This window comes from Marinobacter alkalisoli (assembly GCF_045449855.1).
Lineage (GTDB): Bacteria > Pseudomonadota > Gammaproteobacteria > Pseudomonadales > Oleiphilaceae > Marinobacter.
Window position 1 is genome coordinate 57,672 of sequence record NZ_JBJJLC010000030.1, and the last position, 56,270, is coordinate 113,941.

Consider the following 56,270-nt stretch of genomic DNA (forward strand, 5'->3'; position numbering starts at 1 on the left):
TGGAGGTGGTGCCTTTCAGCGCCAACGGCGGCGGAGCGGCGCTGATGGCCTTCGGACTGGCGATTGTGGCCCGGGACGGTCTGGTGGCGTTGCTGGCCACCACGGTCACCGGGCTGACTTTCTGGCTTATTCTCGACAACCTGATTTTCTAGTCAGGCAACGGCGGGCTAGTTTTCGGAGCTCAGGCTTTCCTGCAGGTCCCTGAAGAACTGCTCGGTATGCTCACGTATCTCCCGCAGCTTGACCGCCCACTCATCGCGGTTACGCTCAAGGGATTCACTGCTCACTTCCGCTAGCCGCCGACCGGTTTCGGTCAGGGTATGGGTCGCATTGGCCAGGGCTTCCAGCGTGGGTTCGGCCAGCTCTTCGCTGCCGCTTTCCAGGTCCTTCGCGGCCTGTTCCAGGGTTTTCCGGTCACTTTCCGGTGCCTGGCGGTTTTCTTCCAACGCCCGGTTCACGGATTCTTCCAGCTCTTCCATGTAGTCCCGGAGTTCCTGGCCGTAATCGTTCACGGCCTTGTCCGCGCGGCGGGCGACGTCATTGGAGTAGACTTCCAGCTCGCGGGCCATGTCGCTCAGACGCTGTTCCATGTCGTCCGAGGAGGATGAGAAGCTTGCGGTGATGCGATCACTGAGCTCGCTGATCTGCCCCACCAGGCCGCTGAATGGGGACGGGTTCATGATGGCCTCGCCTGTACGCTCGTAGTCCACCAGCCACTGCCCCTGGGTCTCGACCAGGTACGTCATCACTTCCCGGCGCTCGTTGCCACCGGCATTCTCCGCCGGCAATCGGGTGACGATGGTGGCTTCGGTGCCATCAATGACTACGCGACCGAAGGAAGGCACCATGTCGGCCCAGTCGCGCTCGAAGCTGTCGAAGCCTTTGTCACTGCCCAGCGTGGAATATTCCACCACATCGCTGGTGTCGTTGTCGGCCATGGCCTGCCAGAAGGCGGAAGCGACGTCTTGCGGGGTGTTGGGCTTGCTGCAGGCGGCGACCAGGATTACCACGGACACCCAGACTAAAACTTTCAACGCGGAGCGAACCATTCAACCGTTCCTCTGATGACTGATCGGGTTGCCGATCATACACCGGTTACAGGTTGCAGGTCAGCTCCGCCAGTTCCTCATCGAATACCCGCTTGTTCTCGCTGTAATCCACCGGCACATCCACCAGATGGACGCCACCGGCGGACAGAGCAGACTCCAGGGTGGGCAGGAGGTCTTCCGTGCGGGCCACCCGGTGCCCGGTGGCTCCGTAGGATTGCGCATATTTCACGAAATCCGGGTTGCCGTAGTCCAGGCCGAAATTCGGAAAGCCTTCCTGGGCCTGCTTCCACTTGATCATGCCGTAGGCATTGTCGTTAATAATCAGCACCACCAGGTTCAGGTTAAGGCGCACGGCGGTTTCCAGCTCCTGGCTGTTCATCATGAAACCGCCGTCACCACACACCGCCATTACTTTCAGGTCGGGATAGAGCATCGCGGCCATCATCGCGCTGGGCAGGCCCGCACCCATGGACGCCAGGGCGTTGTCCAGCAGCACGGTGTTGTTGTCGTAGGCCGGATAGTTACGCGCAAACCAGAGCTTGTACATACCGTTGTCGAGGGCAATGATGCCGTCTTCCGGCATGACCTGCCGAACGTCGTGGACAATGCGCTGGGGAATGATCGGGAACCGCGGGTCCTCGCTGCAGGACGCAAGGTGCTTGTCGACCGAGGCCTTCACCTCCATAAAACGGCTGAAATCGTGATTCCCACAAGGACCGCAATGTTCGGCCATGTATTCGACGCTGTTGGCGATATCACCCACCACTTCGTGTTGGGGAAAGTACACGGGGTCCACGTCGGCGGCGCTGAAGTTGACGTGGATGACCTGTTTGCCACCGGGTTTCATGAAAAACGGCGGCTTTTCCACCACATCGTGGCCCACATTGATGACCAGATCCGCATGGTCGATGGCGCAGTGCACAAAGTCCCCGGCGGAAAGTGCGGCGTTGCCCAGATAACGGGGATGGCGCTCATCCACCACCCCTTTGCCCATCTGGGTGGTAAAGAATGGAATATTGCTGACATTGACCAGGTGAATCAGCGCCTGGGATACCCGTTTGCGGTTGGCTCCGGCGCCGATCATGATCAGCGGGTGTCGGGCGCTGCGGATCATCTCGCAGGCCATTTCCAGGCTCTTGGTGCTGGCGGTTGGCCGGCGGGCGTCGCTGGGCTGGAAGATGTGAGTGTCCGGCGCGGTCATCTCGGAGGCAATGTCCTCGGGCAACTCCAGATGCACCGCGCCGGGGCGTTCTTCTGCGGCCAGCCGGAACGCTTCCCTGACCTTGGCGGGAATGGTGTTGGCGTTACTGATCTGGCGCGTGTACTTGGTCAGCGGGCGCATCAGGTCCACCACATCGAGGATCTGGAACAGTCCCTGCTTGGAGGATTTGATCGGCTTTTGCCCGGAGATCATCATCATGGGCATGGCGCCCAGTTGGGCGTAGGCAGCTGCGGTGACCAGGTTGGTCGCCCCCGGGCCAAGGGTCGACAGGCAAACCCCAACGTGCCCGGTCAGCCGGCCATAGGTGGCCGCCATGAATCCCGCCGCCTGTTCATGGCGGTTGAGAATCAGTTGAATATCCGATTCCCGCAGCGCTTCCAGCAGGTCCAGGTTCTCTTCACCGGGAACGGCAAAGATGTATCGCACGCCTTCGTTCTCGAGCGCACGCACAAAGATTTCGGCACCGTTGAGGTTGTCTCTGGCCATGGCGGTCATTCAATCTCCTGATCCGATGAGTCTTTTTAAGGTCGCTTACGCTTCGGACGGCGGGGGCTCCGCCTGCAATGAAATATCAGCCGGTACCCGATCACGCCCCCAGCTGTTGTGTACCCGTTCGATCACCCGTTGCAGTTCTTCTTCGCTAACACCCGCCGGCTCGCCACGCTCCAGGGGATCGAAATGGAAGATATACAGCCGCGAGGCAAATTGCTCAAGCGGCAGAGAGGCTTCACCGAACCGTTCGCCCTTGCGGGCAGTGCTGACCACCACGCCGTCACCCCAGTTCTGCCCACTATCATTGTTGGGGTTGAAGAAGTACACCCGCATCACATCTTCCGGGTCCAGGTTAACCCGCAGGATGGTAATGGCGTGCCACCCGATAAATCGCGCGGCGCTGTCGGTGACGGCTATGCCGGCCGGCTGCGGATGGATCAGCGGCTGGTTACCGTTGTAGAACGGATGGTAGCTGGCATAGAAGTGGCGCAGGAAGCCTTCGAGATCCTGGAGCTTACCGGTCGCCACGTCCACGTTGATGGCAAAACCACGGCCAGCCGACCAACCATGGAATTCCGGGTTCACCCACTGGTGGGGATCCCCCGGGCGACCAATACACAGGCGCCCCATTTCCGCGTAGATGCGATCCAGATGCGGGACCACCACCAGGGATACAGGGTCCAGGTCCAGGGTGACCATCGAAGCAACACCGCCTCTACTATCAGCGGATGAGACCGGTTTGCCCTCGAAGTGCATGATGATTTCATTATCCCGCGCCGCCCAGGCCACCATTTGCAGCAGATAGTCGGGATCGTTGTACGCCCACATGGACAATGCCCGGGCCGACTGGCAGGTGGGGTTATTACCCTGGCCAACTCCCAGAGGCTGGCCAAGCATGTTCAATACCCCCTGGATCAGCCAGGCTTTGGGTTGTGGGGAATAACCATAAGCCAGCTGGATGCGCTCACGCGCCTCGGGACAGATCGCCAGCAAAGCCTGTCGCCACAATGCCGGTGCAACCGGTGGCTGGTAGAGAATCCCCCGCTCCAGTATCAGCGCCAGGCCATACAACCCCTGGGCTGTCTCCGGAAAGACGCCTTCGGTCACCAGCTCATGCACCAGTTCCCGGTAGCACAACAGGCAGTCACGCCCGGTGCTGGAGAGCCCGAGCGCCTCGGTCAGCAGGGTGTCCTGTTTTTCCAGAATGTGTCGTACGAACGCTGCGTGGTAAGGGGACACCAGCCCTGTGTCGTGCATGGAGCGGGCAAAGCCGGTGGCCTCGCCCTGCAGCGCCACGGTGTCCATGAACTGCAGCCGTTCCTCGTAAATCGGGATGCCCGGGTCTTCACGACAGGCCTGGGTCGGACCGTAAAGACTGGAGATCAGGCGCTCCGCGCCCTGCCCCGCACCACCAAGGTCAATGGCCGGGTCAATCCGACACAGGGCGATCTGGGTAATCATTTGCCGAACGCTGGTGACCTGAATCGGGCGTTGCTGGAGAATACGCCAGATTTCCTCTATCAGCCGGTCGATGACATGCTCGTAGCCGATTTCAAGGGCCACGTGCTGGATGACCCCGCGGCTGATCAGGGCCAGCTCACCCTGTTCACGCTCAGCCTCGCCCCCCTCGCCGAACAGCAGGCTGAGATTGAGGGCCAGCACCTGAGTCAGGTAATGATGGGCCTGCTCGGAAGATACGGAGGGGTGCCAATAGTCCCCTTTCGCGACCGCCAGCAATCGCAACTCACTGATTGACTCAATGATGACGGTATCCGCCTGGGGGCTTTGCAGGGCACTGGTGGTCAGAAACGGCAAAAGAATGGAGGGTTCTGCCCAGTCAGTGCCCAGGAAGACACCGGCATTCTCCAGCCATTCCGCACGCGCGACCATGGCTGCGCAGCCCTCCGGCTGCAACAGCACCCGGCGGACGACGTCAAACAGCTCAGGTAGCTTTGCGGGTTTGGCAAAGGGGGGGCTACCTTCCAGCTCTTCAATCGCATTATCCAGTCTCTGCACCAGCGTTTCAAAGTTAACGCTCGGTACAGAGTTGCCAGCGTCGGAGTCGCTCAAACTGTCTTCCTCAGGGCCTGAACCAGACCCACTGTTGGTAATTCCTGATGGAATTATACATAGAAATCCAGTTCTTCCTGATGTTTAAGTAGATCCCGCATCACATAAGGGTCTTCACCGAAGGAGCGATATACCCTTTATCCGGGTTGAACGCTTGCTCACTCACGGCACGTCTCCTTTCAGGGGATGTACCTACTAAGCTAGAGGTTTCAGTGCAAATGGCAAATATTCTGGCCCTGAGAAAACGCAAAAAACACCGCAAACACTGGTAACTGAACCAGTATTCGTGGTGCTTTCTGGGTTTGTTAGAACAATTAGGTATATCAGCCCAATTGCAGCGTTGTCAGCGTTCTGTCCCGCACCTTCCTGAGCAATGGCTCATCGTCGACCAGTGACTGACCATAGGAAGGCACCATTTCCTTCATGCGTTCCTGCCACTCGGCGGTCTTGATCTTGCCTGCAAAACAGCGCTCGATAACGTCAATCATCGCGTGTGCTGCGGTGGAGGCGCCAGGGGATGCGCCCAATAGGGCCGCCAGAGAGCCGTCCTTCGCCGCCACGATTTCAGTGCCGAACTCAAGCTTACCGCCACCACCGGGCGTCTGCTTGATGATCTGTACCCGCTGGCCCGCACTCTGCAGCTTCCAGTTTTCCTCCTTGGCATTCGGGAAAAAGTTGCGCAGGGCCGCCACACGCTCGGCATGGGACTGGAACACCTCACCGATCAGGTAACGGGTCAGGTCCATGTTGGTCCTGCTAACGGAAAGCATCGGACGCAGGTTGGTGGGCTTCACCGATCCGAACAGATCGAACACCGACCCCTGCTTCAGGAACCGGGTGGTGAACCCGGCAAACGGTCCGAACAGCAACGCCGGCTCGCCGTTGATGATGCGGGTATCCAGGTGTGGCACCGACATCGGCGGCGCACCGATCGGCGCCTTGCCGTACACCTTGGAATGATGCTGTTTGACGACCTCCGGTTCCTGGCAGACCAGCCACTGTCCGCTGACCGGGAAACCGCCGTAACCGCGAGCCTCGTCAATATTGGATTTCTGCAACATCGGCAGGGCGCCGCCACCGGCCCCCAGAAACACGAAACCGGCTTCCAGTTTCTTGACCTCACCGGTCTTCTGGTCTTTCACCCGCACTTTCCAGCGGCCATTGTCCCGCTTCGCCAGGTAGTGAACCGGGCTGCTGAGCATCAGCTCAAAATTGGGCGTGCTTTCCAGGTACTTGACCATGCTGCGGGTGAGAGAGCCGAAATCGACGTCCGAACCATGCTTGATCCGCGTTGCCGCCACCGGCTGCTTGGGATCGCGGTGCTTGACCACCAGCGGCATCCACTCGGCCAGGTCATCCGGGGATTCGGTGTATTCCATTTCCCGGAACAGGTGATGGGCGCTGAGTTTCTCGAAGCGGCGCTTGAGGAAAGCGACGTCCTTTTCACCCCAGACGAAGCTCTGGTGAGGCGTGCGGTTAATGAACGACGTCGGTTCCGGCAACTTGCCCTGTTCCACCAGATAGGACCAGAACTGCAGCGACACTTCAAAGGAGGAGTTGATCTGAAGCGCCCGTTCAATGGCCACATCGCCATCTTCGGTTTCGGGGGTGTAATTCAGTTCACAGTACCCGGCGTGGCCGGTGCCTGCGTTGTTCCATCCATCGGTGCTTTCATGGGCAACGTGATCGAGACGTTCCACCATGACGATGTCCAGTGATGGGTCCAGCTGCCTGAGCATCATGCCGAGGGTAGCGCTCATGACGCCCCCACCGACCAGCACTACATCTGCCTGTCTTGCGGCCATTGGTCTTCACCCTGCTTGGTTTTGAGCCTGTCACCTCTCCACGATCAGCAAAGAGGTCTTTGGGAAGCCAGCAGGGCAACTCGATTCGGGCCCGGCGGAGGCTTCCTGTCCGAATATGTGGCGCAATTATCCCGGTTTTTGCTCCAATAATAAAATGTGATACTCAACTGATGTTTATGCTGGTGACCGATTCGGCCGCGGGGATCGTAGCCATGAGCAAAATTCTCAGGCTGACCTTTGCCACCTATATGCGGTATCTTGGCCACCTTTTACTGGCGTACACCCTTGGTTACGCAGGGGTATTCATGCTGGGTCGTTTCATTCACTGAGGTTGATGTATGTTGATGGCAATCGGAGCCATTATTGCCGGTCTGGTTCTCCTGGTCTGGAGTGCCGACCGTTTTGTCGAAGGCGCGGCGGCTACCGCCAAGCATCTGGGTATGCCATCGTTGCTGATCGGTATGGTGATCATCGGTTTCGGTACCTCAGCGCCGGAACTGGCCGTGTCTGCCATGGCGGCCGCTGACGGCAACCCGGGGCTGGCTCTGGGTAACGGCTATGGCTCCAACATCACCAACATCGCCCTGATCGTTGGCCTGACTGCCGTCATCGCGCCTATCGCGGTGCATTCCCAGGTGATTCGCAAGGAACTGCCATTGCTCCTGGTACTGACCGCCATCGCCGGCGTCCAGCTGCTGGACGGCCAGCTGTCCCGCCTGGATGGCTGGGTACTGCTGGGCGTGTTCGCCGCCGTCATGGGCTGGTCAATCTACCAGGGCATCAAGGGGAAAGGCGACAGCCTTGTCGGCGACACCGATGCGGAACTCATTGCCCATCCCATGCCGCTGAAAGTCGCCCTGATATGGCTGGTGGTTGGCCTGGTGCTGTTGATCATAAGCTCCCGGATGCTGGTCTGGGGTGCGGTGACCATCGCCCAGGCCCTGGGTGTCAGCGACCTGATTATTGGCCTCACCATTGTTGCCATCGGCACCTCGCTGCCGGAACTGGCGTCAGCCCTGGCGGCCGTCAAGAAGAACGAACACGACCTGATTCTTGGCAACATTGTGGGCTCGGGCATTTTCAACACGCTGGCGGTGGTCGGCCTGGCCGCAGTCATCGAACCTCTGGCCGTTGATCCGGAAGTTCTCTATCGCGACTGGACCCTGATGGCGGCACTCACCTTCGGGTTGCTGTTGATGGCCGTGGGACTGACCGGGAAACGCAAACTGGTGAGCCGCCTCGATGGCGCGCTGCTGTTACTGGTTTACGTGAGCTACACCGGCTATCTGGCATCCACCATCATCAGCTGACCGCAAAGAGGTGAAGCCGCGATTTCAGGCGGCTTCACCATCCCCCAGAAGTTCCTCCAGGCGTTCACGCGCCTCAGCCAGTTATGACGACAATTTATACCCCGCCAGACTTGATCATTTTTTGATCGAACTCTATAAGTAATCAGGATATAACCCGGATATTCAGCCTGGGTTAGCGTGCACATTCCTCAACCATTCACTCCAAGGAGACGGACTATGAGCAATGCACCAGAGATCCGGCGGGGCCATGATGATCCCGGACCGGATAACCCCGGCCGGCGCAGGATGCTGATGGGTAGCGCGGGTGCCATGGCCGCCGTCAGTGTACTGGGCTTTATCCCTCTCGCGAGGGCGGATGAGCCAAAATCCCTGCCGGACTATGCCGCCTGGAAAGAACGCAGCGCCCTGATCGTACACAGCACCAACACTATGGAAACCGTGCGGGGCGCCATCGGCAGCGGTGTGGTCACCCCCAGTGATCGCCTGTTCGTTCGCAACAACCTGCCCGCCCCTTCCGATGAAGTCACTGCCAACGCGGACGCCTGGGAAGTCCGCATAGAAGGTGTAAAAAATCCGAAAACGCTGACCGTAGGCGAACTCAAACAGATGGGGGTGGCCACGGTCGCTTCGGTGCTGCAATGCTCCGGTAACGGTCGCGCCTTCTTCCCCCACGGCGCAGGCGGCACACAATGGAGCGTCGGCGCTGCCGGTTGCCTGCTCTGGACCGGTGTTCCACTGAAAGACGTGGTGGAGGCTCTGGGCGGCCCCGCGGAGGGTGCCCAATACATTACCAGCACCGGTGGCGAAGCATTGCCCGATGGGCTGGAGCCAAAAACCGTGGTGGTCGAGCGTTCCGTACCAGTCAAAGCGCTGGAAACAGCCCTGCTGGCCTGGGAAATGAACGATGAATCCCTGCCCGTCACCCACGGCGGCCCCCTGCGCATGGTGGTCCCGGGCTACTACGGCGTCAACAACGTCAAATACGTGAAGAGCATTGCTCTCACGGAAACCCAGACCGACGCCAAGATTCAGGCCTCGGGCTACCGGATCCGGGATGTCGGTGTCAAAGGCGCTCCGGACCAGCCCTCAATGTGGGAAATGAACGTCAAGTCCTGGGTCACCGCGCCTCTCGAGACTGGTCGCAAGGGGCGCAATATGATCTATGGTGTTGCCTTCGGCGGTACCGTGGCGCTTGATAAGGTGGAAGTATCCGTGGATGGGGGCAGGAACTGGAAAAACGCCCGCTTCCTCGGCCCGGATCTGGGCCCCTTTGCCTGGCGGCCATTTGTGCTGGCAGCGGACCTGGAGCCCGGGGAACACCGCATTGTCAGCCGCGCCACCGATGCGGAGGGCAACACCCAACCCGAGCAGCGTACCGATAACGAGCGCGGCTATGGCCACAATGGCTGGAAGGATCACGGCGTTACCGTCGCCGTCAGCTGACGCTTGATGCGGCAGCGGGGCCCCGCTGCCGCGACTGTTCAATCGGTCAGGACCGAACCATGACAAGAACCGCCGCAATCGCCACTGCCCTGTTGCTGACCACCAGTACCTCCGCATTCGCGGAGGACAAACGGTCAGAGCAAGGCAAAAAAATATTCACGGAACAGGCACAGCCATCCTGCACTATATGCCACACGCTTGAGGATGTAGGGTCAACCGGCGCCATCGGTCCCAACCTCGATGAACTCAAACCATCCCCGAAACAGGTACGCGAAGCCGTCAGGGCCGGTGTTGGCGTCATGCCGGGGTATGAGGACAGCCTGTCCGGGGATGACATCGAGGCCGTGGCTTACTACGTTGCCACTGTCACCGGCAACGCCGGGGAGTAGCAGCCCCGCGAGCCCGGCCCCCTATCAATGACCGTTATCCCGGAACACCATCGCAATGGAGTTCAGGCAGTAACGCTGTCCGCTGGGCGGCGGCCCGTCCGGAAACACGTGCCCAAGGTGGCTGTCGCACCTGGGACACCGAATCTCGGTACGGGTCATGCCGAGGCTGTTGTCCTCAATGTAACGGATGTGGTCCGGATCGAATGGCTGAAAGAAACTGGGCCAGCCAGTACCGGAATCGAACTTGGAATCGGAACTGAACAGCGGCAGCTCACACAACCGGCAGTGATAAACGCCCGCTTTCTTGTTGTCGAGCAACGTCCCGCAAAATGGATGCTCGGTGCCGTGGTCGAGCAGCACCCGGCGCTCTTCCACCGACAGATCCGCTGACATCTCGTCTACCTGTGACGGTGTCAGTGGCGTCAGATCGTACCCCGCTTTGGAAACACTCATGGCAACCTCCTCAGGCTTTGTCGTCGTCACGGTATTCGGGCTTCAGGTAATCCCCGAAAGATGTCATCAGTTTCTCCACCTTGGGCGCTGCCACCGCCATGATGTATGGCTGGTGAGGATTCTGGGCGGCGAAATTCTGGTGGTAGGCCTCCGCAGGGTGAAACTGCGAAAGCGGCTCCAGCGCGGTCACGATGGGCTGCGGGTACACGCCGGCTTCATCAAGCTGGCGGATGTAGGCCTCCACCACCTGTTTCTGCTCCGGCGTTTCGTAAAACACCGCTGACCGGTACTGGGTTCCCCGGTCATTGCCCTGGCGGTTCAGCTGGGTGGGGTCGTGGGCAACCGAGAAAAACACTTTCAGCAACTGCCCAAGGCTCACTTTTGACGGGTCATAGTGGATGTCCACCACCTCGGCATGGCCGGTCTGGCCGCCGCACACCGCATCGTAGTTGGCCGTCTCAGGGCTGCCACCGGCATAGCCGGATTCCACCCGCGTCACTCCCGCCACGGCAAGGAAAACCGCCTCGACACACCAGAAGCATCCGCCCGCAAGCACTATATGCGCTGCGGAGGAGTCGTCATTCAGATCCTGTTCCGGGTCAGGGAAACGGCTTCTTGGCACCTCAAGCCCCGGAATATTGCATGATGTCGTCATAGTCGCCTCTGCTTGTCTGGTGAAACATGAACATTGTATCACTTCGGTTGCAACACTCCGGAAGCCAACCATAATGAGGTTAAAGGGTTTGCCAACACGCGCAGCGCAGGATTCGCCATGACCGCCAGGGCACATACACCAGAAAGTCAGGATGAGTTGCTGGAGTACCGTCTGAGCCTTCGACTCGGTCCCGTCCATGCCCGCCAGAGGCTGGGGATTGAGCGAGAAGCCGAAGCCAGGGTATTCGGTCCCAATTACAAGTCATTTCACCTGGAAAACCTGGCATCAGCGCCCGGCTTTATCCGCTTTTGCCTGCAAATGGTCGGTCTGTTCCGTCGGGGACAGAATAACAGCCGACGCCTGAACACCACCAGCAACCACTTTCATATTCCGGACCTGCCGGAATCTTTCGAGGGCTTCCGGATCCTTCACCTGACCGACCTGCATGTGGATATGGACGAAGCCAACCTGCAGGCGGTGATTGACCGCATCAGCTCACTGGAATATGACCTGTGTGTGCTGACCGGCGATTACCGGCGGCTGACCTGGGGGCCGGTGGACGAAGCTTTGGAAGGCATGGCAAAACTCCGCGATGCCATCCGGGGTGACGCCTATGCCGTGCTGGGCAATCACGACAGTATCCGGATGGTTCCCGCCCTGGAGGACATGGGCTACCGGCTGCTGATGAACGAGCATGCTCCGATTCATCGCAACGGAGAAACCATTTACCTGGCCGGCGTGGATGATGCCCATTTCTACAAGGTCCACAACCTGCACAAGGCCGGCGACGATATTCCCCTTGGTAATATCAGCATCCTGCTGAGCCATACCCCGGAAATCTTTCGGGAAGCGGCTCACGCCGGATACGACATTTTCCTCTGCGGCCATACCCATGGCGGGCAGATCTGCCTGCCCGGCGGTATTCCCGTCACCCTTGATTCTGACTGCCCGAGAGCCCTGGGGCGCGGGCTATGGCGGATGAACGGCATGCAGGGTTATACCTCGCCGGGATCAGGCACCTCGGTGATCAACGTGCGGCTTAACTGCCCGCCGGAGGTCACCATTCATACCCTGACCCGGGGGCCGGAATGAACGTTAGTGAGGATGACGGCGGATACCCAGGCGATAAAGCAACGGCGACAACAGAATATTGGACAGGGTAAACAGCACCACGACCGAGATTGCCGTCCATATTCCCAGGGGCAACCAGAGGAGCGCCAGCACCATTGGCAATGCCGCTTCCGGTATCTGATCCAGCCATAGCGCCCGGGCACTGGAGGCCAGTCCACGCCGCCGCTTGATGAAGCTGCTGATCATGTCGCCGGCCAGTCCCAGCAATCCGAACAGGCAGCCAAAAATCACCCCAAGCCCCGCCACCATGGCGAACAGGCCGCAACTCACCGTACCGGCGACCACGCCACGCCAGGTCTTGCTCTTTCCCAACAGCGGGCGCCCATCGCGCCAGAGCCGGCCACCATCGACCGGAGCCGACCAGTGATGACCAAACAGTTTCCTCGCGACCACCGGGGCGCCGTTAGCCAGCACCAACATCACGAACAGCTCCAGCGCAAGGATCAAGTCAGTCAGCCTCCGGTTCAGGAAACCCCGCCACGGGTCAGTTTGAGCGGATCCATCAGTTTCTCCAGCCGGGCCCGGTCCAGCCCGCTTCGCTCTTCAGCCACATCGATCACTGGCCGGCCGGTACGGTATGCCTCCTTGGCGATGTCCGCCGCCAGTTCATAGCCAATCTCCGGGTTCAGTGCAGTGACCAGTACCGGATTACGCCCGACCCCCGCATTCAGATTATCCACATTGATGGTAATACCCTTGATGGCCTTGTCCGCCAGCAACCTTGCGGCATTGGTGAGCAGCGCCACCATATCCAGAAGGTTGGCGCCCACCAGCGGCAACATCACATTGAGCTGGAAGTTACCAGACTGGCCGGCCACTGCATTGGCGCCATCCAGCCCCATCACCTGAGCGCCCACCATGGCCACAGATTCTGGGATCACCGGATTGACCTTGCCCGGCATGATGCTGCTACCCGGCTGCAGGGCTGGCAGGCTGATCTCCGCCAGGCCATGGATCGGACCACTGTTCATCCACCGCAAGTCGTTGGCGATCTTGGTCAGCACGAGGGCCGCGCCCCGCAACTGGGCCGACAACGCCACGGGCGAATCCACCGCACTTTGCCCCACAAATTTATGTTCCAGGGAGCGGAAATGGTACCCGGTGTCGGAGCTCAGGAATTTGACGAACTGTTCCGCGAACTCATGGGGCGCGTTGACCCCGGTGCCTACAGCGGTTCCGCCCTGCGGTAATGCCATCAGGTCATCCGCGGCTGCTTCCACCCGCTTTTCTGTCGCCAACACCTGTTCGCGCCAGGTACGCATCTCCTGGCCAACGGTGACCGGCATGGCGTCCATCAGATGGGTGCGCCCGGTTTTCACCTGTTCCGAGAACATCGCCTCCCGCTCATAGATAACGCCGCACAGGTGAGACAATGCTGGCAACAAACGGTCCTGGACAGCGGTGACAGCACTGACGTGAATCGCGGTGGGAATCACATCATTGGAGCTCTGGCTCATATTGACGTGATCGTTGGGATTCACGGTGACGCCGGCCCGCCCCGCCAATGCGGAAATGACCTCGTTGACGTTCATATTGGTGCTGGTACCGGACCCGGTCTGGTAACGGTCAACCGGAAACTGGTCCGCATGTTCACCGTCCACCAGCTTGAGGCATGCCTCGACAATGGCATCCCGCTTGTCGTTATCCAGCAGCCCGAGGCTGGCGTTGGCCTCCGCCGCAGCCTGTTTGATCCTGGCGACGGCAGCGATAAAAGCCGGGGGCATGGGCTGACCACTGACCGGGAAATTGTCCACGGCCCTCTGGGTCTGGGCTCCCCAGAGCGCATCCGCCGGAACACGCACTTCCCCGAGACTGTCTTTCTCCGTTCTGAAATCACTCATGACACCCTCTCCTTTTGCTGTGGTTTCGGAACCGGACCCTGCGGGTTCCTGTGCATGGGGCGACATCGGCATCAGGGGATGCTCAGCCCCCGTCATGGGATCTTAGCCTCACATGGTCGCAAATCCCCGTAACCTGCTCAAAATTAACAACTAACGTCTGGACTGTGTTGGTGTAGGTATCGTGGAGGTGGAATTTGAACCGGTGTTGTTTTTCACCCTGCAGGAACGCGTCGTACTCCTTCACGAGTTCGCGGACATCGCCCCCATTGTCCCGGGACCATGTTGCATTGAAGGGACCAAGGACAGCACCGCCTGCCAGGCAGATGGTGACTTCGTGGTTGGTCAGGGCATTATCGGTTATGGCCATGGTGCACTCTCCTGAAATTCATCGAATCCCAGAATCAGTGTAGACCCTCGCGTGCAGTCTGGTTAACCGGTTGACCCCAGAAGACTGGTCAAAAGCGCCCGCAGACGATTGGGCTTCACCGGCTTGTTGAGGATTGGCAGGTATTGCGCCCGCATGAGCTGCCGGGTGTCATCGCTGCGATCTGCGGTGATGATCGCCGCCGGAAGCTCGCAATCCAGGTGGCGACGCACGCCATCAATGGCTTCGCAGCCGGTCTTGTGATTGTCGAGGTGATAATCGGCCAGCACAACCGATGGGGGATGTATTCCCGAGTCCAGCAACGCCAGGGCCTGCGCTTCGCTCCGGGCCACGGTCACCGAGCAGCCCCAGCGCTCCAGCAACAGCTGCATGCTTTCCAGAACGGCCGGCTCATTATCAATCACCAGTACGCGGGCCCCGTCAAAGCCCTCCGAGAAAGGCGGAAGCGTACCTTGAAGAGGCGGCGTCTGCGCCTTCTGCGTCGCTTCCATTGGCACGGTCAGGACAAACCTCGAGCCCCGGCCCGGCCGGGAGGCAACGTCAATGTCGTAACCCAGTACCCTTACCATCCGTTCCACAATCGCCAGCCCCAGGCCAACGCCCTGCCGGCCACCCGTGCCCTGGGGAAGCAACTGATGGAATTCGGTAAAAATCTCCCGCAGCTTGCCCGCTTCGATGCCCACACCGGTATCCCAGACTTCAATGCAGAGCCGATCACCCCGGGTTCGCAACGCCAGCAGCACGCCACCCTCCCGGGTGTAACGAAACGCGTTGCTCAACAGGTTGCGGATAATGCGGGTCAGCATGCGCTGATCGGTTTTCACCATCACCGGTGTGGTGCGAACACGGAAACGCAGGCCGGCATTGGCGGCCACCGCTTCAAATTCTTCCCCCAGCCCGACCGCCAGGGCCGAAACGTCGGTGTAGGCCAGGTCCGGCTTCATCGCCTGCTGGTCCAGCTTTGAAATATCCAGCAGGTCCGCCAGAAGATCCTCCGCGCCCTCGAGGGCGCGATGCACCTGGTGCACCATGCGCTGTTCCTGCTCCGGCAACTGGCTGTCCTGCAGGGCGGAGATCATCAGTCTGGCGGCATTCAACGGCTGCAGCAGGTCGTGACTCGCCGCCGCCAGGTATTTGTCCTTGCTGCGGTTGGCCTCCCGTGCGGCTTCCATGGCGACCACCAGTTCCCGCTCCACTTTTTCCCGTTCTTCGATCTGGTAGCGCAGCCCGACGTTGGCATTCTGTAGCGCTTCGGTGCGTTCCTCCACCCGTCGCTCAAGGTCTGCATTCAGTTGCTCAAGCTTTTGTCGGGCCTGAACCCGCTCGGTAATGTCCGCCACGAAGGCTTCCACCACTTCGGGCCCCAGGTCCGGGCGTCGTAAGATGGTAATCGCGACATGGACCGGCGTGTTGTCCACCCGCCGCAAACAGGTTTCCCGGACACGCAGCTTACCCTCGTCCAGAAGTTCCTGGCGGATCTTGTCAAACTCGTTGGAACTGCAGAAAAGCTGCTCCCGCAGCCGGATGACCCGTTGCGTCAGATCCTCGGCGCTGGCGTAACCGCAGATACGCGCCATCGCCGGGTTACAGGCCAGGAAACCGCCACGGAGATTGGCCTGGAAGATGCCGTGGAGTGCGTTTTCGAACAGCCACTTGTAGCGGTTACGCTCCGTCTCCAGCTCTTCAATCCGTTCCTGCAACGCGGGGTAATAGTTCTTACGGACAGACTGGCTGCCCAGTCCCAGCAGGTCGCCAACTCCGTAGCTGCCATCCTGTTTCTCAGAGGGCTTCTTCATAGACGACCTGGACATCCCTCAGCGACGATTTGCGAGGGTTGGTAAGTATGCAGGGATCCTGCAGGGCAAAGCCCGACAGGTAGGGAATATCGGAGACAGTCACCCCAAGCTCGGCGAGCCGGGCTTCCAGCCCTACCCTTCGCTTGAGCTCAATGATGCGGTTCATCAGCCGTTTCCTGATCTCGGCTTTGCCCATGCCACGGGTATCAATGTCCATCGCCTCGGCAACCCGGCGGAAACGGTCTTCCGCCGAGGCGAAGTTGTAGGCGACAACGTGTTCAAGCAACAACGCATTACACAAGCCGTGTGGCAGGTCCAGATACCCGCCAAGGCTGTGAGACATGGCATGGACCGCCCCGAGAATGGCATTGGAAAACGCCAGCCCCGCCTGCATCGACGCCAGCATGATCTGTTCACGCAGGAATGGGTTTGCGGTGTTCTCTACCAGCGGCTCAAGGTTGCGGTTAATCAGCCGGATCGCTTCCAGAGCGTGGTTATCGGTTAGCGGCCCACTGCCGGTGGACACATATGCCTCTATGGCGTGAACCATGGCATCCACACCGGTACAGGCCGTCAGGTAGGCGTCCATGCTTTCCGTGACTTCCGGGTCGATCAGGGACACATCCGGTACCACGGCCTTGCTGATAATGGAAAACTTGAAGCGCCGATCGGGATCGGAAATGATCGCAAACTGCGAGACATCCGCCGATGTACCCGCGGTGGTTGGTATCAATATCAGCGGGGGCGAAGGATTGGTAATGGTATCCACTCCCTCGAATTCCAGAATGCTGCGGCCATGAGTCGCCACAATACCAATTCCCTTGGCGCAATCCATGGGGCTGCCGCCACCAATGGCGACGATGACATCGCACTCGCTGGACTTGTACAACTCGGCCCCCGCCATCACCTCATCCACCTTGGGATTAGGTGAAACACCGGTAAAGATCGTGGTGCGAATACCGGCATCCGTCAGCAGCGTGACAATCTCGTTAACCCAGCCAGCTGCCGCCACCCCCGGGTCGGAGACCAGCAGTACATGTCTTGCTCCGAAATTGCTGGCGAAATTAGCGACGGATTGGCGGGCGCCGGCGCCAAATACGATTTCCGGCGAAACGAACTTGCGAAGGGCGGAAATGTCGTGGCTCATAGAGATGTACTCGACGGTTTTTTATTATAGGAATCACCGAAAGTTTACCTCAAGTTCCCACCCTGTTCATTGATCTTCACGCTTTGCCGACGATAAAAACTGAACAGCCAGACCAGCATGCTCACCTGGCTGGTCCGGTACCGGAACCCGTGCCCTTCCTCCTCGAACCAGTGCAGCTCCGGCGACAGGCCAACCGCCTGCATCGACGCAATCATCGCCCGGGTCTGCTCAGGGACCACCACCTGATCCCGACCACCCTGAAAGAAGATCACCGGCGCCCGGATACGGTCCGCCAGGTACAGTGGCGTCCGGGCGCGCCAGCGTTCCGGGTGTTGCTGCGGGGCACCGATAAGCCAGTCCAGGTATCCGGACTCAAAACGATGGGTCGCCTCCCGAAGCCGCAACGGATCCGTCACCCCGAACATACTCGCCCCGGCGGCAAATCGCCGGCTGCGGATCAGTGCCATCAGGGCGGTGTAACCACCAGAGCTCCGGCCCTGGATGAAAATGCGCCGGCCATCAACGAGCCCCGCGGAAGACAGATGATCCGCCGTACGCTCCATGTCTTCAACGTCCGCCTCACCCCACTGCCCCGCCAAAGCCAGGCGAAACGACCTGCCAAAGCCACTGCTGCCGCGATAGTTGACTTCGGCCACGGCAAACCCACGCTGGCACCAGTACTGCACCTGGGGATTGAACACCGGATAGGCCGCCGAGGTAGGCCCGCCATGGGCCACCAGAATCAGCGGCGGGGCGGTGGTCGCCGAGGAGGAGGTCGGTTCGTAAAAGAAACCGTGAAGGCCCGGCTTATTGTCTCCCACCGCAGGCACTTCAAACGTCAGGGGCAACACCGGCTTTTGTCCGTGCAGGGCGCTTTCGCCACCCGCCATCACCCGAACCTGCCCGGTATCGGGATCAACCCTCAGGACGGCGTCCAGCCTCGCGGAAGAGCGTGCGATGCAATACAGCTGCCTGCCGGTCATCCCCAGGCAACGAAAATCACTGAATTCTGGGGCCACTCTCTGACTTTCCGGCTGCTTTTGATCAGCTCCGGAGCGATACAACCAGAGTTCACCGGTGCCGCCGCGGTAATGAACCCGCGCCCAGCCATGACCGGCGAGCGGAACATGATGGGATTCACCCAACTGCCAGGGGGCGCTGGCGTGATCCAGGGACGGCCCATCACCGGTAACCCAGTCGCCATTCAATCCATCCGGTTCCAGTCGCCATGGCTGCCACCAGCCACCATGATCGGACAATACCCAAAGGGTGGTGCCGGCATAGACTGGCTGCTGAACAGAGGCTTCCGACACCGTGGGCCAGGTTTCGCAACCACGCAACCAACCGCTTTCCGTCACCACCGCCGTCCAGAGTGTTGTGCTTAGCCACGGCATGTCGGGCAGTTGCCAGCTCACCCAGGCGATGTGGCGGCCGTCCGTTGACAATGCCGGCGCTCCGTAGAAGTCCTGCCCGGCGTGCAGTACCTGGATACCATGTTCCAGACTCACCGCCACCAGTTGCTGACGACCACCCCCTTCCCGCACGGCCAGCACACGGTGGCGGTGCGGATCCGCCACCAGGCCGCCAAACGCAGCACCCCGCTCATCCGTGAGCTGGTGGCAAACGCCGGTCGCCAGCTCCAGAAAGTGTACCTGCTGTTGTTCACTGACCAGGAAAACGCCGGTATCCAACGCTGCCAGGGCGCCGCCACCGTAACCATTGACCCGACTGCGAACACTCAACCCCTCCGGCCCAAACCGTTCGGGGCCTCGTTCCGTCAACCGCCAGAGGGTATTCGCACCAAGCGAGGGATCTGTCTGCAGCCAGAACACGCCCGCCCGCGAGACGGCAAGCTCTCCGCGCTGGATGTAGGTTGCGCAGGCGTGCTCGGCGCTTAATGGCGCCGGTTGCCGGTGCCGTTCCGAAACCGCTGATACGGCAAGAGGCTGGTCAGCCCCTGAAAAACAGTCTTGAGTTATCCGCATTGCGATAGGTCAGCTCTTCAATGCCGGCCGTGGCGTGCTCAGCGGCCTTCCTCGCCGCCAGGATTCGGTCATGGTGCGAGGATTTACTGCACACCGGATCGGCGTTGTCGGCGTTGCCGGTCAGCAGGTACGCCTGGCATCGGCAGCCGCCGAAATCCTTGCCCTTTTCATCGCAGGAACGACAGGGCTCCGGCATCCAGCTGTCTCCCCGATAATGATTAAAGCCCGGGCTGTCATACCAGATGGCATTGAGATCCATCTCCCGCACATTCGGGAAATCAATGGGGAGCAGCTTTGCGCTGTGGCAGGGCAAGGCTGTGCCGTCCGGCGCCACGGTCAGAAACAGACTGCCCCAGCCGTTCATGCAGGCCTTGGGGCGCTCCTCATAGTAGTCCGGGGTGACGAAAATCAGCTTCATCGCCGAGCCTCTGTCCGCCAGCTGCCGTCGATAAACCTGGACCTCCCCTTCCGCCGTTTCCAGTTGCGCACGGGAAGGCATCAGTCCCTCCCGGTTCTTGAACGCCCAACCGTAATACTGACAGGTGGCCAGTTCGACGTAATCGGCCCCCAGACGCTCGCACAACGCCATGATGTCGTTCATCTGGTGGATATTGTGGCGGTGGATTACGAAGTTGAGCACCATCGGATAACCTGCTTCCTTCACCGCCCTTGCCATCGCCAGTTTCTGGTCAAAGGCCTTGCGGGAGCCTGCCACTGCATTATTGAGCTCGGGATCAGACGCCTGAAAACTGACCTGGATATGATCCAGTCCCGCATCCCGGAAGGCATTCACCTTGGCCTCGCTCAGGCCCAGTCCGGAGGTGATCAGGTTGCTGTAATACCCGAGGTGTCGCGCCTCGGCAATCAGTTCCGGCAGATCCTGGCGCACCAGGGGCTCGCCACCAGAAAACCCCAGTTGCGCGGCCCCCATGGCACGGCCCTGGCGCAGCACGTTCACCCACTCGTCCGTGGTCAGTTCCTGTTCGGTGTTAGCAAAGTCCAGCGGGTTGGAACAGTAGGGGCACTGGAGCGGGCACCGGTAGGTCAGTTCCGCCAGCAACCACAGCGGTGGACCAACACCAGGGCGCTGGCCAGCGGGCAGGGTACCGAAATCCTTCATGAGAAAACGATCCAGTGCTGTTGTTCCGCGTCTGTCAGGAACTCGCTGACGTCGCTGGTCAGCGCGCCCGCATCCGGAAACCGCTGCTCCAGTACGGTGACGATATCGGCCACCGTTTGCTGGCCATCAACTTCCGCCAGCACCGCGCCGGCACTGTCATTCAGACGCACCATGCCTTCGGGGTACAACAACACATGACACGCCTGGGCCGGCTCCCACTGAAAACGGAAGCCGGGGCGCAGGCGGGGCACCCTTGCCAGGCTGTCCGTCACCACAGCCCCCGGTGCCAGACCGGTTGATCGGTTACGGTGTGATACGGTGGCGTCCGGTGCAGGTAAGCCATAGTCAGGGCATCCAACATAGACCATAAAATATCCAGCTTGAATTGGAGGATTTCCAGGGCACGGGCCTGTGAGGCAGCCGTAGTGAAACTGTCCAGGGTGATCGTCAGGCCGTGCTCCACATCCCGTCGGGCCTCCGAGAGCCGTTTACGGAAATAGTGGTAGCCACCCTCTTCAATCCAGGGGTAGTGTTGCGGCCAGCTGTCCAGCCGGGACTGGTGAATCTCCGGTGCAAACAGCTCCGTCAGGGAAGAGCAGGCCGCTTCCTGCCAGGTCGCCCGGCGGGCAAAATTCAGGTAGGCATCCACGGCAAAGCGCACCCCGGGAAGCACGTGACGCTGGTCGATGACTTCTTCCCGGCTCAACCCTACGGATTCAGCCAGGCACAGCCAGGCCTCGATGCCGCCTTCATCGCCGTCATGACCATCATGATCCAGTATTCGCTGCAACCACATCCGGCGCACCTTGGCATCCGGGCAGTTGGCCATGATCGCCGCATCTTTTCGGGGGATATTGATCTGGTAGTAGTAGCGGTTCGCCACCCAACCCCGAATCTGCTCCGGGGTGCATTGCCCGCCGTACATGGCGTTATGGTAGGGGTGGTGGATATGGTAATACTCACCCTTGCTGCGCAGGGCCTGCTCGAAGTCCGCACGGTTCATAGCTGTTCTGGCAATTGCGTTCATGGCTACCCCGCCACTTCGACATGCATCCCGTCCCAGGCGACTTCAATACCGTGCCGCAACAGCTCCGCACGCTCGGCGGAGTTTTCGTCCAGGATCGGGTTTGTGTTGTTGATGTGAATCAGGATCTTGCGGCGGGCCGGCATGGTATCCAGTACTTCGATCATGCCGCCGGGACCACTCTGGGCCAAGTGCCCCATGTCCTGACCGGTTTTGGTACCAACTTCCTGACGAATCATTTCATCGTCATGCCAGACGGTGCCATCGACCATCAGCACATCGGCCTTGCGCATCCAGTTCAGAATCCGCTCGTCCGGCTCACCCAGCCCCGGGGCATAAAGCACTGTCTGCCCGGTGCGGGTATCTTCCAGGAACACCCCGATGTTATCGCCCGGATGGGGATTGTCCCGGCGCGGCGAATACGGCGGTGCGTTGCTTAACAGCGGAATCGCGGTAAGTCTCAGGGACGGTGCGCAGAGAATGGTAAAAGACTCACTCTCAGTGGCAGGTATTTCCCGCCAGCTCAGGCCGCCGTTCCAGTGTTCCAGCATGCGGAACAGCGGGAAGCCGGTACTCAGATCTTCATGAACCTGGGCCGTGCACCAGACATCCAGTGGCAAACCTTCGCGCAGGGTCAGCAGGCCGGTGGTGTGATCCACCTGGCTGTCGATCAGCAGCACGGCGCTGATGCCGGTGTCCCGCACCGCCCGGCACGGTTGCATGGCCGGGAAGGACGCCAGTTGGGCGCGAATATCGGGGGAGGCGTTAAACAGAATCCAGTGCTCGCCATCCTCACTCATCGCAATGGACGATTGGGTGCGGGCGCTGGCTTTCAGGGTGCCCTTGCGGAACCCGTCGCAATTGGCGCAGTTGCAGTTCCACTGGGGAAAACCACCGCCGGCTGCAGAACCGAGTACATGGATGTACATGAGAAGAACTCCCGAACCAAAACGGCCAGCGTCAGGAGGCTGGCCGTTTCAGCATTCAGCGGTTGGCGAAGTACATAGTGACTTCGAAACCGATGCGCAGATCTTCGTAGGCTGGTTTGGTCCACATAATGCTTACCTCTATTGTCATGATTGTTAGCGCATTCAGGGTGAATCAGCGGCTGTGCCGATAACTCATTTCTCATCCTAGCGGCGGTGGTAACAGACCCATATGGTACTTTGGCACTGTTTTCAGCCCTCCCTAAGTTGCAGGCGCAGACTGCCGGAAGCGCCTTCCCGCCAAACAAAAAAAGGCCCCTGTAGGAGCCTAAAAGAGTGACAAAGAAAAATCCGGCTCTCTTCCGAGAGCCCCCCCGAGCAGTCGTCGGGGCATGAAAACGCACATCCGTTGTGCTGGCCCATGCGCGGGCCCGTGTGGAGGGGCCCGCCCGTCGCTTTTCGATCAGAAGAAGCCAAGCGGGTTGGTGTCGTAGCTCACCAGCATGTTCTTGGTTTGCTGGTAATGATCCAACGCCATCTTGTGGGTTTCACGACCAACACCGGACTTCTTGTACCCGCCGAAGGCGGCGTGTGCCGGATAGGCGTGGTAGCAGTTCATCCATACCCGACCGGCCTGGATGGCGCGGCCCATGCGGTAGGCACGGTTGGTGTCGCGGGTCCAGACGCCGGCCCCCAGACCGAATTCGGTGTCGTTGGCGATGGCCAGGGCTTCTTCCTCGGTCTTGAAAGTGGTCACACCCACCACCGGCCCGAAGATTTCTTCCTGGAACACCCGCATCTTGTTGTCGCCCTTGAACAGGGTTGGCTGGATGTAGAAACCGTTGTTGAAATCGACGCCGAGATCTTCACGATCACCGCCGGTCAGTACTTCGGCGCCCTCTTCCTTACCGATCGCGAGATAGGACATGATCTTGTCGAACTGTTCCTTGCTCGCCTGGGCGCCAACCTGCACGTCGGTATCCAGCGGGTTGCCACGCTTGATGGCCTTGGTGCGCTCGACAACCTTGGCCATGAACTCGTCGTACATATCTTCCTGCACCAGAGCGCGGGACGGACAGGTACAGACTTCGCCCTGGTTGAAGAACGCCAGCACCAGACCCTCGATACACTTGTCGACAAACTCGGGCTCGGCCTGCATCACGTCGGAGAAGTAGATGTTCGGCGACTTGCCGCCCAGCTCGACGGTGGAAGGAATGATGTTCTCGGCTGCACACTTGAGGATGTGCGAGCCCACCGGAGTGGAGCCGGTGAAGGCAATCTTGGCGATGCGCTTGCTGGAGGCCAGGGCCTGACCGGCTTCAATGCCGTAGCCGTTAACGATGTTCAGCACACCCGGCGGCAGCAGGTCACCGATGATCTCCATCAGCACCAGGATACTGGCCGGTGTCTGTTCGGCCGGCTTGAGCACGGTGCAGTTACCGGCGGCCAGGCAGGGGCCCAGTTTCCAGGCCGCCATCAGCAGCGGGAAGTTCCAGGGAATGATCTGGCCCACGACACCCAGAGGCTCATGAAAATGGTACGCCACGGTGTTCTGGTCGATCTCGCCCATGTGGCCTTCCTGGGCGCGGATGCAGCCGGCGAAGTAACGGAAATGATCCGCTGCCAGGGGAATATCGGCATTCAGGGTTTCACGAACGGCTTTACCGTTGTCCCAGGTCTCGGCAACCGCGAGTCGTTCCAGGTTGGCCTCAATGCGATCCGCAATTTTCAGCAGGATGTTGGAGCGTTCCTGGGCTGATGTCTTGCCCCAGGCCGGCGCGGCCTTATGGGCGGCATCCAGCGCCAGCTCAACGTCTTCCGCGGTGGAGCGCGGAATCTCACAGATCACGTCGCCAGTCACCGGCGTGATGTTCTCGAAATACTGACCTTTCACCGGGGCGACCCACTCGCCGCCGATAAAGTTCTCGTAACGGGATTTGAAGGAGACGACGGAGCCTTCCTTTCCTGGTTGTGCGTAGATCATGGTGTCGACCTCTTGTTGTGTTTGTCGCTTGGCAACGCGGCCTTTCGCGTTTACCTGTTCAATGTAGACCTCAATCCCTGATACTTGAATGATGCGTTGGAGGGGAAAAACTCGTTATTTAGTAGTAGATGCTCAGTGCCGGCTCGCGACCAATAAAAAGGGCCACCCGAAGGCGGCCCTGAACCCATCGCAACTCAGGATCAGTTGCTGGCAACCCGATCCTTCGGCAGCTTGAACGTCCAGACCGTGCCACCCTGGTTGAAGTCCTTGACCACTTTGGCCACTTCGCCACCCCAGAGCGGTACCGCACCGCCCCAACCGGTGGAGATGGAGACGTACTGCTCGCCGTCCATTTCCCAGGTCACCGGAGTACCAACCACACCGGTACCGGTATTGAACTTGTAGAGTTCTTCGCCGGTCTTGGCGTCAAACGCTTTCAGGTAACCTTCCGGCGTGCCGGTGAATACCAGGTTGCCTGCGGTGGTCATCACGCCACCCCAGAGCGGAGCCGGGTTATTGTAGCGCCAGACTTCCTCACCGGTTTTCGGATCAACCGCACGCAGAACGCCGATAAACTCGTCGTTGGCAGGCTTGATGGTAAAGCCTGCCCCCAGATACGCGGCGCCCTTCTTGTAAGAGACCGGCTCGTTCCAGATATCCATGGACCATTCATTGGAAGGAATGTAGAAAAGACCGGTGTCCTGACTGTAGGCCATGGGCATCCAGTTCTTGCCACCCAGGAACGCCGGGAAGGCAACAACCTTTTCACCCTTCTCACCATCGGCATCCGCCGGGTTACCCGGGCGGCCGTTCTTGGTGTTGTAGATCGGGCTGCCGTCTTCATTCAGGCCTTCGGCCCAGGTGATCTTGTCCACAAACGGGAAGCCGCGAATGAAGTCACCGTTTTCACGGTTCAGGACATAGAAGAAGCCGTTACGATCCGCAGTCGCGGCCGCTTTGACGGTTTTGCCATTTTCCTTGTAATCAAAGGAAATCAGCTCGTTGACACCGTCATAGTCCCAGCCGTCGTTGGGGGTGGTCTGGAAGTGCCACTTGATGCTGCCGTCATCCGGATCAATCGCCACACGGGAGGACGAGAACAGGTTGTCGCCGGGACGCAGGTGAGAGTTCCAGGGAGCCGGGTTACCAGTACCGAAGAACAGGGAATCGGTGTCCGGGTCGTAGGTGCCGCCCAGCCAGGTGGCTGCACCACCGGTCTTCCACATATCGCCAGGCCAGGTCTTGCCGGCTTCACCGCCGGAAATGCCGTTTTCGATTTTCTTGCCGTCCTTGTAGACATAGCCCATATGGCCTTCCACCGTCGGGCGGGTCCACAGCAGGTCACCGGTGTTCGGATCACGGGCTTCCACTTTACCGACAATGCCGAACTCACCACCGGAGACACCGGTAATCAGTTTACCCTTCACGATCAGCGGAGCGGCCGTCATGGAGTAGCCAGCCTGGTAATCCGCCACTTTCTTGATCCACACCACCTTGCCGGTGTCTTTGTTCAGGGCCACCAGCTTGGCGTCGAGGGTGCCGAAAATCACCTTGTCGTCGTACAGGGCCGCACCCCGGTTCACCACATCGCAGCAGGGCATGATGCCGTCCGGCAGGCGGGCATCGTACTGCCAGATTTCCTCGCCGGTTCTGGCGTCAATGGCGTAGATGCGGGAATAGGAGGCCGTCACATACATGACGCCATCCTTGACCAGCGGCTGGGACTCCTGCCCACGCTGTTTCTCACCGCCGAAGGAAAAAGCCCAGGCCGGTTGCAGGTGCTTGACGTTATCTGTGTTGAGATTCTTCATCGGGCTGAAGCGCTGGCCCTGTACACCCATACCATAACTGACAATGTCATCAACGGTGTTGTGATCATTCAGAATATCTTTGTCGGTGACCGCGTGGGCCCCAAAGGATACGGCCAGTGCCAGGGCACTGGCGGCAAACTGTTTACCGAACGGATTCGATCTCATGGTTGCGCTCTCCAAAGTCTCTTGTTTTCAGTATCTTTAGCGAACCGGGAACTCTTCCCGCCTCTACCGGACATTCTTGGTCCTGCCTGCTATCGCAACAATTAATCGCCGGGACAGGTTTTCTCATCACTTGGTAGTAAGACCCCGACAAAAAAGCCCGCACGGGGCGGGCTCTATCGTCAGTTACCGGTTATTCCGTGGGTTCTTCGGGGCCGAGTATGTCGTCGTAATATCCGGGGCGGCTGTAGGACAGCCCGTACCTTGCGTACAGTTCGGCCATTTCTCCGGAGCGAACCATGCGATCCGCAATCGCCTCAATGGCATAGCTGAGGGCGCGGTGGGTATGACGCACGGCCATGCCCACATCCCAAACTTGTTTGGTCATTCCGGGAAACCCGTTGCCCGCCTTGGTGAATCCGTTGCCGCCATGGGCTTCGAGCTGGTGCTCTATCTCTGCCCTCATGCCCATAACAGCCGCCACCTCGCCCTGGCCCATGGCTTCGAATGCCTCACCGACATTCCTGTAGTGCTGGACCTGGCTCCGTAACCGCCCACCGAATGCCGATGTCAGATAGGTGTCGGGTAAGGTGTCGATTTCCACGCCGATCGGGTGGTACTGGAAGACGGCAACCGTCTCCACGCCATCCAAGCGGTCCTCGTCAAAGGCAATCTGCCAGCGTTCCTGCTGGTAGGGGCCGAACATCACCACCTGTTCGTTGATCATTTCGCCGGTGGAGTCGCGCATGTATTTGAAGGTGCTGTCGTAGGGCACCCGCATCATGACGTCGGCGATGCGGGTTTTCGCCAGGTAGTGCCCCTTCCATATATGGTTGCGCAGATCATCCCCCAGGGTTTCATCGGGAATGATCCAGTAGGGGCGAAATTCCACCCCCAGTTCCTTGGCTATTTCACGACCAAGATCGGCATCAACACCTCGCACTTCACCATCAACCTCGTAGGAATACGGCGGAAAATCCTTGTACATACCTACATTCAGATAACCGGAGTCCTGAATGATATCCAGGGTCCTGTCCGGAATCAGCGAGCGGGACTGTTGCGCCTGGACCTGACCAACAACCGCAAGCAACAGCACAAGCATCAGAACTCGATACGCCGATATCATGGGCTAACCTCCTGGCAGGCCATTTCCGAAACGTGGTAAGTGCTCATTCCTCTGGCGCGGGCACTGACTCGATATAAGTCTTGATCGCCCAAATGGCTGTCTGGTCGAGGTTATCCTTGAACGAAGGCATGCCGCGTCCGGTGCCGTTCATGACACGGCCAATGAAGTACTCGTCATCCCACTCTTCCAGTTCCCGCAAATCCGGTGTCATGCCGCCGGACATGGCTTCAATACCGTGGCACACGGCACAGTTGCCGGCGTAACCGCTCTTGCCAACCTTTACGGCTTCATCGTGTTTTGCGCTGTGCTCGTTACCTTCACGGAACGGATTTTCCATCAGGGCTTCCTTACCCAGGTCGGGCAGGCTCCCGGTATCCACTTCCTGAGGGGTAACGTCTCCGTGGGACATGGCAACACCGGCCGTCGCCATCAAACCGGCGGCAACCAGGGCCTTTAAAGAAAATGAAACTGACATGTTGTTATACCTCTGTTTTGAATCCCCGTGCGCTGGCTACTTGTTGTAAATGCATTGCCAGCTACCTCTTCCCAGTCTAGGAACACGCCACAGCGATCAGAATGCCACTTTCGCGCCTACGACCTAGTTCCTTGGTAGTAGGCTCCACGGAGATCCCACCCATTCCCCGACACCGAAAGCCCGGGGAATAGTTCTTTAGTACCGCAAGTTTCCTACTTTCTGAATATTTCGAAGCCCCTCCCCGTTCCCTAAGCTGGATGCAACAACAATATTGAAGCAGGGGGACAGCATGAGTGGATTTCGACGCAAGGCCCTGACAGCCGCCTTACTCTGTGGCTGGTGGTTGGCGCCGGCCGTCGCACTGGCGCTGGATGTGAAGGTCGGGTACATCCAGTGGGTTCCCGACCAGGGCCCGGTGCTTTCCAACGTGACTCCCGAACCGGAAGACGCCGGTCTTCGTGGCGCCGAACTGGCCATCGACGATAACAGCACCACCGGCAAGTTCCTGGGCCAGACCTATTCACTGCAGAGCAAAGTGGCCGATTCCGGAGAAGCCGCGATTGCCGCCTTCGAGGCCATGAGCCAGAGCGGCATGGAACTGTTTGTCGTGAATGCACCGGCTCAGACCCTGAAAACCATCCTGAGCAAAGCCGGCGACAACACCCTGATCTTTAACGCCGGTGCCAAGGACGACGCCCTGCGCACCGGGGAATGCCATACCAACCTGCTGCACACCATGCCCAGTTACGCCATGCTCACCGACGCCCTCGGCCAGTGGCTGAACCAGCGGCGCTGGGATGAAGTGTTCCTGATTACCGGGCCCACCGAAGCCGACAAGGGTTGGGCCGATGCCTTCCGCCGCTCTGCCAAACGCTTTGGTCTGAAAATTGTCGAGGACAAACCCTGGACCTTTGATGCCGACCTGCGGCGCACCGCCTCGAAGGAGCTGCCATTGTTTACCCAGGCCAGCGATTACGATGCCGTGGTGGTGGCGGACGTGAGGGGCGATTTCGGCGAGTACGTGCCATTCAACACCTGGCTGCCCAGACCGGTCGTTGGTACCCAGGGCATGTCACCGGTGACCTGGCACCGGGTGGTGGAAAGCTGGGGCGCGGCACAACTGCAAAACCGCTTCCGCGACCTGGCCGGCCGCGACATGAACGGTGAGGACTACGCCGCCTGGGCCGCGATTCGTTCCATTGGCACCGCCGTGACCGACCTCAGTAGCGCGAACCCGGTCGAGATCCGCAACTTCCTGTTCAGTGACAAATTCCAGCTGGCAGCGTTCAAAGGCCGCAAGCTCACCTATCGCGACTGGAATGGGCAACTCCGGCAACCGATCCCCCTGGTTCACCCACGGGGGCTGGTCGCCCGGGCACCCTTTGAAGGCTTCCTGCACCCCAATACTGAAATGGACACGCTCGGCTTCGACAAGCCCGAGAGCGACTGTCGGATTAATGGCTGACCGCTTTGGCGGCGGTTCCTCAAAACAAGAAGGAGTTACACCATGATATCTTTATTCAAGCATACCGCACTGGCCGCCATGATCGGGCTGTCGACGCCGGCGCTGGCCAGTCTGGCGTATGTGTCCAACGAGAAGGACGACACCATTTCGGTCATCGATACCGATTCCATGGACGTGGTAGAGACCATTGAGGTAGGGCAGCGCCCACGGGGCATCCTGTTGTCCAGGGACTACACCAAACTGTATATCTGCGCCAGTGACGACGACACCGTACAGGTGCTGGATCTGGCCACCCGCAAGATCGTCGATACCCTGCCCTCCGGTGAAGATCCGGAGCAGTTCTCCCTGCACCCCAACAACAAGCACCTGTACATCGCCAATGAGGACGATGCCATCGTGACAGTGGTGGACGTGGACACCAAGGATGTTCTGGCCCAGATTGATGTCGGTATTGAACCGGAAGGCATGGCGGTGAGCCCGAACGGCAAGTGGGCGGTGAACACCTCCGAAACCACCAGCATGCTGCACTGGATCAACACCGAAACTTTCGAGATCGAGAAGAACATCGTGGTCGGCCAGCGGCCCCGCCATGTGGAGTTCAGTAAAGACAGCAAGATTGCCTGGGCCTCGGCGGAAATTGGCGGCACCGTGCATATCATTGACGTGGACAACCTTGAGCAGATTCACGAAATGACGTTCAAAGTACCCGGTGTCAACCAGGACCGCGTCCAGCCGGTGGGTATCGAGCTGACCTCCGACGGCAAGTACGCCTTCGTGGCCCTCGGCCCCTCCAACCACGTAGCGGTGGTGGATGCTAAAACCTACGAAGTGCTGGATTACCTGCTGGTGGGCAGCCGGGTCTGGCAACTGGACCTGGACAAGGACGAGAAGCATCTCTATACCACTAACGGCGTGTCCGGCGATGTGTCGGTCATCGACGTGGAGGATCTGAAGGTGATCAAATCCATCAAGGTAGGCCGCTACCCCTGGGGTGTGGTCATCGATCCCACTTCATAACACCACCATGACCATTGAAGCCCGGAATATCAGCTTTCGCTACGGCGACAAGCCTGTACTCAAGGAGGTCAGCTTTACGCTGACCTCTGGCCGTTTTCATGCCCTGCTGGGCCCCAACGGCGCCGGCAAGTCGACACTGTTTGGTCTGCTGACCCGGCTGCTGGCACTGCAGCAGGGGGAACTCCTGCTGGCCGGGCAATCGTTGAAGAAACAACCCTCCGAGGCGATGCGACAGATCGGTGTGGTGTTCCAGCAGAATGCCCTGGATCTGGACCTGACGGTGCGCCAGAACTTGCTCTACCATGCCGCTCTCCATGGTCTGTCCCGCAAGGAGGCCCGCAAACGGGGCGACCGCGAACTGGCGCGTTTCGAGCTGCTGGAACGGGCGAACGATCCGGTACGGAAACTCAATGGCGGCCATCGCCGGCGGGTGGAGATTGCCCGCGCACTGCTCCATGGGCCCTCACTGCTACTGCTGGATGAACCCACCGTGGGCCTGGATGTCGCCAGCCGCAGGGCGCTGAACGATCACGTCCGCACGCTGTGTGACGAAGCGGGGCTGACGGTACTGTGGGCCACACACCTGATTGAGGAGGTTCGTCAGGACGACCGGGTGCTTATCCTGCATCAGGGCCAGCTACTGGCCGATGGCTCCGGCCATGCCATTTGCGAGGCCGAAGGCACCCGCGACCTGGCGGAAACCTTCCACACCTTGACCGGAGCCGGATAACCATGAAAGCTGCGCATTACTGGCATTGTTTCGTTGGCATCCAGACCCGGGAGTGGCTGCGGTTCTGGCAGCAGCGCACTCGCTTTGCCAGCGCCCTGGTGCGGCCGCTGCTGTGGCTGGTGGTGTTTGCCGCCGGCTTTCGCGCGGTGCTGGGGATTTCTATTATTCCACCCTACCAGACCTACATTACCTACGAGACCTACATTGCCCCGGGACTCTGCGGGATGATTATTCTGTTTAACAGTATGCAGGGCGCCCTGTCCATGGTGTATGACCGGGAGCTGGGGAGTATGCGGGTGTTGTTGATGAGCCCGCTGCCACGGCCATTTTTGCTGGTGACGAAGCTGCTGGCGATGGGGGTGGTGTCGGTTGGCCAAGTGTATGTGTTTCTGCTGCTGGCGTTACTGGTGGATGTGGAACCGCCGGTGTGGGGCTACCTTGCGGTGTTGCCGGCACTGGTGCTGACCAGTTTGATGCTCGGCGCACTGGGCCTGCTGATTGCTACCTGGATCAAGCAGTTGGAGAACTTTGCCGGGGTGATGAACTTCGTCATTTTCCCGATGTTTTTTATGTCCTCGGCACTGTATCCACTGTGGAAAATGAACGAAGCGAGCCCGTGGTTGTACTGGATTTGCCAGTTCAACCCGTTTACCCATGCGGTGGAGGCGATCCGCTTTTCGCTGTATCTGGAGTGGAACCCGATGGCGTATGGCATTACTGCAGGAGTAACTGTGGTGTTGGCACTGCTGGCGACGGCTGGATTCAGGCCTCAGAGGACCAAGATTCTTGGTACTTCCAAGCCTGCTTGATCGGGGGAAATGGGCTGTGGGCTACTCTCATACTGTGGAGGGGCGAATACCTATAACCAGCATTGTGTAGAGTTGGCTGAGAACAACTACCCGGGATTCGTCTTCGCGTATGGCATACGTCGAAAGATCTATTCCGACATTAACAAGAGGTAGTGTGAAATGAGCAACTCAAAAATGAAAGCTGCCTTGGACAGTGTGCTCCAGCAGACCACGGGACGCCATGGTGGCACCCCTGGCGTAGTGGCCATGGTTACCGATCAGGACCGCAATCTCTATGAAGGCGCTACGGGAGTAAGGGAACTGGGCAAGCAAACCCCTATGGACTTGGACACGGTGTTTGCCATCTTCTCTTCCACCAAAGCGATTGTCAGTGTCTGTGCGCTACAGCTGGTTGAGGAAGGGCTGCTACGACTTGATGATCCGGCGGGGAAGTACCTCCCGGAGCTGGACGAATTGCAAGTGCTTGAGGGGTTCGGTGCGGATGGTCAACCCCGACTCCGGTCGCCAAAGCGCAGGATTACGGTCAGTGACCTTCTCCTGCATACCTCGGGGCTTGGCTACGATTTTTTCAGCACGGAGGACAAACGCTACCGGCAGCTAAAGGATATCCCATCGATTATCACCTGCACCAAAGAATCGATACAGACGGTGCTACAGCACGATCCGGGTGATGCGTGGACCTATGGAGTAAATGCCGATTGGCTGGGGCTGATCGTGGAGAAGTTGCGAGGAAAACGCCTTGGCGAGGTTATGCACGAGCGCGTATTCCCGCCCCTTGGCATGACAGACACCGCATTTTCGGTAAACGATGACATGATGGCTCGACGAGCCACAATACATTCGAGGACCGAGGACGGCCAGTTGGTGCCCGTTCCAGAGTTGGCCTTACCGAGAGAACCTGCGATGGACATGGGCGGGCATGGCCTCTATGGCACCGTCAGGGACTACATGAAGTTCATACGTATGATCCTGAACGACGGTGCCGGCGAGAACGGCAGGGTGCTAAAACCTGAAACGGCACACCTGCTGGCTAAAGACGGCTACGCTGGCACGAGCATTCCAATCGGATTCTGGGAGACATCCGATCCTGGCCTCGCTAACAGTGGTGAGTTTATGCCGGGGGTGGATAAGGGTTGGTCCCATGCCTTCATGATTAACCGTGAGAAGGCACCTACAGGACGTTCTCCCGGCTCAATGGCCTGGGCCGGCCTCGCCAATTGCTACCTGTGGATCGATAAGACCAAGGGGATCGGCGGATATTGGGCTACTCAAATTCTGCCATTCTACGATTGTTCATCGTATCCGGGCTTCTATGAGTTCGAGGCTACGACCTATAACAATCTGGACTGATTGGCGTATGACTGGAGTGGTGGCCATACAGGACAGCTCACCTGGTCAACTCAAGCTTCCGCAGCTGTCCCAGAATTTCATGGGTCAGGCGGGGATCACTGACGGCATCATCCCATTGAAGACGCGCGGGCTTGCCATCGAGGTACCAAAGCCGGTTCGCCAGAATTCCGGCGTCAGTATCGTCATGGGTCACGCAAATCATGGCCATACCCGGATTGGCATCCAGAATCCCGGCAATCAGTGTTTTCAGCTCACCGGCCATTACCGGATCCAGTGACGCAAACGGCTCGTCCAGTAACAGCAGATCCGGCTTTACCGCCAGGCAGCGGGCAAGCGCCGCTCTGCGGGCCATACCGAGGGAAAGCTGGTCCGGCAGGTAGTGGCCATATCCTTTCAGACCTACGCTAGTCAGGTGGTCCTCTGCTTCCTGCGGAGTTGCGCCTGCCAATTGGAGATTGGCGCTCAGGGTTCGCCAGGGTAGCAGACGATGTTCCTGGAACAGGTAGCCGACCCGGAGATTGTCACGGCAGGTGATTGCTTCCGGTGAGATGGTTTTGTCCAGACCGGCAATGGCGTTCAGCAGGGTGGTTTTGCCGATGCCTGAAGGCCCAAGCAGGCAGATACGGTCGCCCCGTTCGATAGTGGCGAAGACTTCCCCAAGCACAGGCTGGCCAAAGCTGCGGCCGGCGATCCGCAGTTCAAGCATGGGCGGCCTCCGGCTGACGCCAGCGGCTGGAGCGGCGTTCCAGGGGCTGCAGGATGGTCAGTTCGATCAGCTGGACCACGGCAATGAACGCCAGGCTATAGGCCAGGATGGAGGCGACGTCGAAGACCTGGAAGGCCAGATGGAGCTGGAAGCCGACGCCATTGGAGCGGCCCAGCAGTTCGACCACCAGGACGATTTTCCAGATCAGGGCCAGGCCGCCGCGGGTGGCGGCCATCAGGTAGGGAAACAGTTGCGGTACCCAGATGTCGTGGAATCGCTGCCAGCGGGTGAAGTCGTAGACGGTGGCCATTTGCTCCAGCCGGTAATCCAGACTGCGGGCGCCTTCGCGGACGGTGACGGCGACATTCGGCACTTTGTTGATGACAACCGCCATGACTGCCGCCACCTCCACCAGCCCGAACCAGACGTACATCAGGATGATGGTGACCAGTGCGGGCAGGTTGAGCAGTAACACCAGCAATGGGTCAAACAGGGCGTTGGTGGTGGCGGAACGTCCCATGCAAACACCGATGAACGCACCCAGGGACATGGCGAGCACAAAGGCCACCATCACACGACCGAAGGTGGCGCCCAGGTGATGCCAGAGATCACCGGCAGCGGCCTCTCGTATCAGCGTATCGAGTACCTGGAGTGGCGTTGGCAACAGCGGTGACTGGATCAGCCAGGCGATCAGTGCCCAGATGAGCACGAAACCCGGCAACACCACCCAGTAACTCCAGAGGGGTGGTCGCCCCTTTACGGCAGGGCTTTTGGGGTTAGTCACGGCTCACTCCGGTAGAAGAGCGGGGCCGGCATCAGGTTGTCTGCATCGGCTCCGGTGAGTACCAGTAGCCGATGCAGGTGGGCTATCCGCCGATCGGTTTGCGGCGCCGGTATACCGGCATTGAATCCGTCTCGAAGTGCCTGAAAAACGCCCTTGTCCGGGTTGGCCATTAATGGGCGCAGTCGTTCCCAGTAGGCGGGTTTGTCCGCCAGCTCGGTTTTGGCCTCGCGCAGAGAATCGGCAAAGCGCCGGATCAACGATCGATGCTCCTGCGCCCAGCTAGCCGGGAAAACATAGCCCAGCATGGGCAGATTGGTATCCAGATCCAGGGCGGTCAGCAGGTCGGCCATCCGGAACGCAGAGCGCCAGCCACCCTCGCCTTTGAGGCGCGCCGCAAAATGCCAGTAGGTCACAATCACATCCACCTGTCCCCGCTTGAGGGCCTGGTTGAGCAGTGGCGGTGCCGCGAACTGAACATCCGCGGAATCTGACAGGTCGAGCCCCTGTTGGGCGGCGACTTTCTGCAGCAGTATCCAGCCCTTGCTATCCGGACCACCGGCCACACCGATTCGTTTGCCGGCGAGGTCCGCCACGGATTGGGTGGTAGAGCCGTCCGCCACCACAATGTCGCCAATCTGGCTGGAAAACGGAAGATACAGGTAGGGAGTGCCGGCCTGGTATCGCGACTGCGCCCAGAGCAGATCCGCCACAGCGCCATTCACCGAACCGCTGGTGACCGCAAGACGGGAGGCCGGCAGGTTGGCCACCAGTTCCAGGTCCAGACGGTAACCGTGTTTGCGGTCCAGACCCCGGTGGAGGATGTGATCCAGCTCCCAGTGCGCCGTGCCGAACTGCAGCACGCTGACCGACAGCACCGGAGGTTCGCCGGGTTCCCGGGCGTGTGCGGCTGGCAGTACCGTCAGAAACACCAACATCAGCGCAGCTAGCCAGGCGGCATGACGGCTGGCTTCGAACGGCTTGAAATATCGGCTTGTTACGGGCTGTTGGCTCATCCTTCCACGATACGAAGCCCGCCGCCACGCAAGAATAGTACTTTGGTGCCTGTTTTTTGGTGCGATGGTCGCATTCAACCAGAGGCGCGGATAGCGTGTAATGAAATCATCACAATAATAAACAGAGGATCGACTCCGTTTCCGGAGATTCTCTGCACAGGAGGCCGCCATGCTTAATGAGCTCGATGCCGCACTCACTTCCGAAAAGCGCTATCATGATTCGGAAGCACTCCCCGATAATGAAAACAAACAGGTAGAACCATCCATGGAGCCGGCTTACAAGATACTGATCGCCGACGACCACCCGCTATTCCGTGAAGCGATCAGCAGTGTGATCGCTTCCGGGTTCGAGGGCAGTGAGATCATTGAAACCGATGATCTGGACAGCGCCCTGGACATTACGCGGGAGAATGACGACCTGGACCTGATCCTGCTGGACCTGAACATGCCCGGCATGCACGGGCTGAACGGCCTGATTACCCTGCGCAACGAAGCGCCCACCATTCCCGTGGTGATTGTCTCGGCGGAAGAAGACAAGCAGGTCGTGTTGCAGGCCATCACCTACGGCGCGGTCGGTTTTATTACCAAATCCTCGCCACGAGCCCAGATGACCGAGGCGATCCAGCAGATTCTCAATGGCAATGTCTACCTGCCCTCGGACATCATCCGTACCGGCAAGGAAAGCAACAGCCGCCGCAGTCGCCATGAAGACAACCCGATTTCACCGGAGCTGCTGAACTCCCTGACACGTCGCCAGCTACTGGTACTCGAGCGCATGTCCAAGGGCGAATCCAACAAACAGATTGCCTACAACCTGAACATCGCCGAGACCACGGTGAAGGCCCATGTATCGGCCATTTTGCGTAAGCTTGGGGTGCACAATCGGGTACAGGCCATTCTGTCCGCCAGTGATGTGGATTTCAGTCAGTACCTGAAACGGTAAACCGGTTTATCAGGCTTATTTGTCGGATTACGCCTTTGGCTAATCCGACCTACGTTGCAAACATTCAAGCTCATCCCGCGTAGGTCGGGTTAGGCGCAGCCGTAACCCGACATCCATCGCCGATCTCAGCTTCTCAGCAGATGACTCAGCGCACTGCGCAACTTCAGCGGTTTCACCGGCTTGTTCATCAACAGGTACCCCAAATCACGGATATGCTGTTTGAGCTCATTGGTATAGTTGGCAGTAATCATCACCACCGGCGCCGGGCAACGGCGACGGCCGTTGATCTCCGCCACCACATTCACGCCATTTTCATCGTTGTCCAGATGGTAGTCCGCCAGGATCAGATCCACCGGGCTGTCGGCCGGGTCCAACTGGCGCTCCAGATCCTCCAGAGACACCGCCGTCACCACGCGGCAGTCCCAGCCTTCCAGCAGGGTTTTCATACCCTGGCAGATGGACGGATCATTATCGATCACCCAGATCCGGGCGCCGCCCAGACCGCTGTCAAAGGACACCGACCGGTTCTGATCCTCAGCCGGTCGCCGGGGCTGCAGCTGGCCAAGGGGAACCTTGACGCTGAACACGGATCCCTTGCCTTCAATGGAAGACACACTCACCTCATGGCCCAGCATGCGCGAGATCTTGTCCACGATGGCCAACCCAAGCCCCAGCCCCTTGTCGGGCTGTGAGCCGGATGGCCGGATGCGTTTGAATTCCTGGAAGATCTCGGTCAGCTTGTCTTCCGGGATCCCCGGGCCAGTGTCCCAGACCTGTAGCAGAACGTGATCCTGCCGCCGTCGGCAGCCCAGCAGGATGCGGCCATTGCCGGTATAGCGGATGGCATTGGTGAGAAAGTTCCTGAGAATCCGCGCCAGAAGCTGGGAATCGGACTCCACGATCGCGGAGCTGGCAACGAAGTCCAGCCGCAGGTCTTCGGCCGTGGCCATTTGCCGGAATTCCCGGGCGATGTTATTGAGCAGGTCCCGCAGATCGAACGCTGTCACGTCGGGCTTGATCACCCCGGCATCCAGCTTGGAGATGTCCACCAGGGTGCCCAACAGGTTCTCCACGTCATCCAGGGAGGTACTCACCGATCGCACCAGCCCCTCGGCCTTGGGCCCGAACGACTGCTCCAGAAGCGCACTGGTGAACAGACGGGCGGCGTTCAGGGGTTGCAGCAGATCATGACTGACGGCGGCCAGGAATTTGGTCTTGGACAGGTTCGCCCGCTCCGCTTCCAGTTTGGCGTCCCGCAGCCTGGCCTCTACCGCGGCCCGCTCGGTAATTTCCTGACGCAGCTGATTGTTCAAGCCGGTCAACGCCGAGGTACGCTCCTTGACCCGCCGTTCCAGATTGTCGTAGGCCTGCTCCAGCGCCAGGGCGGTCTTGCGACGATCGGTAATGTCCCGGATCAACACGAAGAAGCCGGTAACGTCTCCGTCCTCGTCGACGTTGGGTACATAGGAGCGCAGCATATAACGCACGTCCCCCTGCTCGCCGGTTTCCTCAAACTCGAAGGTGACGCTGTTTCCCGCCAGCGCCTGTCGCATCTGCGGCAACAGGCGCTGGTACAGATCGGCGGAGTGCACCTCATCCAATGGCCGGCCAAGAGGCGACTCGCCGGAGCGGCCATACCAGGACTCATACACCTTGTTGCAGAACTGCACCGTAAGATCCGCACCGACATAGGCTATCAGCGCCGGCACATGGTCTGTCACCACCCGGATCCAGCGTTCACTTTCCTCCAGCGCCTTGATGCGCCGCGCCATCTCACTGTTCTTGACGTCGGTGATGTCGGAATAGAGCACCACCAGACCACCCTCACGGGTGGGCCTCTCGGTCATCTGCACCCAGCGGTCGTTGGCGAGCAGGAAGACAACGCCCTCGGAATCCGGGTGGCTGTGCTCCTCAACAACCAGACCGGAACTGACCGCCTGCGCCTTCACATCCACTATGGAGGTGCCCGGCTCTGGCACCTCCACACCGGCGTGGTGCCAGTAGCTGCGAAAACGACTGTTGCTCTGGATCAGGCGGTGCTGGTGATCGAACAGGACAAAGCCGTCAGCAATGCTTTCAATGGCATCGCTGAGGCGCTGGCGAGTGGTTTCGGCTTCGACGCGGGCGCGGCTCAGGGCCTTGTTACTGGCTTTAAGCTCCTCCATGGTCTGGTTGAGGGCCTCGGTGCGCTCGCGCACCTGCTCCGCCAGCACCACGGAATGTTCAAAGGCGGCGTAGGGTTCAGGCTTGTGGGAGGAGCCGGACTCCACCCGAACGATCAGAGCATCGCGGATGCGGCGCAGGCGCTCATTCTCCGCTTCAAGCTCGGCGATGCGCCGGTCCCTGTCATCAGCGGCAGTGTCACTCTTGCACGGCACGGGCTTCAGGCTGGCCAATGACCACCCCCGTAAAGGTCTGGTTAATGTGCATACCGTCGAACTGCTCGCCGTATGTGTTGAAACCGATCACCTTGTGATGGCGAAGGAACTCAGACACCGCCTCCACTTCCCCGGTCAGCTCTGCCTCCAGCCGACGCAGGAAACAGTCACACCCGATGGTCACCAGCGGTGGTCCCACCACCCGCTCGGACGCTTCGATCTGGGCCCGCACACTGTCCAGCAGACCTTCCGGCTCCATCGCTGTCATCACAATGCCGGTTTCCACCGCACAGTAGAATGTCAGGCTCTTGTCCGGGTTGACCCGCTGAACCGAACGCACAAAGTAATGCCCGCCAATTTTCACGCCCATGGGGCGCAGCGCAAACACCTTGCGGTCCAGGGCATCCACCTCCACGCCAACGGCACGGGCATAGGCATCGGCTGCGGGCTCGGCGTTGAGTTCGTAAACGGTGCGGCTTTCCGGGCAGGCATCGGTAACCACCAGTTTTTCACTGCGTTCAACCATGTGGTGGGTGGAAAACACCCGGAAATCCAGTGGCGTATTGACCAACAACACCGTCGCCGCTCCGGTATGGAACTGGCCGTCGTAGTAGACGTGGGTATTGGCAAGGCGCTCGTCGTCTCCGGCTGATCCGCCGAATTGCGGGATGGTACCGAGCGCTGCGTTAAGCGTCGCCAACACCAGTTCCTCCCGGCTGGAAAGACCATCCAGTAGGGTAATCGCAAAGGTATTGCCTTTGACTGGCGCGAGTTTGGCATCACGACATGTGGACAGCAGGCCGTCGATAACACCCTGAGCGTCCTGCAGGGTAAACCGGTCGAGCTCCCGAATCAGTGCGCAGTCAATGGCAAAATAGCGGTTATCGAAGCCAATGGCGGTAATACATCCGCGACCATAACCCTCCGGCGTAATCTCCCCGGCTGACGTACACCCGCACACACGCACGCCCTGAAAAGCATGGTCAAGGGCAATGCCGAGACGGCCGAGATCGTACTCCGCGGAACAAAAGAACAGCACACATCCCAGGTGCTCATGGTTCAACTGACTGGCGAGGTTGGTGGCTGCCAGCATCGGGTCGCGAACACTGGAGCTCGCTACCCGGACGGCGGGCAGGGTCGTCGCTGGCTTCATAAATGCGGGTCCCGAGAATGGATGACTTTCCACCGATTCTACGCCATCCGCAAACGCAGCCAATGCGACTTCAGTGCTTTTAATGGGCGCGCCAAAATGATCGTAAGCCATTGATTAAAAACCCTCCTGAATCAATGCCTGGCGGCGCGGCCGGTCTGCACGAAGACAAACCGGCACTTTAGTCTTAGATGACCCGGTGCTACGGACGACCTCCCGTTTTCCACAGCAAGGTCTACTGCTTAGAACGTTACGACAGCGCCGAGGGCAAGGGTATCGGCATCCACTGCAGTAGCGCCCGTGGATTTGGCTTCTTGCTCGAACATGTTGTATTCGGCAACCAACTTGAAGTTACTGTTCACATCATGGAACACGGCCAGGGAGGTGTTCTCCGTCTCGAAATCTCCCTGATCGGAATCCGTTTCGCCGTAAGAGGCCACGAAGCGATTGCTACCCAGCGTATAAGACGCCTGGACCAGATAGCCATCGGCATCTTCTTCCGAAGGCAGTGCGCCATCGGTGAGCAGGACCGGCGCATCCCCTTCCGATGTGAAGCCGGACGCCGTCAGTGACAAGCCTGCTACCGCAGCTTTAAGACCGTAGCCGATACCCTGGCTGTCGATTTCGGTGGTCGCGTTTTCTGAGCTCTGATGACGACCATTGACCCAACCGGTCAATGCCACGCCACTGAGGTCGGCGCTGTAGGTGACTTCCGCCTCAAAGCGGGGTGCTGACTGCTCGGATTGGGCACCGGGGGTGGTATCGGCTGGTTCAAAGATACCGGCGGCCACTTTCAATCCCCCCATCTCCGGGGACCGGTAGGTAATCTGAGCTGACGGATTCGGATACGGGTAGCCGGTGCGGATGTTGCCAAAAGAGACGCCGGTGGCCGCACCCGGGGAGCCAAAGCCCATGAGAATTTCGTCGAGGAAGATGTTGGAGCGGGCGTATAAACCGAAGTCCTTACCGATCAGAACCTGACCGAAAGAACCATCGACTGTGGCATACAGTTGACGAACATCAATCGCTGTATCGGTTGGCGACTGAAGGCTGTCATTGATCGTGTTCCAGAACGAGGAGCGGCCACCCATCGTCAGATCGCCCACTTCCTTGCTGAAGTTGAAACCAATGGTGTTCGGCAGAAACCCCATCTTGACGTCTGAGCTGCGGGCATCGGCCACCTTGTCGTCACGGTTTACGTAAAAAGCGTTGAAGTAACCGTCGACGGAAAAGCTGGTGCCGTCCTCGTTGTAAATCTCAACGGCCGCATTGGCGCCGGCGCTTGCCCCCATGGCAGCAGCCATCGCAATCGCTAACCCTGACTTTCGAAAATTGTTGTTGTTCATAGTTCCCCCGGTTGTTTTTGGAAATCTGGGATCGGGGTGCCGAGTAATCCGGCCGCCCCAGGCGTAGGTCTGTCGCCTGAATTCCATGGTCGGTTAAGGCTGGAGTGGGGAAAATGCGCCAAGGGGGCAGGTTTTCTGATCTTTTAGGAGGCCTGTGAATCAGGACTTTTGGATTAATACCCGCCAGATACGGGCAATGACAGCGGAATAAAATGGGAAGGCGGGTCAGCCGGTGAAAGCATCCAGTTCTTCGAGGCAATCGGTCAGGAACCGCGAGGGGGAGGCCATGACGGCCTCATCGGCCACGACCCCAAACTGAACCGAGCCAGCGTAACTGACAATACTCACCCCCAGGCCGATGTCCCCGGCCTGGGGTACCCAGAACATCTGCTCGGTGATGCGGCAACCGGCCAGGTAACGCTCCTCACGGGATCCGGGCACGTTGGACACCACGGCGCTGGCCTTGCGACAGAACACATCGGCCACCGGCTGACGCCAGGGCTCAGGCACCAGCGAGGCGCTGGCGGTCAGCCCCCAGGCAATGCCGGGCTGCCAGCTTTTCTTTAGCCGGCGAGTTTCGTGTTTGATCCGGTAGAGTCGTTCCAGCGAGCTTTCACCGTCCACCGGCAGAGGAACGAAAACCGTACCGAAACAATTGCCCAAGGTGCCGGGCTCAGGCTTGATGCCGGCGGGTAGCTGACCGCGAATGTCTACCGGGACAGCCGCATGGAGCACGGCCTCGTCCAGGTCCACCTGACCGGCGGCCAGCTGCTTGCGCACGGCGGCCGCCACACAGCTGAGCAACACGTCATTGATGGTCACCCCGCTCAGACGGGCAATGTCCTGGAAGCGTGACAACGCCACGGGTGTCGACCAGCAGCATTGACGTCGCCCCAATAAGTCATGTTTGAGGGATGACGGCGAGTCTTCCGGTTCCACCAGGAACTGGCTCACCTCGTTCACCAGTTTCAGGCCCGTCTGGGCAACCCGTTCCAGTACCTTGCCAGCATCCTGCAGGCTGCCTGAGGAGCCTTCGGCGTGTCCTTCCATATCACCGGAGCGGTTTCCGGATGCCTCCGCCAGTTCACTGCCGATCAGCTCCCGGAACCAGGCGCCTGCCGCCAGGCTCCAGCGTTGCAGATCAGGGGTTTCCGGCGCTCCGTAGAGCGCAGGTAACTGTTGCGGGGATGGCGGGCAAATCCGTTCAAAGATCCCCAACAGCGACAATCCGTCGGCATAACAATGATGCATCCGCAATAGCAGGGCGGCACCGCCCTCGGCGTTGGGCGCAAGCCAGAATTTCCAGCGCGGTCGGTAGTCCGGCAGGGGCTGGTTCAGTCGGGCGGATACCCATTCCTGGAGCTGATCCGGGGAAAACGCGTCCGGGGTGACGCGCAGGTGGTGCTTCAGATCGAATACCGGGTCGGCTTCCCACCACCAGCCCGGCGCCCGGCGCACCGGCATATAACGGAACCGCTGCCAGGCCAGCCAGTAGACCTCCAGAAACTCTCGCAGCCGCGTTTCCGTCAGGCCCTCCACCCGCAGCATGACCGTGATGGTCATGGGGTTTTCAGGTCGTTCCAGGGCCAGCCATGCGGAATCCACAGGTAACAGGAGATGTGAGTCCTCTTGGTTCAAATCTGGCTGTCCCCGGGTGGATTGACGAACGTTGAATGAATGGCGAATCCCGCATTGTGCCAGACAAGTACAGACGGCTCCATATAAGGCGCCCACTCCCCGGAATTACAAAAAATTACGCGCATGTAACTTTTCGCCTCTATACTGGTTATAACACTTAATGGAATGGTTATTACTGAGCCCGAGGCGGGTATCGACCCGCCAACCAAGCAGACTATTGGCCGTGGGCGTTCGTATATTGAGTAACCAGCGCCAATAACTCTGGCCCGGGAACGCGTTAAAACAGTCACTATCAGCACACACCAATTCCAAAAGCAGTCTTCCACGGTGCTGACAGGAGAACGGTTATGAAAGCGAGCCATGTTCGCAAACTGATACAACCGATTGAAAACGCCTACTCCGAGATGTTCTCGGGGCGTGTCTACCGTGTCGGCAAGGGTGCGGTTTCCGTCCGCAACCACAGCGGCAAGGCGGAACAGACGGTTATTGGTGTGCACGGTTTCCTGGAGAACCACTGTTACTTCACGCAGGCCTATGAGGCGCCCACCACGGAGCTCATCCTGCTGACCTGCAGCAACTACCATATCCCGGTCAACGGCGTGACGCCGGAAGCCCCGGAATGGGAAGTGCCCATCAAGCACCTCGAGGGCACCATTGAGTACGACGCCTGCATACTGAACCAGGCCGTCGCCAACCTTCCCGGCACCGACAACATTCGTGTTCACGGTCATTCCCGGGGCGGCGCCGTCATCCTGGAGGCCATTCGCCAGTGGCCGGAACTCTATGACAACGTAGAAGTCGTCCTGGAAGCGCCGGTGCTCCCCCAGGCCAAACTCCATGGCCTGGTCACCACCATTCTGGAGCCGGTCAGCCATGGCATGTGGCCCTGGCTGATCCGCCTGATCAATACCGCACCGTCTTCCGCCTATGGCCAGACCTTCTTTGGCAAGATGAATCCGCGCAAGAAACAGTTACTGAGCAAGCTGTTCTCAGCCACGAAGGATCACCTCACCATTGTGCGCAATATCGAGAACATCATGGACTGGATGGAGCGGACCGATACCAGCGTTTACAACAACGTGCGTCACGGTACCTTCCTGATTCCGGGCGTGGACCGCATTCTGGACCGTAACGCAATGCTGGCCAGCGCGCGCCAGAGCCCTACCACCATGCGCATTGTCGAAACCCAGGCTCCCAGCCATTTCATAACCCTCGACAGCAAGGAGTGGGTTCCCGATTTCGAGACCCAGCCCACCGCCGCTCAGGGCTGATACTGCCATCTGATTGCCGGCTCCGGTAAACTCGCAGCTTTCCTGCCACAGGTTTACCGGAGCACACATGTACCGCGAGCGCCTTGTCGCCACTGAAGTCCACTCTGACAGCGCCCGTCGACTGCAGTACCTGCTGATCAACTATCACGACTTCCGCCAGCGCAAGGCGTCACACCCCCTGCTGGAAGACACTTTCCGGATTGCCGACTGGCAGGCCGAGCGCCTGAAACGAACCCACCAGGATCTATACCAACACCCGGGCTACCACACCGGCCTGGAGTTCCTGCTGACCGATCTCTACGCCCCGGCAACCATGACCCGTCGTGACGACAATATCGACCGGGTATTTCCAAAAATGGTGAAGTGGCTTCCTGACAATCTGCTGGATACCTTTGCGGGGCTGGTGGAACTGAACCTGATCACCCAGCGTCTGGACCTGGACCTGACGGAAACGCTCCGGCGCGATGGTGTGCCGAGCCAGGGCTTAACCAGCGATCAATACTGTGCGGCTTTTCGCGCCAGCCCCGGCCTGGAACAACGTCACCGCCAGATTGCGCTGGTGGCCGAGGTCGGCCAGCAACTGGATCACTACGTCCGTAACCGCACCCTGGGCTGGCTGCTCAGCATGACCCGCGGTCCGGCGGAAATGGCAGACCTGAGCGACCTGCACAGCTTCCTGCACCGGGGCTATACTGCGTTTCGCAAGATGGAAGACGTTGACGCCCTGATCGAACGGCTGGTCACCCGGGAGGCGCGGGTGCTGGACAACATCCTCAACCGGGTCCCAGAGCCGTTCAATCTCCCCGACGATCTGTGACCCGGGAGACGGCCGCTGGATCAGGCCTTGAGAATCTGATCCAGTTGAGAGTGAATTTCCTGCTCGATCCGTGACTTGAAAGGCCTCAGCAGCATGCCCAGTTCCAGGTGAATGTGCAGGTCATTGTGGTCGATGCTCAACTGGCCTTTCACGCCACTGCGCTTGAACCGCAGCACATCCCCTTCCCACTGGTAATTCACATCAAACTGCCTGGACAGATCCTGGGCCAGGGTTTCCGCCGCTTCACGAGCGTGCGCCTTGTCCAGGGAATGAGCGCGATGAACATCGATAACAGACATGAATCGGGATTCTCTTTAAAAATGGGAGGTTTTATAGTTTAAGGGGGTAATAAACTTGTAGCCACCCCCCTAACCGTTAGAATACGGGGTTCAGATTCTGACAGGACACCCCCATGAGCGAGCAACAAACGCCAGCCAACGAGAAGCCGGTCGGCACCCCGCAGGATGATGTCACCCACTTTGGCTTCCGCAATGTGCCGAAAAGCCAGAAGGCCGGTCAGGTCGCCGAAGTTTTCCATAACGTCGCCGGCAAGTACGACCTGATGAACGACCTCATGTCCATGGGCATCCATCGGCTATGGAAACGCTTCACCATCGAGCTCAGCGGCGTTCGCCCGGGGCACCAGGTGCTCGACATCGCCGGTGGTACCGGTGATCTGACCATGAAGTTTTCCGACCTGGTCGGCCCCACTGGCAAAGTCGTACTCGCCGACATCAATGCCTCCATGCTGCAGGTGGGTCGCGGTCGTCTGATGGATCGGGGTTACGCCGGTAACATTGAATTTGCCCAGGCCGATGCCGAACACCTGCCGTTCCCGGATAACACCTTCAATGCGGTGTCTATCGCCTTTGGCCTGCGTAACGTGACCGACAAAGACCAGGCCCTGCGGGACATGGCACGGGTACTCAAGCCCGGCGGCAAACTGATGGTGCTGGAATTCTCCAAGCCCACCAACCCGCTGCTGAACAAGGCGTACGACATGTATTCCTTTAACGCCCTGCCACTCATGGGCCAGCTGATTGCCGGCGACAGTGAAAGCTACAAGTACCTGGCGGAGTCCATTCGCATGCATCCGGACCAGGACACTCTCAAGGGCATGATGGAACAGGCCGGACTGGTGAACTGCAAGTACTACAACATGACCGGCGGCATTGTGGCCCTGCACGTGGGAATCAAGCCCTGATGTTTCCCGGCCCGACCCTGCTTGCCGCCGTGACCGCCGTCGTTGAGGGCGCATTGAACCGTGCCCTGGAACTAGACCCGGCCGGTCGTAAGGCGTTGATGAGCGCGTTGACAGGGCCGGTGGAATTCACCCTGACGGCCCCCGTGCCGCTGACGTTCACCCTGTATCAGACCGGTGATCGTGTGCAGGTCAACAGCCAGCCGGCGGAAGATCCGGCTTTACAGCTGGCCGGCAAGCCCATGGCATTCGCGGCGCTGGCCACCGGTGACGACCAGGTGTTCCGCCACGGCCGAATTCAGGTCAATGGCGACACCGCCCTGGCCCACCAGTTTCAGCGCGCACTGAACCAGCTGGAACCGGACTGGGAAGCAGCCCTGGCCCGCCATATTGGTGATGTGCCAGCCCACTTTATCGGCCAGCGCATTCGCGGTGCAGTGAAGTGGAGCCGTCAGGCTTTCGGCGCCCTCAACGCCAATATCGAAGAATACGTGCACGAAGAGAGCCGGACACTACCCGGGCGCCGCGAGCTGGAAGCCACGTTTGAAGACATCGACCAACTGAGCCTGCAGACCGACAGGCTGGAGGCCCGTGTCAGCCTGCTGGAACGCCACACCAACGAAGAGCCGCCGGAGACACCGTGACCCGCTTGCAACGCCTGTTCCGAATAGCCTGGGTATTTTGCCGTTACCGGCTGGACACGTTCCTGCCACTGGCCGAACTGCCCGGCCCGCTCAAGGTGTTTTTCCTGCTGGCCCCCTGGCACCTGTTTCCGCAACCAAAACTGAGCCGTGGCGACCGCCTGCGCCTGGCGATGGAAGAATTGGGCCCGGTGTTCGTGAAGTTCGGCCAGATTCTGTCAACGCGCCGGGATCTGCTGCCTGATGACATGGCCGAGTCACTGAAGCATCTTCAGGACCGCGTCCCCCCCTTTCCCAGCACCGCCGCGCGGGAGATCATCGAAACTTCCCTGGGCGCACCGGTTGCCGAGCTGTTCAGCGAGTTTTCCGCCGACCCGATGGCGTCGGCGTCCGTCGCCCAGGTGCACGCCGCCACCCTGCTCAATGGCCAGAAAGTCGTGGTCAAGGTACTGCGGCCGGGTATTGAGCGGGTGATTCAGCAGGATCTGGCCCTGATGTACCTGATGGCCGGCCTGCTGGAAAAATACTGGTCCGAGGGCAAACGCCTGCATCCGGTTGAGGTGGTGGCGGATTATGACTCCACCATCCACGATGAACTGGACCTGCAACGGGAAGCTGCCAATGCCAGTCAGCTGCGCCGCAACTTCGACAATTCATCGCTGATCTATATCCCCTTTATTGACTGGGATTACACCCGCAAAACCGTGCTGGTGATGGAGCGCATCCACGGCATACCCATTGCCGATGTGGCGGCGCTGCGGGAAGCCGGCGTGGACATGAAAGTGCTGGCGGAAAAAGGCGTGGAAATCTTCTTCACCCAGGTCTTCCGTGACAGCTTTTTCCACGCCGACATGCATCCGGGCAATATCTTTGTGGATGTCAGCAACCCGGCGGACCCGAAATACATCGCCATCGATTTTGGCATTGTCGGCACCCTGGCGCCGGACGATCAGAGCTACCTGGCCCGCAACCTGCTCGCCTTCTTCCGCCGTGATTACCGCCAGGTGGCGCAACTGCATATCCAGTCCGGCTGGGTGCCGCCAGATACCCGGGTCAACGAATTCGAAGCGGCCATCCGCACGGTCTGCGAGCCGATTTTCGAGAAGCCGCTGAAGGACATCTCCTTTGGCCACTTCCTGCTGCGACTGTTCCAGACCGCCCGTCGCTTCAACATGGAAGTGCAACCGCAATTGGTCCTGCTGCAGAAAACCCTGCTGAACGTGGAAGGTCTTGGCCGCCAGCTGTACCCGGACCTGGACCTGTGGAGCACTGCCCAGCCCTTCCTCGAAACCTGGATGCGCAAGCGGATTGGCCCGTCCGGGTTGATCAAGTCCCTGCAATCGCATTTACCGGCCTGGCTTGAGCAGTCCCCGGAAATGCCGCAGCTGATCCACGATACCCTCGTGCAGCTGCGCAGCTCCGGCCCCACGGAAGAGCAGAATCGCGCTACACTGGAACTGCTTCGGGAAAACCAGAAGCGGGCGGAGAAACGCTGGCGACGAACCCTTATTGCCGCAGCCCTGGTGGGCGGCGCCTGGGTCAGCGCCCATTACGAACTGCCCACCCTGGCCCAATCACTGCCCCCGTGGGGCTGGGCCATGCTCGCAGTGGCGGCCGGACTGGTCGCCCGGGGCGGTCGGTAACAATTTTTCAGGATTCACAGAAATGCAAGATTCATCACCTAAAGTCGACAACCCTGACTGGCTGGACGCCATCCGCTGGAATGCCGACGGGCTGGTTCCCGCCATCGCCCAGGACGCCGCCACCGGCGAGATCCTGATGATGGCCTGGATGAACCCGGAATCCCTGCGGCTAACCACCGAGGAAGGCCAGGCAGTCTACTGGTCGCGCTCGCGGGGCAAGCTCTGGCGCAAGGGCGAAACCTCGGGCCATCAGCAGGTGGTGCATGAAATACGCCTGGACTGTGATGAGGACGTGATTCTGCTGAAAGTGGAGCAAAAAGGCGGTATCGCTTGCCATACCGGAAGGCGCAGCTGTTTTTACCGGAAATTTGACGACGGCGCATGGGTTACCACCGCCCCCGTGGTGAAAGACCCGCATACCATCTATGGACCGATCAAAGGGAGCGAACAGAGTGAGTGACGTACTGGAACGACTTGCCCAGGTACTGGAAGCACGAAAAGAAGCAGATCCTGACAAGTCTTACGTTGCCAGCCTGCACGCCAAGGGTCTGAACAAGATTCTTGAAAAGGTGGGCGAGGAATGCACCGAAACCCTGTTGGCGGCCAAGGATGCCGAGCAGTCCGGCGATACCCGGGACGTGGTTTATGAGACGGCGGATCTGTGGTTTCACAGCATGGTCATGCTATCGAGCCTGGGTCTCGGCCCGAAAGAGGTGCTGGATGAGCTGGCCCGTCGCTTCGACCTGTCAGGACTTGAGGAAAAGGCGTCCCGGAGCGAGTAGTGCCATGGGAACCCTTACGGGGTTTCCGCTGCACCGGCCCGGTAACGTACAATGGCATGTAACAGCAACATTAGAGTGAGGATCCCGTGATGGGTATCAGTATCTGGCAACTTCTTATCGTACTCGGCATCGTTATCCTGTTGTTCGGAACCAAGAAGCTCCGCAACATTGGCAGCGATCTGGGCGGCGCTATCCGTGGCTTCAAGAAGTCCATGAACGACGAGGACAACAAGGCCTCCGATCAGGACTCCCTGGAAGACAAGGACAACAAGGAAGAGCCGGCAGCCCACCAGACCCGCCCGGAAGAGAAACCCCGGGACAAAACCACTGGCTGAGGCCGGGCTGAATGTTTGATATCGGCTTTGTCGAGCTGTTGATCTGTGGTGTGATCGCACTGCTGGTCCTTGGCCCTGAACGCCTGCCAACGGCAGCGCGGGCGGCTGGCCGCTGGATTGGCGGTGCCCGCCGCATGGTTAACCAGTTCACCTCGGAACTGGATCGCCAATTGAAAGCCGAAGAACTGCGTGAGGAGCTACGCAAAGCGGGGGATGTGGGCCTCGACGACGTCGAGAAGAGTGTTCGTGGCGCCCTTGATGAGGCCAAAAAATACGAACACATGATTCTGCCGGAGGATCGGGCAACCAAGCCCAGGCCAGCGCCCGCAACCCGCCGGACGGCCGAAACCAAGGCACCTGCGGAGCCTGCCCCACAACAAAGCCTGGAGCCGACACCCTCTACTGAGCAAACCACCAGCGAGCGTCATCCAGAACCCCATCCGGATCAGGAAAGCGCTTCGGATAATCGTTCATGACCAACAAGCCTGACGGCAACCACACCCCGGATTCATCAACGGCCCAGCCCGACATGCCCCTGATCGAGCATCTGCTGGAGCTGCGCAATCGCCTGTTGAAAATGGTGCTGGCGGTGGTGATCTGCTTCGCCGCGATCTATCCGTTCGCCAATGAACTTTACCTGCTGATGTCACAGCCCCTGCGGGAACTGCTTCCGGTTGGCCAGACCATGATCGCCACCGACATTACCTCGCCCTTTTTCGCGCCCCTGAAACTGGCGCTGGTACTGGCGGTGTTCGCCGCCATCCCGGTGATCCTCTACCAGATCTGGAGCTTCGTTGCCCCTGGCTTGTATGCCCATGAAAAGCGGCTGGCGTTTCCCCTGCTGTTCACGTCCGTAATCCTGTTCTATCTGGGCGCAGCCTTCGCCTACTTCGTGGTGTTTCCCCTGGTGTTCGGTTTCTTCACCGCCATCGGCCCCGAGGGCATCGTCGAACTACCGGACATCACCAGTTACCTCAATTTTGTGCTGAAAATGTTCTTCGCCTTTGGCGTGGCGTTCGAAATTCCCATTGCGACCATCCTGCTGGTGCTGACCGGCGCCACCACCCCCGCCGACCTGGCCGCCAAACGGCCCTATATTGTGGTCGCCTGCTTTGTGATCGGCATGCTGCTGACGCCTCCGGATATCATTTCCCAGACTTTGCTGGCCGTTCCCATGTGGTTGCTGTTCGAGATGGGCATCATCTTCAGCAAGCTTGCAGTGCGTAAAACAGACGACACAGAAACCGGTGAAGCGACGGACGAATGAACCTGGCACTGCTGTTTGAGGAAGACTTTGTTGCTGCAGACCGCGCCGTGCTGCGTGGTCGCCGGCTGTCACACCTCCATGAGGTTCTGAGGGTCGCCGAGGGCGATCTGATACCCGTGGGCAGAGTGAATGGTGATATCGGTACCGGTCGGGTGCTGAGCCTCACCGACGCGCAGGCAGACATTCTGGTGGAGCTGTCAGAGCCGCCGCCATCGCCACTGCCGTTGACGCTGATCCTCGCCATGCCCCGGCCGAAAATGTTCCGCCGTGTGCTGCAAACCTGCGCCACCCTGGGCGTGAAGGGCATCTGGCTGATCAACAGCTACAAGGTGGAAAAGAGTTTCTGGCAAACGCCCTGGCTGTCCGAAGGCAACCTGCGGGAGAACATGACCCTGGGACTCGAACAGGCGCGGGACACGGTCCTGCCAGAGGTGCACATTCGTCAGTTGTTCAAGCCATTTGTGGAGGATGAGCTACCGGCACTGCTACAGGGCAAACGGGCACTGGTGGCTCACCCGGGCACCGCAACCCCCTGCCCCACGCACCTGAACCGGCCCACCGCGCTCTGTGTTGGCCCGGAAGGGGGATTCACCCCCTACGAGGTCGGCAAGCTGGAAGAGGCCGGGTGCGAGAGCGTCCACCTTGGCCCGCGGATTCTGAGGGTGGAAACCGCGGTACCAGTGCTGGTCAGCCGCCTGTTCGACGCCTGCCGGTAAGTCAGGCAGAGCGCGCTTCCCACCATTTCAGCATCGGCGTGATGATCGCCACCAGCAAAGCCCCAACCAGGACACCGAACAGACCGTCCGCCAGGGTCGGAATCAGCACACCGGTCACACCGCTGAAGCCCTCAGCCAGATGATGAATGGCGTCATAGACCGGCGGCAAGCCATGGGTGAGAATGCCGCCGCCCACCAGGAACATGGCGATGGTGCCGAGAATAGACAGGGTTTTCATCATATAGGGCGCAAGCCAGAGAATGCCATTGCCCATCCACTGCGCGATGGCACTGTCTCTCTGGCTGAGATACAGGCCGCCATCATCCAGCTTCACGATACCCGCCACCAGGCCATACACACCCACCGTGATCATCACCGCCACAACGGTCAGTACCATAAACTGCATGCCAAATGTCTGGGTGGTAACAGTGCCCAGCGTGATCGCAATAATTTCCGCTGACAGGATAAAGTCTGTCCGTATCGCGCCCTTGATCTTGTCCTTCTCGACCGATTTCATATCGACATCAGGATTCTTCAGCGCTTCGTGGAGCTCGGCCTTGTGCTTGTCGTCTTCCTGCTTGTGCAGGAACTTGTGAGTCAGTTTCTCGAAGCCTTCGAAACAGAGGAAGGCACCGCCCAACATAAGCAGGGGCGTCACCAGCCAGGGCACGAAAAAGCTGATGGCCAGGGCTGCCGGCACCAGGATGGCCTTGTTGATCATTGAGCCCTTGGCGACCGCCCACACCACCGGCAGTTCCCGGGCCGGTTTTACGCCGGTGACCTGCTGGGCGTTGAGGGCAAGGTCGTCCCCCAGCACGCCGGCGGTTTTCTTGGTGGCGGCTTTGGTCATCAGGGCGACGTCATCCAGCACGGTGGCGATGTCGTCGATCAGTACAAGCAAACTGCTTCCAGCCATGACACGTTCCTATGTCGAGTCGTAAAAGGGTAAGGTTTAACGATCTTTCAGGCGTCCAGCCCCATGGCTTCAGCCGCAATCCGGTTCTTCACCGGCCCAAGCTGGTTCAGCCAGCGCATGCCGGTGTTGCGCAACCAGCGCACAGGCAGTTCATCGCGGGCAAACAGCTGCTTGAAGCCTTCCATGGCGGCCATCATGGTGAGGTTTTCACCCTTGCGGCGACGCTGGTAACGGCCGAGCACCAGGTCATCAGCCGCACCGAGGCCCGCCTTTCTTGCCCGAGCCAGCTCATCCAGCAACGCCCGCACATCGCCGTAGCCCAGGTTGGCGCCCTGTCCGGCCAGAGGGTGGATTGTGTGTGCCGCATCACCCACCAGGGCAAACCCGGAGGCAATATAGTCCTTGGCATGGCGCTGGCGCAATGGAAACGCGAAGCGGCGGGAAACGGACTCGACTGCACCCAGCTCCCGCTCAATCGCCCGTTCCAGCTCGCCAGCAAAGGTGTCATCGTCCAGCGCCATCAGGCGGCGGGCTTCTTCGGTATCCTGGGACCAGACAATCGAGCAGAAATGCTCATCCCCGCCGTCCGTCAGCAACGGCAGGAACGCCAGTGGCCCGGTGGGCGAGAATCGCTGCCAGGCGGTGAACCGGTGGCTCTGGCTGGTTTTGACGGTGCACACGATGGCCTGCTGGTCATAATCCCACTCGCGGGTGGGTAATCCCACCCACTGGCGCAGCCGGGAGTGGGCGCCGTCGGCCGCTACCACCAGATCCGCCGCCAGGACGCTGCCATTTTCAAGTTCGATGCCACGCAGACCTTCTGGCCGCCCCTCATCCTGCCACCAGCCAGTGACTTTCACGCCATCAATCAGCTCGACATCACTCTCAGCCAACGCCGCAAACAGCCCCCGCACTATGTGGCGGTTTTCAATGATGGTGCCGAGAGACCGGGCCTGCAGCTCTGCCGCTTCAAACTGGATGCGACCGGTCCCATCACCGTCCCATACGGTCATGGTCTGGTACGGGCAATGACGACCCGCCACGATGGCTTCCCAGACACCCAACTCTGCAAGCAGGCGTTGGCTGGCTACGGAAATCGCGCTGACCCGGGGTTCAAAATCATCCACCCCCTTCGCCGGGGCCGGAGCTTTCAGCAGGACCTGTCGCTCACTGCTTTCCACCAGCGCCACCCGCCAGCCCTGGCGCGACAGACCCAGCGCCAGAGCGGAGCCCACCATGCCGCCACCGACCACCAATATGTCGAACTTCCGTGGTTCACTCATGTTTTACGGACTCCCTGCTCGTCCGGGCCGGATGATCAATCACTGCGCGACGGCCGCCGATGCCCATGGCCTTGCGGGCAAACCAGCGCTTGGCGCCCGGCATCAGGTCCAGCCCCACCAGCCCGGCATCACGGGCGGCCGCCAATGGCGGCGGGGACTGGCCAAAAAATCGGATCAATGAATCCGAGAACTGAACCGTTTGCTGCCAGTCTTGATGATGAAGCCTCTGATAGCGCTTGAGAACACCCAGGTCACCAATGGGTGTCCCCTGCGCCACCGCCAGACGGAACTGTTCCACCAGCGTCATCAGCCCCCGCAGGGCCAGGTTGAAGCCCTGGCCGGCCACCGGGTGCAGGGCATGGGCGGCATTGCCCACCAAAGCGACGCCGGGGCGAACCGGCTCATCCACGGTGGTCAGTTTCAGGGGGTAGTGGTTGCAGGCGCCAATTCGGGTGAACCGCCCCAAACGCCAGCCAAAACGTTCCTGTAGCTGCCGGCACCTGTCGTCATCAGGCAGGGCCAGGAGCTCTTCAAGCGCCTCGTCCGTCAGGGTCCACACCAGGGCCGACTGGTGGCCGGCACGGGACGGTGAGCCGTGGGGCAACAGCGCCATGGGGCCGGCGTCAGTGAAACGCTCGAAGGCGGTATAACGGTGACTCTCCGCAGTGGAGACGTTGGCGATCAGGGCATTCTGGCCGTAATCGTGCGTGCGGACCTGGAACCCGAGGGTTTCCCGCAGGCCGGAGCGACCGCCATCGGCCACCACCAGGCACTGGGCGGTCAGCTCACGGGTATCTTCGCCGGATTTTACCGATACCCTGACGCCCTCCGGCAGCGGCGTCATATCCACCACCTCGGCGGGCGCTTCCCATTGCACATGGGTTTCCAGCAGCTCCCGCATCAGGCACAGGCCCATCCAGCGGTTGTCGGCCACATAGCCAAGGGCGGCCTGATCATGCTCGGCGGCATGCAGGCGGGTGGCGCCAAAACGCCCACGATCGGACACATGGATGTGTTCAATGGGCGAGGCATATTCCGACAGCCGCGACCACAACCCCAGTTCCTCAAAGATCAGCCGGGAACCCCAGGCCAGCGCGGTGGAGCGGGCGTCGTAACTGGGCTGGTAGCTGTCCGGCAATGCCTCCGGAGACAGCGGAAAGGCCTCCACGACGGTCACCCGCAACGAGGGCACGACCTTCGCCAGCGCGAGCGCCAGGGTTGCACCGGCAAGGCCGCCGCCGGCAATGATCAGATCGGTATCAGGCCTGGTCACCGGGTCAATCCGCCATCAGTGCTTCAATATCGGCGATGGTCTTGGGCACGGCCTCTGTCAGTACGCGACAACCTTCTTTGGTGACCACCACATCGTCTTCAATACGGATGCCAATGCCCCGCCACTTTTCATCAACATCGGTGTTGTCCGGCGCGATATACAAACCGGGCTCCACCGTCAGCGTCATGCCCGGCTCCAACTGACGCCAGGCGTCGCCTACCTTGTAGTCACCGACATCGTGCACATCCAGCCCCAGCCAGTGGCCGGTACGGTGCATGAAGAAGGGCTTGTAGGCTTCCTGTTCAATGGCATCGTCAACAGAACCGGACAACATACCAAGATCAATCAACCCCTGGGTCAACACCCGCAGGGCCGCTTCGTGGGGGTGGTTCCAGTGATTGCCGGGGCGCACAGCTTCAATCGCCGCGTACTGCGCAGACAGCACCACCTCATACACCGCCTTCTGCTCGGCGCTGAAGCGACCGCTGACCGGGAAGGTGCGGGTGATATCCGAGGCATAGCAATCCACTTCACAGCCTGCGTCGATCAGCACCAGGTCGCCGTCGTTCAACGGCGCGCCATTTTCGATGTAGTGCAGGATACAGCCATTGGCACCGGAGCCGACGATAGACGGATACGCTGTGGAACGGGCACCATGATCCATGAAAGTATGAATCAGTTCCGCCTCCAGGTTGTATTCGTAACCGCCCTTGCGAGCCCGTTTCATGGCACGGCAATGGGCCTTGGCGCTGATCTCGCCCGCTTTCGCCATCACCTTGATTTCATTGGCGCTCTTGTACAGACGCAAGTCGTGGAGCAAGTGCTCCAGGGCGACAAATTCTCCCGGGGGATGGGCACCGGCGCGCACCTTGCTGCGAATCACCTTGACCCAGTCCATGACCCGCGCGTCAAAATTGTGATCCTTGCCCAGCGGGTAATAGACCCGGCTGCGACCTTCGATCATGCCCGGAAGGATGTCGTCAATGTCGGAAATC

The 56,270-nt window shown here is 59.7% G+C and carries 55 protein-coding genes (2 of these 55 cut by a window edge); 22 read left to right on the top strand and 33 right to left on the bottom strand.

Translation table 11 applies throughout. The features are described 5' to 3' along the window. On the top strand, positions 1-152 hold the 3' portion of the coding sequence (locus tag ACJO5Y_RS12565; RefSeq protein WP_406987617.1) for an exopolysaccharide biosynthesis protein. Its footprint begins 445 nt before the window's first position; 152 of the gene's 597 nt are visible here — the last part of the coding sequence; its start codon lies off the left edge, out of view; it ends in the stop codon at positions 150-152. A 15-nt stretch (positions 153-167) separates the two neighbouring features. On the opposite strand, the gene ACJO5Y_RS12570 is transcribed toward ACJO5Y_RS12565, so the two are convergent. The 4 genes from ACJO5Y_RS12570 to mqo all read right to left on the bottom strand — a co-directional run bounded on the left by ACJO5Y_RS12570 (position 168) and on the right by mqo (position 6,638). After that, positions 168-1,049 carry a hypothetical protein gene (locus tag ACJO5Y_RS12570; protein ID WP_406987618.1) on the bottom strand — a complete coding sequence of 294 codons (882 nt, stop codon included), beginning with the start codon at positions 1,047-1,049 and terminating at the stop codon, positions 168-170. 46 nt (positions 1,050-1,095) lie between these two features. Continuing rightward, positions 1,096-2,766: an acetolactate synthase large subunit gene (locus ACJO5Y_RS12575; protein ID WP_406987620.1), complete on the bottom strand. Its 1,671-nt coding sequence runs from the start codon at positions 2,764-2,766 to the stop codon at positions 1,096-1,098. A 36-nt stretch (positions 2,767-2,802) separates the two neighbouring features. Next, the gene (locus ACJO5Y_RS12580) at positions 2,803-4,833 is read right to left on the bottom strand and encodes a hypothetical protein (RefSeq protein ID WP_406987621.1); all 2,031 of its coding nucleotides are present in this window, start codon (positions 4,831-4,833) and stop codon (positions 2,803-2,805) included. A gap of 323 nt (positions 4,834-5,156) precedes the next feature. Then, on the bottom strand, positions 5,157-6,638 hold the full coding sequence (gene mqo / locus ACJO5Y_RS12585; RefSeq protein WP_406987622.1) for a malate dehydrogenase (quinone): 1,482 nt from the start codon (positions 6,636-6,638) through the stop codon (positions 5,157-5,159). 338 nt (positions 6,639-6,976) lie between these two features. Here mqo and ACJO5Y_RS12590 point away from each other — a divergent pair, with 338 nt between their 5' ends. From ACJO5Y_RS12590 to sorU, 3 genes are all read left to right on the top strand, one after another. Continuing rightward, positions 6,977-7,948: a calcium/sodium antiporter gene (locus tag ACJO5Y_RS12590; protein WP_406987623.1), complete on the top strand. Its 972-nt coding sequence runs from the start codon at positions 6,977-6,979 to the stop codon at positions 7,946-7,948. 216 nt (positions 7,949-8,164) lie between these two features. Further along, positions 8,165-9,391, top strand: coding sequence for a SorT family sulfite dehydrogenase catalytic subunit (gene sorT / locus ACJO5Y_RS12595; RefSeq protein ID WP_406987624.1), 1,227 nt, complete (start codon positions 8,165-8,167; stop codon positions 9,389-9,391). A gap of 59 nt (positions 9,392-9,450) precedes the next feature. Then, entirely contained in the window at positions 9,451-9,780 is a 330-nt protein-coding gene (gene sorU, locus ACJO5Y_RS12600; RefSeq protein ID WP_406987626.1) for a SorU family sulfite dehydrogenase c-type cytochrome subunit, read from the top strand. Positions 9,781-9,804: 24 nt separating this feature from the next. On the opposite strand, the gene msrB is transcribed toward sorU, so the two are convergent. After that, positions 9,805-10,233, bottom strand: a complete 429-nt coding sequence (msrB, locus tag ACJO5Y_RS12605; protein WP_406987627.1) for a peptide-methionine (R)-S-oxide reductase MsrB — start codon at positions 10,231-10,233, stop codon at positions 9,805-9,807. A gap of 10 nt (positions 10,234-10,243) precedes the next feature. Then, on the bottom strand, positions 10,244-10,888 hold the full coding sequence (gene msrA / locus ACJO5Y_RS12610) for a peptide-methionine (S)-S-oxide reductase MsrA (protein ID WP_406987629.1): 645 nt from the start codon (positions 10,886-10,888) through the stop codon (positions 10,244-10,246). Between the two features lie 117 nt (positions 10,889-11,005). On the opposite strand from msrA, the gene ACJO5Y_RS12615 reads away from it, so the two are divergent. Continuing rightward, positions 11,006-11,980, top strand: coding sequence for a metallophosphoesterase (locus ACJO5Y_RS12615; protein ID WP_406987631.1), 975 nt, complete (start codon positions 11,006-11,008; stop codon positions 11,978-11,980). Positions 11,981-11,983: 3 nt separating this feature from the next. On the opposite strand, the gene ACJO5Y_RS12620 is transcribed toward ACJO5Y_RS12615, so the two are convergent. From ACJO5Y_RS12620 to pedF, 15 genes are all read right to left on the bottom strand, one after another. Then, on the bottom strand, positions 11,984-12,466 hold the full coding sequence (locus ACJO5Y_RS12620; RefSeq protein WP_406987632.1) for a CDP-archaeol synthase: 483 nt from the start codon (positions 12,464-12,466) through the stop codon (positions 11,984-11,986). A 17-nt stretch (positions 12,467-12,483) separates the two neighbouring features. Then, a complete protein-coding gene (locus tag ACJO5Y_RS12625) occupies positions 12,484-13,860 on the bottom strand; it encodes a class II fumarate hydratase (protein WP_406987633.1) in 1,377 nt (458 codons plus the stop codon). 82 nt (positions 13,861-13,942) lie between these two features. Continuing rightward, a complete protein-coding gene (locus tag ACJO5Y_RS12630) occupies positions 13,943-14,227 on the bottom strand; it encodes a hypothetical protein (RefSeq protein WP_406987634.1) in 285 nt (94 codons plus the stop codon). A gap of 62 nt (positions 14,228-14,289) precedes the next feature. After that, positions 14,290-16,041: a PAS domain-containing hybrid sensor histidine kinase/response regulator gene (locus tag ACJO5Y_RS12635; RefSeq protein ID WP_406987635.1), complete on the bottom strand. Its 1,752-nt coding sequence runs from the start codon at positions 16,039-16,041 to the stop codon at positions 14,290-14,292. Beyond that, positions 16,025-17,188 (bottom strand): alcohol dehydrogenase-like regulatory protein ErcA, encoded by a 1,164-nt coding sequence (ercA, locus tag ACJO5Y_RS12640; RefSeq protein WP_406987636.1) that lies wholly within the window; start codon positions 17,186-17,188, stop codon positions 16,025-16,027. The genes ACJO5Y_RS12635 and ercA overlap by 17 nt, the downstream gene beginning before the upstream one ends. 44 nt (positions 17,189-17,232) lie before the next feature. Further along, on the bottom strand, positions 17,233-19,173 hold the full coding sequence (locus tag ACJO5Y_RS12645) for an alpha/beta hydrolase family protein (protein ID WP_406987637.1): 1,941 nt from the start codon (positions 19,171-19,173) through the stop codon (positions 17,233-17,235). After that, entirely contained in the window at positions 19,139-20,293 is a 1,155-nt protein-coding gene (pqqE, locus tag ACJO5Y_RS12650; protein WP_406987638.1) for a pyrroloquinoline quinone biosynthesis protein PqqE, read from the bottom strand. The genes ACJO5Y_RS12645 and pqqE overlap by 35 nt, the downstream gene beginning before the upstream one ends. After that, positions 20,290-20,565 (bottom strand): pyrroloquinoline quinone biosynthesis peptide chaperone PqqD, encoded by a 276-nt coding sequence (gene pqqD, locus ACJO5Y_RS12655; protein WP_406987640.1) that lies wholly within the window; start codon positions 20,563-20,565, stop codon positions 20,290-20,292. The genes pqqE and pqqD overlap by 4 nt, the downstream gene beginning before the upstream one ends. Beyond that, positions 20,562-21,320: a pyrroloquinoline-quinone synthase PqqC gene (pqqC, locus tag ACJO5Y_RS12660; RefSeq protein ID WP_406987642.1), complete on the bottom strand. Its 759-nt coding sequence runs from the start codon at positions 21,318-21,320 to the stop codon at positions 20,562-20,564. Before pqqC ends, pqqD begins: the two co-directional genes overlap by 4 nt. A gap of 2 nt (positions 21,321-21,322) precedes the next feature. Next, positions 21,323-22,246 carry a pyrroloquinoline quinone biosynthesis protein PqqB gene (gene pqqB, locus ACJO5Y_RS12665; RefSeq protein WP_406987643.1) on the bottom strand — a complete coding sequence of 308 codons (924 nt, stop codon included), beginning with the start codon at positions 22,244-22,246 and terminating at the stop codon, positions 21,323-21,325. A 55-nt stretch (positions 22,247-22,301) separates the two neighbouring features. After that, positions 22,302-22,373, bottom strand: a complete 72-nt coding sequence (gene pqqA, locus ACJO5Y_RS12670) for a pyrroloquinoline quinone precursor peptide PqqA (RefSeq protein ID WP_007153157.1) — start codon at positions 22,371-22,373, stop codon at positions 22,302-22,304. Between the two features lie 333 nt (positions 22,374-22,706). Next, entirely contained in the window at positions 22,707-24,227 is a 1,521-nt protein-coding gene (exaC, locus tag ACJO5Y_RS12675; RefSeq protein ID WP_406987645.1) for an acetaldehyde dehydrogenase ExaC, read from the bottom strand. A 200-nt stretch (positions 24,228-24,427) separates the two neighbouring features. Continuing rightward, positions 24,428-26,203 (bottom strand): PQQ-dependent methanol/ethanol family dehydrogenase, encoded by a 1,776-nt coding sequence (locus ACJO5Y_RS12680; protein ID WP_406987647.1) that lies wholly within the window; start codon positions 26,201-26,203, stop codon positions 24,428-24,430. Between the two features lie 190 nt (positions 26,204-26,393). Beyond that, the gene (locus tag ACJO5Y_RS12685; RefSeq protein WP_406987649.1) at positions 26,394-27,326 is read right to left on the bottom strand and encodes a substrate-binding periplasmic protein; all 933 of its coding nucleotides are present in this window, start codon (positions 27,324-27,326) and stop codon (positions 26,394-26,396) included. 43 nt (positions 27,327-27,369) lie between these two features. Beyond that, positions 27,370-27,801 carry a cytochrome c-550 PedF gene (pedF, locus tag ACJO5Y_RS12690; RefSeq protein WP_406987650.1) on the bottom strand — a complete coding sequence of 144 codons (432 nt, stop codon included), beginning with the start codon at positions 27,799-27,801 and terminating at the stop codon, positions 27,370-27,372. A 289-nt stretch (positions 27,802-28,090) separates the two neighbouring features. Between pedF and pedA1 the strand changes: the two genes are divergently transcribed. From pedA1 to ACJO5Y_RS12715, 5 genes are all read left to right on the top strand, one after another. After that, positions 28,091-29,266 (top strand): lanthanide ABC transporter ABC transporter substrate-binding protein PedA1, encoded by a 1,176-nt coding sequence (gene pedA1, locus ACJO5Y_RS12695; RefSeq protein ID WP_406987652.1) that lies wholly within the window; start codon positions 28,091-28,093, stop codon positions 29,264-29,266. A 42-nt stretch (positions 29,267-29,308) separates the two neighbouring features. Then, positions 29,309-30,283 (top strand): YVTN family beta-propeller repeat protein, encoded by a 975-nt coding sequence (locus ACJO5Y_RS12700; protein ID WP_406987654.1) that lies wholly within the window; start codon positions 29,309-29,311, stop codon positions 30,281-30,283. A gap of 7 nt (positions 30,284-30,290) precedes the next feature. Next, positions 30,291-31,013 (top strand): lanthanide ABC transporter ATP-binding protein PedB/LutE, encoded by a 723-nt coding sequence (gene pedB / locus ACJO5Y_RS12705; protein ID WP_406987655.1) that lies wholly within the window; start codon positions 30,291-30,293, stop codon positions 31,011-31,013. 2 nt (positions 31,014-31,015) lie between these two features. Next, the gene (pedC, locus tag ACJO5Y_RS12710; protein WP_406987656.1) at positions 31,016-31,822 is read left to right on the top strand and encodes a lanthanide ABC transporter permease protein PedC; all 807 of its coding nucleotides are present in this window, start codon (positions 31,016-31,018) and stop codon (positions 31,820-31,822) included. 174 nt (positions 31,823-31,996) lie between these two features. Continuing rightward, positions 31,997-33,172 carry a serine hydrolase domain-containing protein gene (locus ACJO5Y_RS12715; protein WP_406987658.1) on the top strand — a complete coding sequence of 392 codons (1,176 nt, stop codon included), beginning with the start codon at positions 31,997-31,999 and terminating at the stop codon, positions 33,170-33,172. Between the two features lie 37 nt (positions 33,173-33,209). Here the strand turns inward: ACJO5Y_RS12715 and ACJO5Y_RS12720 are convergent, their stop codons facing one another. From ACJO5Y_RS12720 to ACJO5Y_RS12730, 3 genes are read right to left on the bottom strand one after another with little or no spacing between them, the layout of a single operon-like run. After that, entirely contained in the window at positions 33,210-33,878 is a 669-nt protein-coding gene (locus ACJO5Y_RS12720) for an ABC transporter ATP-binding protein (protein WP_406987660.1), read from the bottom strand. Continuing rightward, the gene (locus ACJO5Y_RS12725; RefSeq protein WP_406987661.1) at positions 33,871-34,662 is read right to left on the bottom strand and encodes an ABC transporter permease; all 792 of its coding nucleotides are present in this window, start codon (positions 34,660-34,662) and stop codon (positions 33,871-33,873) included. Before ACJO5Y_RS12725 ends, ACJO5Y_RS12720 begins: the two co-directional genes overlap by 8 nt. Beyond that, positions 34,659-35,597 carry an ABC transporter substrate-binding protein gene (locus tag ACJO5Y_RS12730; protein ID WP_406987709.1) on the bottom strand — a complete coding sequence of 313 codons (939 nt, stop codon included), beginning with the start codon at positions 35,595-35,597 and terminating at the stop codon, positions 34,659-34,661. The genes ACJO5Y_RS12725 and ACJO5Y_RS12730 overlap by 4 nt, the downstream gene beginning before the upstream one ends. A 343-nt stretch (positions 35,598-35,940) precedes the next feature. On the opposite strand from ACJO5Y_RS12730, the gene ACJO5Y_RS12735 reads away from it, so the two are divergent. Then, positions 35,941-36,618 (top strand): response regulator, encoded by a 678-nt coding sequence (locus ACJO5Y_RS12735; RefSeq protein ID WP_406987710.1) that lies wholly within the window; start codon positions 35,941-35,943, stop codon positions 36,616-36,618. Positions 36,619-36,743: 125 nt separating this feature from the next. Here ACJO5Y_RS12735 and ACJO5Y_RS12740 read toward each other — a convergent pair whose 3' ends face one another. The 4 genes from ACJO5Y_RS12740 to ACJO5Y_RS12755 all read right to left on the bottom strand — a co-directional run bounded on the left by ACJO5Y_RS12740 (position 36,744) and on the right by ACJO5Y_RS12755 (position 43,130). After that, complete coding sequence (locus ACJO5Y_RS12740; RefSeq protein WP_406987663.1) at positions 36,744-39,014, bottom strand: NahK/ErcS family hybrid sensor histidine kinase/response regulator; 2,271 nt, start codon at positions 39,012-39,014, stop codon at positions 36,744-36,746. Continuing rightward, on the bottom strand, positions 38,980-40,149 hold the full coding sequence (nosP, locus tag ACJO5Y_RS12745) for a nitric oxide-sensing protein NosP (protein WP_406987711.1): 1,170 nt from the start codon (positions 40,147-40,149) through the stop codon (positions 38,980-38,982). Before nosP ends, ACJO5Y_RS12740 begins: the two co-directional genes overlap by 35 nt. 239 nt (positions 40,150-40,388) lie before the next feature. Then, positions 40,389-41,492 (bottom strand): porin, encoded by a 1,104-nt coding sequence (locus ACJO5Y_RS12750; RefSeq protein WP_406987664.1) that lies wholly within the window; start codon positions 41,490-41,492, stop codon positions 40,389-40,391. Positions 41,493-41,717: 225 nt separating this feature from the next. Beyond that, entirely contained in the window at positions 41,718-43,130 is a 1,413-nt protein-coding gene (locus ACJO5Y_RS12755) for a WS/DGAT domain-containing protein (protein WP_406987666.1), read from the bottom strand. Between the two features lie 347 nt (positions 43,131-43,477). Here ACJO5Y_RS12755 and ACJO5Y_RS12760 point away from each other — a divergent pair, with 347 nt between their 5' ends. Continuing rightward, positions 43,478-44,401, top strand: coding sequence for an alpha/beta hydrolase (locus ACJO5Y_RS12760; RefSeq protein WP_406987667.1), 924 nt, complete (start codon positions 43,478-43,480; stop codon positions 44,399-44,401). Between the two features lie 67 nt (positions 44,402-44,468). Then, positions 44,469-45,218 carry a DUF8198 family protein gene (locus ACJO5Y_RS12765; protein WP_406987669.1) on the top strand — a complete coding sequence of 250 codons (750 nt, stop codon included), beginning with the start codon at positions 44,469-44,471 and terminating at the stop codon, positions 45,216-45,218. Between the two features lie 20 nt (positions 45,219-45,238). On the opposite strand, the gene ACJO5Y_RS12770 is transcribed toward ACJO5Y_RS12765, so the two are convergent. Beyond that, positions 45,239-45,517 carry a polyhydroxyalkanoic acid system family protein gene (locus tag ACJO5Y_RS12770; protein ID WP_406987670.1) on the bottom strand — a complete coding sequence of 93 codons (279 nt, stop codon included), beginning with the start codon at positions 45,515-45,517 and terminating at the stop codon, positions 45,239-45,241. 113 nt (positions 45,518-45,630) lie between these two features. Between ACJO5Y_RS12770 and ubiE the strand changes: the two genes are divergently transcribed. The 9 genes from ubiE to ACJO5Y_RS12815 all read left to right on the top strand — a co-directional run bounded on the left by ubiE (position 45,631) and on the right by ACJO5Y_RS12815 (position 51,803). Beyond that, positions 45,631-46,422, top strand: a complete 792-nt coding sequence (gene ubiE / locus ACJO5Y_RS12775) for a bifunctional demethylmenaquinone methyltransferase/2-methoxy-6-polyprenyl-1,4-benzoquinol methylase UbiE (RefSeq protein ID WP_406987672.1) — start codon at positions 45,631-45,633, stop codon at positions 46,420-46,422. Continuing rightward, positions 46,422-47,063, top strand: coding sequence for a ubiquinone biosynthesis accessory factor UbiJ (locus ACJO5Y_RS12780; RefSeq protein WP_406987674.1), 642 nt, complete (start codon positions 46,422-46,424; stop codon positions 47,061-47,063). Before ubiE ends, ACJO5Y_RS12780 begins: the two co-directional genes overlap by 1 nt. After that, entirely contained in the window at positions 47,060-48,703 is a 1,644-nt protein-coding gene (ubiB, locus tag ACJO5Y_RS12785; RefSeq protein WP_406987676.1) for a ubiquinone biosynthesis regulatory protein kinase UbiB, read from the top strand. Before ACJO5Y_RS12780 ends, ubiB begins: the two co-directional genes overlap by 4 nt. A gap of 22 nt (positions 48,704-48,725) precedes the next feature. Continuing rightward, on the top strand, positions 48,726-49,163 hold the full coding sequence (gene hisI / locus ACJO5Y_RS12790) for a phosphoribosyl-AMP cyclohydrolase (protein WP_406987678.1): 438 nt from the start codon (positions 48,726-48,728) through the stop codon (positions 49,161-49,163). After that, complete coding sequence (locus tag ACJO5Y_RS12795; protein WP_406987680.1) at positions 49,156-49,485, top strand: phosphoribosyl-ATP diphosphatase; 330 nt, start codon at positions 49,156-49,158, stop codon at positions 49,483-49,485. Before hisI ends, ACJO5Y_RS12795 begins: the two co-directional genes overlap by 8 nt. Positions 49,486-49,574: 89 nt before the next feature. Continuing rightward, positions 49,575-49,820: a Sec-independent protein translocase subunit TatA gene (gene tatA, locus ACJO5Y_RS12800; RefSeq protein ID WP_406987681.1), complete on the top strand. Its 246-nt coding sequence runs from the start codon at positions 49,575-49,577 to the stop codon at positions 49,818-49,820. A gap of 11 nt (positions 49,821-49,831) precedes the next feature. Then, a complete protein-coding gene (gene tatB, locus ACJO5Y_RS12805; RefSeq protein ID WP_406987682.1) occupies positions 49,832-50,296 on the top strand; it encodes a Sec-independent protein translocase protein TatB in 465 nt (154 codons plus the stop codon). Continuing rightward, a complete protein-coding gene (tatC, locus tag ACJO5Y_RS12810; RefSeq protein WP_406987684.1) occupies positions 50,293-51,087 on the top strand; it encodes a twin-arginine translocase subunit TatC in 795 nt (264 codons plus the stop codon). The genes tatB and tatC overlap by 4 nt, the downstream gene beginning before the upstream one ends. Further along, positions 51,084-51,803 (top strand): 16S rRNA (uracil(1498)-N(3))-methyltransferase, encoded by a 720-nt coding sequence (locus ACJO5Y_RS12815; RefSeq protein ID WP_406987685.1) that lies wholly within the window; start codon positions 51,084-51,086, stop codon positions 51,801-51,803. Before tatC ends, ACJO5Y_RS12815 begins: the two co-directional genes overlap by 4 nt. A gap of 1 nt (position 51,804) precedes the next feature. On the opposite strand, the gene ACJO5Y_RS12820 is transcribed toward ACJO5Y_RS12815, so the two are convergent. The 4 genes in view from ACJO5Y_RS12820 to pepP are tightly spaced (at most 47 nt apart) and all read right to left on the bottom strand, a layout consistent with a single transcriptional unit that may run on beyond the window. Next, on the bottom strand, positions 51,805-52,719 hold the full coding sequence (locus tag ACJO5Y_RS12820) for a DUF808 domain-containing protein (RefSeq protein ID WP_406987687.1): 915 nt from the start codon (positions 52,717-52,719) through the stop codon (positions 51,805-51,807). 47 nt (positions 52,720-52,766) lie between these two features. Next, positions 52,767-54,002, bottom strand: coding sequence for a UbiH/UbiF/VisC/COQ6 family ubiquinone biosynthesis hydroxylase (locus tag ACJO5Y_RS12825; protein ID WP_406987688.1), 1,236 nt, complete (start codon positions 54,000-54,002; stop codon positions 52,767-52,769). Next, a complete protein-coding gene (gene ubiH / locus ACJO5Y_RS12830; protein WP_406987690.1) occupies positions 53,995-55,275 on the bottom strand; it encodes a 2-octaprenyl-6-methoxyphenyl hydroxylase in 1,281 nt (426 codons plus the stop codon). The genes ACJO5Y_RS12825 and ubiH overlap by 8 nt, the downstream gene beginning before the upstream one ends. Positions 55,276-55,279: 4 nt before the next feature. Then, on the bottom strand, positions 55,280-56,270 hold the 3' portion of the coding sequence (pepP, locus tag ACJO5Y_RS12835; RefSeq protein ID WP_406987692.1) for a Xaa-Pro aminopeptidase. The gene runs 329 nt beyond the window's last position; only the last 991 of its 1,320 coding nucleotides appear in the window; the start codon falls outside the window, past its right edge; the stop codon is at positions 55,280-55,282.

Excerpts from the sequence above, each read along its gene's own strand:
- ACJO5Y_RS12570 (WP_406987618.1), bottom strand. The coding sequence starts at position 1,049 with ATGGTTCGCTCCGCGTTGAAAGTTTTAGTCTGGGTGTCCGTGGTAATC.
- ACJO5Y_RS12575 (WP_406987620.1), bottom strand. The coding sequence starts at position 2,766 with ATGACCGCCATGGCCAGAGACAACCTCAACGGTGCCGAAATCTTTGTG.
- mqo (WP_406987622.1), bottom strand. The coding sequence starts at position 6,638 with ATGGCCGCAAGACAGGCAGATGTAGTGCTGGTCGGTGGGGGCGTCATG.
- ACJO5Y_RS12590 (WP_406987623.1), top strand. The coding sequence starts at position 6,977 with ATGTTGATGGCAATCGGAGCCATTATTGCCGGTCTGGTTCTCCTGGTC.
- sorT (WP_406987624.1), top strand. The coding sequence starts at position 8,165 with ATGAGCAATGCACCAGAGATCCGGCGGGGCCATGATGATCCCGGACCG.
- sorU (WP_406987626.1), top strand. The coding sequence starts at position 9,451 with ATGACAAGAACCGCCGCAATCGCCACTGCCCTGTTGCTGACCACCAGT.
- msrB (WP_406987627.1), bottom strand. The coding sequence starts at position 10,233 with ATGAGTGTTTCCAAAGCGGGGTACGATCTGACGCCACTGACACCGTCA.
- msrA (WP_406987629.1), bottom strand. The coding sequence starts at position 10,888 with ATGACGACATCATGCAATATTCCGGGGCTTGAGGTGCCAAGAAGCCGT.
- ACJO5Y_RS12615 (WP_406987631.1), top strand. The coding sequence starts at position 11,006 with ATGACCGCCAGGGCACATACACCAGAAAGTCAGGATGAGTTGCTGGAG.
- ACJO5Y_RS12625 (WP_406987633.1), bottom strand. The coding sequence starts at position 13,860 with ATGAGTGATTTCAGAACGGAGAAAGACAGTCTCGGGGAAGTGCGTGTT.
- ACJO5Y_RS12630 (WP_406987634.1), bottom strand. The coding sequence starts at position 14,227 with ATGGCCATAACCGATAATGCCCTGACCAACCACGAAGTCACCATCTGC.
- ACJO5Y_RS12635 (WP_406987635.1), bottom strand. The coding sequence starts at position 16,041 with ATGAAGAAGCCCTCTGAGAAACAGGATGGCAGCTACGGAGTTGGCGAC.
- ercA (WP_406987636.1), bottom strand. The coding sequence starts at position 17,188 with ATGAGCCACGACATTTCCGCCCTTCGCAAGTTCGTTTCGCCGGAAATC.
- ACJO5Y_RS12645 (WP_406987637.1), bottom strand. The coding sequence starts at position 19,173 with ATGCGGATAACTCAAGACTGTTTTTCAGGGGCTGACCAGCCTCTTGCC.
- pqqE (WP_406987638.1), bottom strand. The coding sequence starts at position 20,293 with ATGAAGGATTTCGGTACCCTGCCCGCTGGCCAGCGCCCTGGTGTTGGT.
- pqqC (WP_406987642.1), bottom strand. The coding sequence starts at position 21,320 with ATGAACGCAATTGCCAGAACAGCTATGAACCGTGCGGACTTCGAGCAG.
- pqqB (WP_406987643.1), bottom strand. The coding sequence starts at position 22,246 with ATGTACATCCATGTACTCGGTTCTGCAGCCGGCGGTGGTTTTCCCCAG.
- exaC (WP_406987645.1), bottom strand. The coding sequence starts at position 24,227 with ATGATCTACGCACAACCAGGAAAGGAAGGCTCCGTCGTCTCCTTCAAA.
- ACJO5Y_RS12680 (WP_406987647.1), bottom strand. The coding sequence starts at position 26,203 with ATGAGATCGAATCCGTTCGGTAAACAGTTTGCCGCCAGTGCCCTGGCA.
- ACJO5Y_RS12685 (WP_406987649.1), bottom strand. The coding sequence starts at position 27,326 with ATGATATCGGCGTATCGAGTTCTGATGCTTGTGCTGTTGCTTGCGGTT.
- pedF (WP_406987650.1), bottom strand. The coding sequence starts at position 27,801 with ATGTCAGTTTCATTTTCTTTAAAGGCCCTGGTTGCCGCCGGTTTGATG.
- pedA1 (WP_406987652.1), top strand. The coding sequence starts at position 28,091 with ATGAGTGGATTTCGACGCAAGGCCCTGACAGCCGCCTTACTCTGTGGC.
- ACJO5Y_RS12700 (WP_406987654.1), top strand. The coding sequence starts at position 29,309 with ATGATATCTTTATTCAAGCATACCGCACTGGCCGCCATGATCGGGCTG.
- pedB (WP_406987655.1), top strand. The coding sequence starts at position 30,291 with ATGACCATTGAAGCCCGGAATATCAGCTTTCGCTACGGCGACAAGCCT.
- pedC (WP_406987656.1), top strand. The coding sequence starts at position 31,016 with ATGAAAGCTGCGCATTACTGGCATTGTTTCGTTGGCATCCAGACCCGG.
- ACJO5Y_RS12715 (WP_406987658.1), top strand. The coding sequence starts at position 31,997 with ATGAAAGCTGCCTTGGACAGTGTGCTCCAGCAGACCACGGGACGCCAT.
- ACJO5Y_RS12720 (WP_406987660.1), bottom strand. The coding sequence starts at position 33,878 with ATGCTTGAACTGCGGATCGCCGGCCGCAGCTTTGGCCAGCCTGTGCTT.
- ACJO5Y_RS12730 (WP_406987709.1), bottom strand. The coding sequence starts at position 35,597 with ATGTTGGTGTTTCTGACGGTACTGCCAGCCGCACACGCCCGGGAACCC.
- ACJO5Y_RS12735 (WP_406987710.1), top strand. The coding sequence starts at position 35,941 with ATGGAGCCGGCTTACAAGATACTGATCGCCGACGACCACCCGCTATTC.
- nosP (WP_406987711.1), bottom strand. The coding sequence starts at position 40,149 with ATGAAGCCAGCGACGACCCTGCCCGCCGTCCGGGTAGCGAGCTCCAGT.
- ACJO5Y_RS12750 (WP_406987664.1), bottom strand. The coding sequence starts at position 41,492 with ATGAACAACAACAATTTTCGAAAGTCAGGGTTAGCGATTGCGATGGCT.
- ACJO5Y_RS12760 (WP_406987667.1), top strand. The coding sequence starts at position 43,478 with ATGAAAGCGAGCCATGTTCGCAAACTGATACAACCGATTGAAAACGCC.
- ACJO5Y_RS12765 (WP_406987669.1), top strand. The coding sequence starts at position 44,469 with ATGTACCGCGAGCGCCTTGTCGCCACTGAAGTCCACTCTGACAGCGCC.
- ACJO5Y_RS12770 (WP_406987670.1), bottom strand. The coding sequence starts at position 45,517 with ATGTCTGTTATCGATGTTCATCGCGCTCATTCCCTGGACAAGGCGCAC.
- ubiE (WP_406987672.1), top strand. The coding sequence starts at position 45,631 with ATGAGCGAGCAACAAACGCCAGCCAACGAGAAGCCGGTCGGCACCCCG.
- ACJO5Y_RS12780 (WP_406987674.1), top strand. The coding sequence starts at position 46,422 with ATGTTTCCCGGCCCGACCCTGCTTGCCGCCGTGACCGCCGTCGTTGAG.
- hisI (WP_406987678.1), top strand. The coding sequence starts at position 48,726 with ATGCAAGATTCATCACCTAAAGTCGACAACCCTGACTGGCTGGACGCC.
- tatA (WP_406987681.1), top strand. The coding sequence starts at position 49,575 with ATGGGTATCAGTATCTGGCAACTTCTTATCGTACTCGGCATCGTTATC.
- tatB (WP_406987682.1), top strand. The coding sequence starts at position 49,832 with ATGTTTGATATCGGCTTTGTCGAGCTGTTGATCTGTGGTGTGATCGCA.
- tatC (WP_406987684.1), top strand. The coding sequence starts at position 50,293 with ATGACCAACAAGCCTGACGGCAACCACACCCCGGATTCATCAACGGCC.
- ACJO5Y_RS12815 (WP_406987685.1), top strand. The coding sequence starts at position 51,084 with ATGAACCTGGCACTGCTGTTTGAGGAAGACTTTGTTGCTGCAGACCGC.
- ACJO5Y_RS12820 (WP_406987687.1), bottom strand. The coding sequence starts at position 52,719 with ATGGCTGGAAGCAGTTTGCTTGTACTGATCGACGACATCGCCACCGTG.
- ACJO5Y_RS12825 (WP_406987688.1), bottom strand. The coding sequence starts at position 54,002 with ATGAGTGAACCACGGAAGTTCGACATATTGGTGGTCGGTGGCGGCATG.